Source organism: Photobacterium arenosum (assembly GCF_014841115.1).
Taxonomy (GTDB): Bacteria; Pseudomonadota; Gammaproteobacteria; order Enterobacterales; family Vibrionaceae; genus Photobacterium; species Photobacterium arenosum.
Window position 1 is genome coordinate 173014 of sequence record NZ_JACYTP010000008.1, and the last position, 44916, is coordinate 217929.

Annotated in this window: 40 protein-coding genes (1 of these 40 only partly in view); 23 read left to right on the forward strand and 17 right to left on the reverse strand. The window is 49.1% G+C overall.

Annotated features, from left to right (window positions below):
* From IFO68_RS13725 to IFO68_RS13750, 6 genes are all read right to left on the reverse strand, one after another.
* Window positions 1-1224, reverse strand: the 5' portion of a protein-coding gene (locus IFO68_RS13725) for a methyl-accepting chemotaxis protein (RefSeq protein ID WP_192016423.1). 93 nt of this gene lie to the left of the window's left edge; the window shows 1224 of its 1317 coding nt (coding positions 1-1224); the start codon lies at window positions 1222-1224; its stop codon lies beyond the left edge, outside the window.
* A 539-nt stretch (window positions 1225-1763) separates the two neighbouring features.
* A complete protein-coding gene (locus IFO68_RS13730) occupies window positions 1764-2915 on the reverse strand; it encodes a hypothetical protein (RefSeq protein WP_192016424.1) in 1152 nt (383 codons plus the stop codon).
* An 18-nt stretch (window positions 2916-2933) separates the two neighbouring features.
* Entirely contained in the window at window positions 2934-3698 is a 765-nt protein-coding gene (locus IFO68_RS13735; protein WP_225445235.1) for an outer membrane lipoprotein-sorting protein, read from the reverse strand.
* Window positions 3699-3775: 77 nt separating this feature from the next.
* The gene (locus IFO68_RS13740) at window positions 3776-6130 is read right to left on the reverse strand and encodes an efflux RND transporter permease subunit (RefSeq protein WP_225445228.1); all 2355 of its coding nucleotides are present in this window, start codon (window positions 6128-6130) and stop codon (window positions 3776-3778) included.
* A 220-nt stretch (window positions 6131-6350) separates the two neighbouring features.
* Window positions 6351-7139, reverse strand: a complete 789-nt coding sequence (locus IFO68_RS13745; protein WP_192016427.1) for a TetR/AcrR family transcriptional regulator — start codon at window positions 7137-7139, stop codon at window positions 6351-6353.
* 314 nt (window positions 7140-7453) lie between these two features.
* Complete coding sequence (locus tag IFO68_RS13750; protein ID WP_192016463.1) at window positions 7454-8605, reverse strand: iron-containing alcohol dehydrogenase; 1152 nt, start codon at window positions 8603-8605, stop codon at window positions 7454-7456.
* 170 nt (window positions 8606-8775) lie between these two features.
* Between IFO68_RS13750 and IFO68_RS13755 the strand changes: the two genes are divergently transcribed.
* Window positions 8776-9657: an AraC family transcriptional regulator gene (locus IFO68_RS13755; RefSeq protein ID WP_192016428.1), complete on the forward strand. Its 882-nt coding sequence runs from the start codon at window positions 8776-8778 to the stop codon at window positions 9655-9657.
* A gap of 11 nt (window positions 9658-9668) precedes the next feature.
* Here IFO68_RS13755 and murQ read toward each other — a convergent pair whose 3' ends face one another.
* Window positions 9669-10577 (reverse strand): N-acetylmuramic acid 6-phosphate etherase, encoded by a 909-nt coding sequence (gene murQ, locus IFO68_RS13760; protein ID WP_192016429.1) that lies wholly within the window; start codon window positions 10575-10577, stop codon window positions 9669-9671.
* A gap of 239 nt (window positions 10578-10816) precedes the next feature.
* Between murQ and IFO68_RS13765 the strand changes: the two genes are divergently transcribed.
* From IFO68_RS13765 to IFO68_RS13780, 4 genes are all read left to right on the forward strand, one after another.
* Entirely contained in the window at window positions 10817-11185 is a 369-nt protein-coding gene (locus IFO68_RS13765; protein WP_225445229.1) for a hypothetical protein, read from the forward strand.
* An 88-nt stretch (window positions 11186-11273) separates the two neighbouring features.
* Window positions 11274-11930 (forward strand): DsbA family oxidoreductase, encoded by a 657-nt coding sequence (locus IFO68_RS13770; protein WP_192016430.1) that lies wholly within the window; start codon window positions 11274-11276, stop codon window positions 11928-11930.
* Between the two features lie 290 nt (window positions 11931-12220).
* A complete protein-coding gene (locus IFO68_RS13775) occupies window positions 12221-12964 on the forward strand; it encodes a metallophosphoesterase family protein (RefSeq protein ID WP_192016431.1) in 744 nt (247 codons plus the stop codon).
* A gap of 100 nt (window positions 12965-13064) precedes the next feature.
* Window positions 13065-13547, forward strand: a complete 483-nt coding sequence (locus IFO68_RS13780) for a VOC family protein (protein ID WP_192016432.1) — start codon at window positions 13065-13067, stop codon at window positions 13545-13547.
* Window positions 13548-13632: 85 nt separating this feature from the next.
* On the opposite strand, the gene IFO68_RS13785 is transcribed toward IFO68_RS13780, so the two are convergent.
* Window positions 13633-14547 (reverse strand): DMT family transporter, encoded by a 915-nt coding sequence (locus IFO68_RS13785; RefSeq protein ID WP_192016433.1) that lies wholly within the window; start codon window positions 14545-14547, stop codon window positions 13633-13635.
* Window positions 14548-14674: 127 nt separating this feature from the next.
* On the opposite strand from IFO68_RS13785, the gene IFO68_RS13790 reads away from it, so the two are divergent.
* Window positions 14675-15595 (forward strand): LysR substrate-binding domain-containing protein, encoded by a 921-nt coding sequence (locus tag IFO68_RS13790; protein ID WP_192016434.1) that lies wholly within the window; start codon window positions 14675-14677, stop codon window positions 15593-15595.
* Window positions 15596-15738: 143 nt separating this feature from the next.
* Here the strand turns inward: IFO68_RS13790 and IFO68_RS13795 are convergent, their stop codons facing one another.
* Complete coding sequence (locus IFO68_RS13795; protein ID WP_192016435.1) at window positions 15739-16653, reverse strand: LysR family transcriptional regulator; 915 nt, start codon at window positions 16651-16653, stop codon at window positions 15739-15741.
* Between the two features lie 102 nt (window positions 16654-16755).
* Between IFO68_RS13795 and IFO68_RS13800 the strand changes: the two genes are divergently transcribed.
* Window positions 16756-18021 (forward strand): MFS transporter, encoded by a 1266-nt coding sequence (locus IFO68_RS13800; RefSeq protein ID WP_192016436.1) that lies wholly within the window; start codon window positions 16756-16758, stop codon window positions 18019-18021.
* 290 nt (window positions 18022-18311) lie between these two features.
* A complete protein-coding gene (cspE, locus tag IFO68_RS13805) occupies window positions 18312-18524 on the forward strand; it encodes a transcription antiterminator/RNA stability regulator CspE (RefSeq protein ID WP_027250907.1) in 213 nt (70 codons plus the stop codon).
* A 934-nt stretch (window positions 18525-19458) separates the two neighbouring features.
* Here cspE and IFO68_RS13810 read toward each other — a convergent pair.
* Entirely contained in the window at window positions 19459-20835 is a 1377-nt protein-coding gene (locus IFO68_RS13810; protein ID WP_336510277.1) for an MATE family efflux transporter, read from the reverse strand.
* A gap of 85 nt (window positions 20836-20920) precedes the next feature.
* Here IFO68_RS13810 and IFO68_RS13815 point away from each other — a divergent pair, with 85 nt between their 5' ends.
* The 3 genes from IFO68_RS13815 to IFO68_RS13825 all read left to right on the forward strand — a co-directional run bounded on the left by IFO68_RS13815 (window position 20921) and on the right by IFO68_RS13825 (window position 23236).
* Entirely contained in the window at window positions 20921-21829 is a 909-nt protein-coding gene (locus tag IFO68_RS13815; RefSeq protein WP_225445230.1) for a LysR family transcriptional regulator, read from the forward strand.
* Window positions 21830-21988: 159 nt separating this feature from the next.
* Window positions 21989-22450, forward strand: a complete 462-nt coding sequence (locus tag IFO68_RS13820) for a carboxymuconolactone decarboxylase family protein (protein WP_192016438.1) — start codon at window positions 21989-21991, stop codon at window positions 22448-22450.
* Window positions 22451-22465: 15 nt separating this feature from the next.
* On the forward strand, window positions 22466-23236 hold the full coding sequence (locus IFO68_RS13825) for a helix-turn-helix domain-containing protein (RefSeq protein WP_192016439.1): 771 nt from the start codon (window positions 22466-22468) through the stop codon (window positions 23234-23236).
* Between the two features lie 114 nt (window positions 23237-23350).
* On the opposite strand, the gene IFO68_RS13830 is transcribed toward IFO68_RS13825, so the two are convergent.
* The 3 genes from IFO68_RS13830 to IFO68_RS13840 form a co-directional block, all read right to left on the reverse strand.
* Window positions 23351-24265: a pirin family protein gene (locus tag IFO68_RS13830; RefSeq protein ID WP_192016440.1), complete on the reverse strand. Its 915-nt coding sequence runs from the start codon at window positions 24263-24265 to the stop codon at window positions 23351-23353.
* 250 nt (window positions 24266-24515) lie between these two features.
* A complete protein-coding gene (locus tag IFO68_RS13835; protein WP_192016441.1) occupies window positions 24516-26945 on the reverse strand; it encodes a M9 family metallopeptidase in 2430 nt (809 codons plus the stop codon).
* A gap of 270 nt (window positions 26946-27215) precedes the next feature.
* Entirely contained in the window at window positions 27216-27533 is a 318-nt protein-coding gene (locus tag IFO68_RS13840; RefSeq protein ID WP_192016442.1) for a hypothetical protein, read from the reverse strand.
* Window positions 27534-27689: 156 nt separating this feature from the next.
* Between IFO68_RS13840 and IFO68_RS13845 the strand changes: the two genes are divergently transcribed.
* The 11 genes from IFO68_RS13845 (at window position 27690) to IFO68_RS13895 (ending at window position 40755) form a co-directional block, all read left to right on the forward strand.
* Window positions 27690-28205 carry a GNAT family N-acetyltransferase gene (locus IFO68_RS13845; protein WP_311567478.1) on the forward strand — a complete coding sequence of 172 codons (516 nt, stop codon included), beginning with the start codon at window positions 27690-27692 and terminating at the stop codon, window positions 28203-28205.
* A gap of 419 nt (window positions 28206-28624) precedes the next feature.
* Window positions 28625-30541, forward strand: coding sequence for a 3-dehydroquinate synthase (locus IFO68_RS13850; protein WP_192016443.1), 1917 nt, complete (start codon window positions 28625-28627; stop codon window positions 30539-30541).
* On the forward strand, window positions 30538-31464 hold the full coding sequence (locus IFO68_RS13855) for a UbiA family prenyltransferase (RefSeq protein ID WP_192016444.1): 927 nt from the start codon (window positions 30538-30540) through the stop codon (window positions 31462-31464). The genes IFO68_RS13850 and IFO68_RS13855 overlap by 4 nt, the downstream gene beginning before the upstream one ends.
* Window positions 31465-31481: 17 nt before the next feature.
* Window positions 31482-32426: an EboA domain-containing protein gene (locus IFO68_RS13860; RefSeq protein ID WP_192016445.1), complete on the forward strand. Its 945-nt coding sequence runs from the start codon at window positions 31482-31484 to the stop codon at window positions 32424-32426.
* Window positions 32413-33297: a TatD family hydrolase gene (locus IFO68_RS13865; protein ID WP_225445231.1), complete on the forward strand. Its 885-nt coding sequence runs from the start codon at window positions 32413-32415 to the stop codon at window positions 33295-33297. Before IFO68_RS13860 ends, IFO68_RS13865 begins: the two co-directional genes overlap by 14 nt.
* A gap of 40 nt (window positions 33298-33337) precedes the next feature.
* Entirely contained in the window at window positions 33338-34540 is a 1203-nt protein-coding gene (gene eboE, locus IFO68_RS13870) for a metabolite traffic protein EboE (protein WP_192016446.1), read from the forward strand.
* Window positions 34533-35918 (forward strand): alkaline phosphatase family protein, encoded by a 1386-nt coding sequence (locus IFO68_RS13875; protein WP_192016447.1) that lies wholly within the window; start codon window positions 34533-34535, stop codon window positions 35916-35918. Before eboE ends, IFO68_RS13875 begins: the two co-directional genes overlap by 8 nt.
* 9 nt (window positions 35919-35927) lie before the next feature.
* Window positions 35928-37856: a hypothetical protein gene (locus IFO68_RS13880; protein ID WP_192016448.1), complete on the forward strand. Its 1929-nt coding sequence runs from the start codon at window positions 35928-35930 to the stop codon at window positions 37854-37856.
* 14 nt (window positions 37857-37870) lie between these two features.
* Window positions 37871-38917, forward strand: a complete 1047-nt coding sequence (locus IFO68_RS13885; protein WP_192016449.1) for a ferritin-like domain-containing protein — start codon at window positions 37871-37873, stop codon at window positions 38915-38917.
* Between the two features lie 9 nt (window positions 38918-38926).
* Entirely contained in the window at window positions 38927-39718 is a 792-nt protein-coding gene (locus tag IFO68_RS13890) for a VOC family protein (protein ID WP_192016450.1), read from the forward strand.
* On the forward strand, window positions 39715-40755 hold the full coding sequence (locus tag IFO68_RS13895; RefSeq protein WP_192016451.1) for a hypothetical protein: 1041 nt from the start codon (window positions 39715-39717) through the stop codon (window positions 40753-40755). Before IFO68_RS13890 ends, IFO68_RS13895 begins: the two co-directional genes overlap by 4 nt.
* A gap of 107 nt (window positions 40756-40862) precedes the next feature.
* Here the strand turns inward: IFO68_RS13895 and IFO68_RS13900 are convergent, their stop codons facing one another.
* The 4 genes from IFO68_RS13900 to IFO68_RS13910 all read right to left on the reverse strand — a co-directional run bounded on the left by IFO68_RS13900 (window position 40863) and on the right by IFO68_RS13910 (window position 43884).
* Entirely contained in the window at window positions 40863-41651 is a 789-nt protein-coding gene (locus tag IFO68_RS13900; protein ID WP_192016452.1) for a hypothetical protein, read from the reverse strand.
* A gap of 268 nt (window positions 41652-41919) precedes the next feature.
* Window positions 41920-43227 carry a mechanosensitive ion channel family protein gene (locus tag IFO68_RS13905; protein ID WP_192016468.1) on the reverse strand — a complete coding sequence of 436 codons (1308 nt, stop codon included), beginning with the start codon at window positions 43225-43227 and terminating at the stop codon, window positions 41920-41922.
* Between the two features lie 332 nt (window positions 43228-43559).
* Complete coding sequence (locus IFO68_RS22160) at window positions 43560-43787, reverse strand: phage integrase (protein ID WP_419555445.1); 228 nt, start codon at window positions 43785-43787, stop codon at window positions 43560-43562.
* On the reverse strand, window positions 43696-43884 hold the full coding sequence (locus IFO68_RS13910; protein WP_192016453.1) for a hypothetical protein: 189 nt from the start codon (window positions 43882-43884) through the stop codon (window positions 43696-43698). The genes IFO68_RS22160 and IFO68_RS13910 overlap by 92 nt, the downstream gene beginning before the upstream one ends.
* 278 nt (window positions 43885-44162) lie before the next feature.
* Here IFO68_RS13910 and IFO68_RS13915 point away from each other — a divergent pair, with 278 nt between their 5' ends.
* Complete coding sequence (locus tag IFO68_RS13915; RefSeq protein WP_192016454.1) at window positions 44163-44729, forward strand: sce7726 family protein; 567 nt, start codon at window positions 44163-44165, stop codon at window positions 44727-44729.
* The last annotated feature ends 187 nt before the right edge of the window (window positions 44730-44916 follow it).

A 44916-nucleotide genomic window follows, 5' to 3' on the forward strand; every position in this document is an offset into this window, starting at 1 on the left:
TTCCATACTGCTTTCAGCGCGGGCAATAATTTCAGACATTGAGGATACGGCTTGTGTCGTGAATTGACTGTTTTGCTTAACCACATTATCAATTTTTACGGTCGACTCATTGGTGCGCGAAGCTAGCTGGCGAACTTCGTCGGCAACAACGGCAAAGCCTCGTCCCTGATCGCCCGCTCTGGCTGCTTCAATGGCCGCATTGAGCGCCAGCAGATTGGTTTGATCGGCAATGGCGGAAATGGTGTCCACCATGTTAGTGATGGTTTTTGACTGTTCCTCAAGCTGGGATATCACATCTGAGGTTGAATTTAACGCCTCAACCATTTGTACCATCTGTTCGATAGCCTGATTACCCGAATGACTTCCCTCGGCGGATAACTGCCGGGTCTTAACTGACAAGTCATAAGCCAGCTGACTGTTTTCCTGGCCGAGAATGACTGTCTGTGTAATATCTGTGGCAAATTTTATGACTTTATACAGTTTGCCATTGGTATCAAAAATAGGGTTGTAGGTGGCTTCCAGCCATAGAGTCTGGCCCGCTTTGTTTACCCGTTCAAACTTACCGCCCATGAATTGCCCTTGATTGAGCTGGTACCAGAAGTTTTGATATTCACTGGTTTGAGCATAGCTGGGGGTGACGAACAGGCGATGATGTTTTCCTTTGATTTCATCAAATGTGTAGCCGACTGTTGCTAAAAAGTTTTCATTGGCGTGCAATATATTACCATTGAGATCAAATTCGATAACCGCCATGGAGCGGGAAACCGCCTGTGTCTGACTGGCAAGTTCATGGTGCTCTGCGACTCTTGTTGAGGTGTCAGAAGCAATTTTAATGACTTTATAAACACTCCCTTGATCGTCGAAAACCGGACAATAACTGGCTTCCAGCCAAATGTCTTTCCCGTTTTTAGTCATACGCTGGAACAGTCCCTTAATTTGCTTGCCCTGACTTAGCTGATACCAGAATTGTTGGTACTCCTGACTTTGTTTGGTTTCATCGGTACAAAAAATCCTGTGATGTTTACCCTGAATGTCATTTAGGCTGTATCCCATGGTATTAAGGAAATGTTGGTTGGCGCTGATGATTTCTCCTGATGGTGTAAATTCAATAGATGCAAAGGAATCACTGATTGCAGCTAAGGTATTGGTGGTTTCCTGAAGTTGCTGTTGAAGTGAGTTGTACGCGTCTTGAGTTACGTTATTCTTGTTAGATAACCCGAACATGTCACAGTCCTTGTCGATATATGCCCTCTAGCTGAATATAGAACAGAGAAATATGTTTAAAAGAGATATTTTCAGAATGACTGAAAAATTAGTAAAAGCTAAATAGTAAGGCTATTATTCTTCGGATGTGTGACTTCAATGACTTATCTGCTATTAACAATTTAATTTGTTATGAAAAATGTCGTTAAGACTGATATCAGAAAGGCAAAATGACCAATTTATGCCTTGAAATGAAGCTTGCCTGTCTTTGATATTTTTAGTTCTTGTGATCTTACTTCGATTAATACCATTCATTATTGTTGTCTGTTTTTTCTGAATGATTAGGGTGTTGAATGTATAGGTTGTTTTTTGACTCACAATGTCATTTTCATTCAGGCTGGCGATAAATAAAAGGCTGGGCTGCACGAGTTTTTTGCAGATGTCGCTGTGATGCACGAGTAGGGTATGTTCAGCCGGGAAAGAACGACAGGTATCTTGCAAAGGCCGGAACTCAGACTGTTACAGTTCCGGCAGGTTTTTGAATAAAATGGAAAATTGGCTCAGAAATAATATTCCAGAGCCAGCTCTATGAAGTCGTCTTTACGGACAAAATAAAGTGGACTGTCAAGCCTGCTGGCGTCGAACCACCAGGCGTTAGCCCGCCATTTCCAGTTGTTGTTTATCCGTGCGGAGGCTTCAATTCTGCCGGTAGATTCCTGACTGCTGTCCAGATCCTGATTAATCCCAACTAAAATTTCTGTACCGTCTATGTCATTGAGTGCAAATCGTGTACCCAGAAACAGGTCATTCTGATTCAGACTCAGTGATCGGGAATCGTACTGGTACTCGGCAATCAGGCCAAGATCCCAATAGGTATCGAAGACACCGACGAGTGTGTATTCAAACCCTGTGACCACGGCGGAGTGGTTTTCCAGGCTGTCACGGTAAAGCGCTTCAAGCTTTAATAACCAGCTGCCAAAAATGCCCTGAACATCCATGCTGGTCTGGTCCATTTGGGCGTAGTATGGCGTCAGGCTGGTACGTCCCGGCAGGAAGTAGGGATCTCTGTTGGTCCCCTGAAAAAAGCTGGCACCGACATCCCAGTCGCCAAAATAGTGGCTGTAGCGCAATGACCAGTCGATGTGCTCCTGCTCGGCTGAAGATTCATATAATGCATCGTCATTTACCGGCAGTGGGGGCCGCAGCCGCCCGTCTTTACCGGCGAAAGTACGTTCACGAAAGTAGGGGAGGATGAAGGCATTCACTGTGCCCCAGTCTTTGACGGCTGCAACATTGATCATAGGCTGCCCGAGTTTTTGCTCGCCGTCGACAGATTCGACGTTATCGGTCTGGTTAATCACATCCACCAGGTGAATGGACTCGGTCACGCCCCAGAAAACTTTCCCGACGCCCATTCTGAGCTCATAGTCATCGATCAGTTGCAGATACATGAATTCACGCAGATCGAAATGGGTACGTTCATCGTCCATGCTGTCCCAGCGGTAGAATGGCTGAATGGTCAGCCGGGCGTCACCGTCCTGCCACTCTGTGTACCATTCGGGTTCTATCACCACAGAGGTCTGGCTTTTGTCCTGGCCCTCAAGACCAGGGTGCAAAAACTGACGTTGTTCAAGGTTTATCTGGCCGCTGATACCAGCTGCCTCTACTGAGGCAGCCAGAAACAGGGGCAATGCAGAAAATCGGTATATCATGCTTGCTCCTGCCTGAGATTATTTGACACGCTTGAGACTGGACTTATTGAAATCGCTCTCATCAAGGCCATTGTTAAACGTCAGTTTATGGGTGGTCAGTACCGTTGTCTTGCCAGTCTGGATGTTATTCATTGTCATCGTATGCGCGCGCCAGTATTTGCCCAGATACTGCTCATAGTTGTTAAAAGTCAGTGTCTTCAGCAGGCTGTCTTTACGGTCATAGAATTCCACCTTCAAAGGCCGGTAATGGTCTTTATCCAGCCATACCAACTGCTTGGTATAACCTGAGTATTCATCCGTCGGCACTTGCCGGAGTTTGAATACGGCTTCACCTTTAACGGTGTCATCACCCAGATAGGTAAAGTCGTATTTTTCCAGTTCAAATGAACTTAAATCTTCGTAGGCGAACTCGCTGCCCATGAAAGGGCCTGATTTATTGCGCGAAGCAATACGTTTTACCCGCTTCAGCGCTGGCAGATAAAGCCATTGGTCATCAGGCTTGGTTGTGTGGGCGAAATTCAGAAAAGCTGTGCCTTGCACATCACGGGGCTGGTCGAAAATCGTCAGGCCTTTATCGCCATCATCAGCCACTTCCAGTGTCTTGATACGCATTTTTCGGGTGCTGCTTTCCCCTTGTGCGTTGGATAGCAACATGGTCATTTCCCCAATGCTGTCGCCCCAACCGGTATCACGCAGTTTTCGCTCCTTGGCAATCTCTAACCCTTGTTCGTTACCCGCATGGCATACCGCCGGTATGATAGCCATACCCAATGCAGTAATCATGGCTATAGGCGCTAGCCATTGCGTGATTTTGGCTGTTTTGTCTGTCATGAGCTTTCTCCTAATCTTTGGCTAAAAGGTTATTGGGCCAATGGTTTCTGGTTAATTGGGTTCTTGCTATCCGGTCTGGCTGTCTCGGTGTCAGCCTGTTCCACCGGCTTACGGTCAAAGAGCATCAACATGCAGGGCAGCAGCAAGAAGTCCACCACCAGGGCAATGAAAATGATCAGGGCACTGAGCTGGCCCATGTCACTGTTCAGACGGAAACTGGAGCTGGCCAGTACAGAGAAGCCGGCAACCAGTACGACGGTTGTGATCCATAACGCGCGGCCAACAGTGCTGAAGGCATAACGAACGGCTTCTTCGGCATTTCGGCCTTCTTTGCGTGCGATTTGATACTTGCTGAGGAAATGTACGGCGTCATCGACAACGATACCGAGTGTGAGAGTGACCACCACAGACAACCCAAGGTTGATTTCACCGGACCAGAGTGACCAGAGTCCGAATCCGAGAATCGCCGGGGCGATGTTGGGAATAAGACTGATCACACCCAGTCGCAGTGAACGCAGAGCGAAAATCATCAGTGCGGAGATCAGCACCAGCGTAACCGGTAGTGTCGATAACATACTGGCCATGTTGGTTTCGCCAATATGGGCGAACATCAGGTTCGGGCTGGACGCCATAATGGCGTAACCCGGCGCATTAGCATCAAACCAGTCATTAATACGGGCTTCCAGGGCTACCAGTTCTTTACTGCCGACATTTTTGGTGGTCAGCGTCAGTTTCACGGATGATTTATCTACGTTGAGCTGGTTGTTAAGGTCCAGGCCGTATGGCAAAGACATTTCATACAGCAACAGATATTGTGCGGCCAGTTCTCTGTCGTTCGGCAGGCGATACCAGCTTTCATCATCACCATGCATGTTTTTGTTCAGGCGTTTGTAAACATCACTCAGGCTGGCGACATGGTCGGTCTCAGGTTGTTCACGCAACCAGTTGGTAAACTGATTCAGAATGTTCAGGAAGCCAGGATCAGCAATCCCCTGAGGTTGACCTGAGTCAATAGCAATGCTGATGGTGGTCATTCCACTGATATTTTCAGCCATGAAATCGGCCGCCTGACGGAATTGGCTGTCTGTGGCGAAGTATTTGACTGGCTCATCGTTGACCACATTACGGGGCAGAAGCAGGGTAGCGCCGGTCAGAACGATCACCGATAAAGGCAGGATGATTTTGCGATGATTAACCACAAGATTGCCTAATTTATCGGTCCAGCTGTGCTGGCCAGCCGGCTTCACGGCCGGGGCACGCAAAGGTAGTACAGTCAGTAACGCTGGCAGCAGAGAAACCGACAGGAAGCAGGCGATCATTATCCCCAGAGCGGCCAGGTTACCCAAATCACGCAGGATCGGGGAATCAGAGGCATTCATCATCAAAAAGCCAAGCGCCGTTGTTACCGAGGTAATCAGTACCGGCATCGCATTGAGTTTGATGCTGTAGCCGATGGCTTCGTTTTTAAGCATGCCCCGCTGCATGCCTTGCCGCATAGTGGCAATAACATGAACGCAGTCAGCAACGGCGAGTGTGAGCACCAGGGTTGGCACATTAACTGTGGCTGTGCTGAGGAACATGCCTGCCCAGCCGGACAGGCCCATAGTGGACGCCACAGAACCGATAATCACAATTAGAGTTGCAAGAACACCGGTCACAGTGCGTAGCATTAATACCAGAAAAACCAGCACAATCAGCAGCATGGTCGGTACCAGTGTGCTGCTGTCTTTCATGGCCATGTCCATGAAAGTACGGTTCATCGCGACAATACCAGCCTGATAGAAATCAACCTCAGGAAATTCGGCCCGGTATTTCGCCAGCAAGGTTTGGGAATAATCAGTAACGGTGGTGATTTCTGTCGTTTCGTCAACTTTAGGCATTTGTAAAGTGATGTTCACTACAGCAACATCACCGCTGGATGAGATAAGTGAATCACGGAGCAAAGGTTCTTGTAAGGCGACTGATTTCACTTTCGCGATACGCGGCGCATCAAGCGGGTACTCGTCTAACAGCAAATCTTCGACCAGCAGATCATCTTCAATCGCCTCTGTGTGCTGATAGTTTGCTAACGAGTCGACGCGGCTGGAAAAGGGAATCTGCCAGCTGTCGTTGGTCAGCTCCCGGATAAGAGACAAGGTGTCGGGTGTAAAGACATTGCCGTTTTTGGGCGCAACAACAAAGCTGATGTTGTCTGTTTTACTGAATGTGTTCTGGATAGTGTTAAAGGCTTGCAGCTGGGGGTTATTTCCGTCGAAGAAGATGTTGTAATCTCCGCGGAAATAGAGGTTTTTGGCGCCGATAGTCGCGGCGATCAGCAGTGCCGTCATTATCGCCAGGACGATATAAGCACGTTTGATCGGTAAAGCGTAGATACTGTCTTTCATCACAATCTCCATGAGTGACGTTTCGTCAATACTTGGTGCTTTAAAGCCAGCATATATGCTGGCCGGGCAAGAATAAGTTACTTACTCATAGCGAATTTTAATTATTCAGCTACTTAGCAGCGTTAACACTCTCCAGTGTTCGCTGCAGAAAAATCAAATTATGACAAATCGTCAACTATGGTCTGAAAATAACCCGCATGAAAGCGGGTTATTACAGCAACTAACGACCCAGTTGCGACAGAAGATCGATCTCTTCCGCAAAAAAGGTCTGTTCAATGTGTTTCCACAGCCTTTTGTAATCCCTTTCGCTGGACAGTGGTTTCCAGTTCATTCCATCTAATAACATATTGATGTTATTCAGAATGGTGAACGGATCCTGCAGGCGATGTATACAGCGACTATTGGTAGCATTAGCAATCAACGCATTCGATCCCAATGCCAGCGACCAGTTTGCAAAAACCACCGCATCGGTACTGACGGCCGCAGACATAGCCAGACTGCCTTCTTTCAGAGCACGATTGACGATTGCATCAGCATTATCAATCATTTGCTCCTCAAGTTGATTCAACATTTCCACGCGTGCATTGGATGCTTTATCGATAACCCAGGGGGTTTTCGCAGTCAGCAGACACGTCGATAGTATGGGTTCGAGTCGGGCAAATATATGGTACGCAACGTGGACACCCATCAGAATATCCCGGCTGCTGCCTTCCATATCTAACACCCGGTTGAACAGGGTCATTTCAACCTTTATGGCATGGCTGCATAATGCCACTATGACGTCTTCTTTACTGCAGAAATGGTTATACACCGTTCCTTTAGAGTAAGGACTGATCGACGCCAGCTTATCCATGGTCAGGTTAGCAAAACCTTCCTTGTTAACCAGATCTTTGGCAAGCATGATCAGCTCGTGATCGCGTTCTGCAATCGCTTGCTGTTTCTTGGTCTTGGGTGCTCGCTCTCCAGAGAAGAGGGCACATCTTTCTTTATTACAGTTCAACCCGAACATAACTTCCGACTTTTAAGTTGTCAGTTGCGTGAATATATTGCAACTCCTTCTGTGAGATGCTGGTGCTCCTGTAAGTTTCTGCTTTACAAGAAGCAAGCACCCTGTAATCAGTTTAACACGAATACGACAAGGGTAAATCACTACAAAAATGACGATTAGTCAAAGTTGACTTATCGTCATAATAGCTACTTATGCGCAGAGATCAATACCGGTGCTGAGAATTATTTGTTCTGTCCCGATAAACAGTGGTTGTGGCAGGTAATAAAAAACCGCCAGAGCTGGCGGTTTAAGTGTGTTTGCCGAAATCAAAGCGATTAAAGCGCAGTGCGGAGTATGGCTTCACTGTCGGCAAGACCGATTTTGCCGTGTTCGCCTAATGCTGTCATGCCGTGCTTTTCCAGACCGCTGAGCAGCACGCGAATATCGCTTTCATCCAGTTCGACATCTTTTAAGCGGGTTGGCACCTGCATGGCTTTGAAGAAAGCTTCTGTTTTGGCAATGGCGGCATAGATACGCTCGTCATCGTTACCTTCAGCGATACCGAAAATACGTTCTGCATATTGCAGCAGTTTGGCTTCTTTTTCCTGACGTCGCTCTTTCATCACGGCGGGAAGCACGATACTCAGAGTGCGCGCATGATCAATGCCGTAGTTGCCAGTGAGTTCGTGACCTATCATGTGCGTAGCCCAGTCTTGCGGGACACCGACACCAATGAGTCCGTTCAGTGCTTGCGTGGCTGACCACATAATATTGGCACGAACTGCCAGATCTTTAGGATTAGTCAGCGCTTTCGGGCCTTCTTCAATCAGGGTTAACAGCAAACCTTCAGCGAACCGATCCTGCACTTTGGCATTCACCGGAAAAGTCAGATATTGCTCCATCACATGGATGTACGCGTCAACCACACCGTTACTGATCTGGCGAGGAGACAGGCTCAGAGTGGTTGCCGGATCCAAGACGGCGAAAGCAGGCTGGATTTTAGATGACATGAAGCCAATCTTGTCGTTACCGCGTGACACCACAGAGGCTTTATTGCTTTCGGAGCCCGTTGCTGGCAGTGTCAGAATGCAGCCAATAGGCAGAGCATTATCCACTTTTAGCCCTTTAGCCCACATATCCCACGGGTCTGCGCCTTCATAGCAGGCTGCTGCCGCTACAAATTTGGTGCCGTCAGCGACTGAACCCCCACCGACTGCCAGCAGGTAGTCGATGCCTTCAGTTTTGACTGTGTCGACCGCTTTCATCAGCGTGTCGTATTGCGGGTTTGGCTCAATGCCAGCGAACTCAGTCCATTGGTGTTCACTCAGCGCCTTAGCAACCTGATCGTAGACACCGTTAGCTTTGATAGAGCCACCGCCGTACAGCACCAGTACTTTGCTGCTTTTAGGAATTTCGTTGGTGATTGCAGCAATCTGACCTTCACCAAAATGAATGCGGGTAGGGTTGTGATAGCTAAATGGGTTCATCATTGCTCTCCAGGTTTGCCTGTAAGATATAGTGTGCTGCAAAGTGTAGGTGACAACATGCCTCGCTGTAATACACGATTCTGCTTAATTCTTGCCTGATTCTGCTTTACACTTTTATTCGTACGGTTATTCATCAACACTAAGCCATCTTGAACAATTGAGTTCCGATTATGAATACTACCCTGGAACTGGCCACTTCCTTATGCTGCCAACTGGGATTGGAGAGCGGCCAAGGTAAGGTAAATACGGCACTAAAAGGTGTCAGCCTGTTTAAAATTACCCAATATCATCATGTTACTCCGCAGATGTATCAGAAAGGCGTGGTTGTTATTTTTCAGGGCAACAAAATTGGCCACCTGAATGATTATCGATTTGAGTACGACACTGAACATTGCCTGATTGTGTCAGCACCGTACCCTATTGCCTGTGAAACCTTTGCGTCGGAAGAGGCGCCGCTGATCGGTATTGATATCGGATTCGACCACAGCGTTATTCGTCAGCTGGTCGATGATATGGAAGCGGATCTGGGAGCCGATTATTTCGCCTCTCAGCAGCAGCACAAAGGCGTGGCCGCCTCGCCTGTCACACCTGAGATTAATGATTGTATGCAGCGATTATTATCGGTTCTGCATACCCCTATTGATGCAAAATTACTGGGGCCGCAGATACTCAGAGAGTTTTTTTACCGCCTGCTGCAAAGTCATCAGCGATCCCTGCTTGCCCAGTATGTGAAGCAAGACAGTGCGTTGGCCCGCGTGTCAGGTGTGATAGAGCATGTCCAGCTGCACTATGCGGATAAGCTGGCGGTGGATGATCTGGCTGACATGGCAGGCATGAGCACTTCTGCCTTTCACCGTGCTTTTAAGCAAGTCGTCACGGATCCGCCGTTGCAATACATTAAAAAAATCCGGCTCAATAACGCCAAGCAACTCATGGTACAGGATGGCGTATCAGCCAGCGTAGCAGCAAGCAAAGTGGGATATGAAAGCGCCGCACAGTTCAGCCGGGAGTTTAAACGCTATTTTGGACTGCCGCCCAGTAAGGCGGGGTAAGTGGTGTGCGCTTACTGACCTGCCTGTTGGACAGCTTGCCGGGTAAATCCCTGCGAGTTGTTTAGCAGCACACGCGCTTCTTCAGCCGTTGAACCGGTCAAAATCATCACAATGGCGGTTTTGCAGTGGCCGCCACAGGCTGTCAGTGCAGATTCGGCTTGTTCGCGTGTTGCACCGGTTGCCGCGGTGACAATGTTTTTCTGGCGCTCGACCAGCTTTGCATTGGTTGCTTCAACGTCTACCATCAGGTTCCCGTACACTTTGCCGGTACGTATCATGGCACCTGTTGTCAGCATATTGAGGATCATTTTTTGCGCAGTACCGGCTTTCATGCGGGAAGAGCCGGTCACCACTTCGGGTCCGACTATGGGCGTCATGGCAATATCTGCTAATTGAGTCATGGCGCTGTTGGGGTTGCAGCTGATGCTGGCGACGGTCGCACCGATCGATTTGGCGTATGTCATGGCACCGATTACATAAGGGGTACGGCCACTGGCAGCAATGCCGACTAACACATCTTTGTCAGAAAAGTTCAGGGCTTTCAGGTCTTCTGCACCCAGATCGGTGTTGTCTTCAGCATTTTCTACGGCACGGAAAATCGCTTCCCGCCCACCTGCAATCAAGCCGATAACCTGAGACGGGTCACTGCCATAAGTGGGCGGGCATTCACTGGCATCCAGAATGCCTAAGCGGCCTGATGTCCCTGCGCCTGAGTAAATTAAGCGGCCACCTTGCTGAAAAGCAATCGCGATAGCATCAACAGCTTGAGCCACTTGCGGCAAGGTGCGTTCAACAGCCAGCGCCACTTGCTTATCTTCGTCATTGATGACCTTGAGCATGTCGACGGTCGACAGGGTATCTATCGTCTGGCTGGCAGGGTTGCGGCTTTCAGTGATCAGCGTGTTTAAATCAATTTTCATCAGGGATGACCTTAGGGTTCGTTATCTGATGAGAATTGTAGGGAATAACATATGGCGTAGCAAACGGGCGCCATCTTAGCGGTCTCTTCTTGCCTGTCCTGATTCAAAAACGCGATAAACAGGCAAATCATCGAATTCAGACGATGTCGCAGCTGATCAACGGCCTGACTGTCTGAATCAGCGTGCTACACTCATACCGACACTGACTTCGTGGAATTGGGTTCGTCGCGGAGGCAAGTATGGTCAGTTTATTGTGGAAATGCTCTGTTGCTCTTTTTCTTCTTGCTATGCTGTGGGCTGGCTACAGCTTGCCTGTTCAGGCCGACATTGTTGATGCCCGCTGCGATATATACCCCAGAGGTGCAGATAAACCCTCAGGCCGTTACTTATGCGTGCTGTCTCAGCATCATGGCTATATCACCATAGACAGAGCAGATGGCGTCTATTACGATTTTTATCCGATGCGGGGGGAGCCGGGGCAATACCGCGATGATCGTAATCAGCCTGTTTACAGAAGAAACGGATTGGGCGCAAAAGGGATGATTTTTGAAATGAGCGACAAGTCCATTTATGTCCTTTGGGATACCTCCGTGTTAGCTGAACCCTAATTTTAAGATCTCATTTTTAGGGATTATGGGTTGATTTTTTACGTCACGCTAACCACTATCAGCCCACCTGAACTAAGAGACGAAATGCATGCCAACGCATACCCACTTAACCATTGATATCGTATCTGATGTCGTCTGTCCCTGGTGCTACATTGGTTACAAACGGCTGGAGCAGGCCATGGCGGCCTATAAAGATCAGGTGCAGTTTACTGTGCGCTGGCATCCTTTCGAACTGAATCCGGCCATGCAGGCAGATGGCCAGTTGCTGAGTGAGCATCTGGCCGAGAAGTATCAGATCACACCCGAACAAAGTGAGCAGAACCGAGCCAGGATCATTGCTTTAGGTGAAGAATCCGGTATTCGGTTCCATTTCACCCCACTCTCCCGTATCTACAATACGTTCAAAGCCCATCAGCTGTTGCACTGGGCCGCGAGCTACGGCCGTCAGACAGAGCTGAAACTGGCGCTTTTTGAGGCTTATTTCACAGAGCAGGATGATCCGAGTGCTTTGCCTGTGCTGTTGGATGCTGCTGACGCCGCAGGCCTGGATCGTAATGAAGCCGAGCTGGTGCTGAAACAGGGCAACTTTGCCGAAGCCGTGAGAGCTGAAGAGCAAACCTGGACCGGGCAGGGGATCACAGCTGTGCCTGCGTTTGTCTTTCATGAAAAATATCTGCTTTCTGGTGCACAGGATACAGAGACATTGAAGCAGGTTATCGACACGCTTTTAGCTGAGGTGGCCTAAAAATTAGTCCGGCAATGTTACCGACCCGCATAATCCATGATCAATTGGTCAATGTTGCATGCGGGTCTGAACGCTGTTGGGCCGTAGGTGAGTTCTGATCACTGTGCAATCTGAAAGGAGAACGGATGAAAGGGTTTTGGCTAAAACTGATTCTGACAGTCGTCATATTCGCGGCCTTGTTTGGCTACGTTTTTTATACTGTGCAAAGTGGTGTGCAATAAGGACATTGTTGATTAGGAAAAAGTCAGCGGTGAGCATAGAATCATTTGGATTATCACAAGGAGTGTGAGTTGGAAAAATATGCGGTGTTGTCGGACATTCACAGTAATGTCTTTGCGCTGGAAGCTGTGGTCGCGGATGCGGCCAGTAAGGGAGTGACCCGGCTGGTGAATCTGGGTGACATTTTATACGGCCCGATAGCCCCTCGTGCTACCTTCGATTTTTTGCAACAGCAAGAGATGCTGACCATTTCAGGTAATCAGGATCGACAAATTTACCAGTCGACGGCTGCAGAAGTGGCTGCCAATCCCACGCTGCAATTTATCCTCAACGACTTAGGCCAGGCCCCGTTGGACTGGATGCAGCAACTGCCATTCGATGCCCGGATATCCGATGAAATCTATGCCTGTCATGGCACGCCGGACGATGATCTGGTGTATCTGCTGGAAGAGATCAGTTCGGGTCATCCGCAGGTCAAAGCAGATGCCGAGATAGCCGCGCATCTCAAACACATCCATTCTCCTATTATTCTTTGTGGTCATACCCATATTCCCCGTTGTGTCCGGATCTCGACGGGACAGACGGTGATTAATCCCGGCAGCGTGGGCCTTCAGGCTTACGCCGATGAATTGCCGTCGCCTCATTCGATGCAAAATCACACACCGCAAGCGTCGTATGCTGTGTTAACGCGGCAAGACCACCACTGGGAAACGGCCTTTCATCGCGTTGATTATGATGTAAAAGCGGCTGTGCAGGCAGCAACGGCCAATGGTCGCGAAGACTGGGCACAGTACCTGATGACAGGCAGATGTTAACTCAGTGAGAGTCAGCTCATAACGCTGCTTCTTCATCTACACTTGGTTGATACAGTATGCCGTTTTTCTTTGTGTTCCTGTCCAGTTTCCCGGAGGTTCTATGGCATCGTTTCAGCAGGCGAAAATCTCTCCTCACTTGTGGTTTGATAAAGAAGCGGTTGAAGCCGCCGAGTTTTATACTCAGCTCTTTGATCATTCCAGAATTGTTAATGTCACCAAGATTGATGATACCCCTTCAGGCAGTGTTGATGTGGTGAACTTTGAATTGTTCGGACAGCCATTCACAGCGATCAGTGCCGGGCCTTTTTTCACGTTTAATGAGTCGGTCTCTTTTGTTATTCATTGTGACGATCAGGCAGAAATCGATCGTTACTGGACGGCTTTATCTCAGGATGGTGGTGAGGAAGGGCAGTGTGGCTGGCTTAAGGATAAATTCGGTTTGTCATGGCAGATTGTGCCGAGATCGATGGATGTGATGATGCGAAGCCATGATCCCGATAAGCTGGCTCGGCTAACGCAGTGCTTCCTGACCATGACAAAACTGGAGATAGTCGCGCTGGAACGAGCGTTCAATGGTAAGTAGAAGGTCGGGTCAAAAAGAGTGAATCACAAAAAAAGCGACAGGCGGGCAGGAGCTCCCGTTCTGTCGCGCAAGGGATAGTTAATCGTCAGGCTTTGGTTTCTTCTGCAGCATCTGTAGCGACAGCCGCTTCTATGGGTTTGAGAGCCGCGGCTTTTTTTGCTCGCTTTTCTTTTTGTGCCAGCCAGATCAGGGGGGCGATGATCATCATAGTGCCAAGAATCATTGGCAAGTCAGGTACTTCGTCGAACCACAGCATGCCGATGATCACAGCGCCAATCAGTCCGCTGTATTCGGCGCTCGCAATCTTGTTCGATTCCGCCGAGCGGTAAGCCAGTACACAGGTGCCGGCATAAATCATAATGAACGTGCTGGAGCCGGCCGCTGTCAGCAACGGCGACCAGTCCCAGGGCTGTCCTTCCCAAATAGCCAGGCCCAGCGCTGCCGGCATACCTGCCAGGTTGGTCAGCATCAGGGTTTGCGCAACAGTCTGGTGTTTTGGCAGCTTACGTACCAACAGGTTGTTCCAGGCCAGCGTAAACGCAACAATCAGAGCCGCAATGGCTGCCCAGTTGATTTCAGTCGGGCGGATAATCACCAGCACACCAATGAAACCAATTACCGCCACGCCGACAGAATATTTGGTAAGCTTTTCCTGAAACAGCATCATGGCCATAGGCAGCATGATCAGCGGGGCGGCATAGAAGATGGCATTCGCAGTGGCCAGTGGCAGGCTGGTAATTGAGATGATCATAAATACCATACCCAGCAACCAAATGTGTCCGCGCAGAGCATGCCACTTAAATCCGGCAAAAAAATCGGCTTTTTTGGTGCCAATACAGAAGGGTGCCAGAATAGCGACGGCGGTTAACTGGCGGAAAAAAACAAACTGGAAAATAGCCGTTTCATCACCCAATGATTTAATCATGGCATCGGAGCACACAGCAATTAAGTTGCCAACAATCAGCAATATCATGGCTAAACCGACAGACATTTGAGGCATGGGCTGCTCCTTCTTTTTTGGGGTTAATGAAATGTCAACGAGACAACAAACTGTGATCCAAAGCATAAACCAGCGGTAGTGATGAAGTATAATGATATAAATTTTTTTGGTATGAGTTTTTTAGATAATGAAGCTGCCACCACTTCGTGCTGTTCATTACTTTGAGGCTGTCGCCCGCCTGAACAGTTTTTCCCGTGCGGCGGAATTTCTGAGTGTGACGCAAAGTGCCGTCAGCCACCAGGTGCGTCTTTTAGAAGATTATTTGGGTGAAGAACTGTTCCAGCGTCAGGGACGTCAGTTGTCTCTGACACCCGTTGGTGAAAAGTATTACGAGCAGATCAGCCATGCTCTGGCTGATATTTCTGAAGCCAGCCAGCAGATCCGGGAAGGCGAAGGTGGCAAGATTCGCCTGGCACTTTACAGCTCACTGGCAGTGAAATGGCTGATCCCACGGCTTGAAAATCTGCGTCAGCTGCACCCTGAAATAGAGCTCACGTTAAACATGGTGAGTAACGACCCGAATTTCAGTGACGAACTGGCAGATTGCTTTATTACTGTTTCGCCACCCAAGCGTAGTAATTTCATTTCAGAGCTGCTGTATCATGAGCAGCTCTATCCGGTGTGCAGCCATAAGCTTTGGCTGCAAATGCGGGACAAACCGTTGCCGGACGCCCTGTGGGAGCATCCGTTGCTGACCACTCGTTCTATTTTTAAAGATGCCAAACACGGCGAAGACTGGCACCGCTGGTGTATGCTGGGCGGTTTTGAGCTGCCTGAACAGGCGAGATTTCAGTTGTTCAGCCATATGTTGCTGGCGGCAGAAGCGGCCCGCTATGATCAGGGCATCACTTTTCTCAATGACTACCTGATGAATGACATCGACAGGCAGCAGCATTTCGTGCGGATTCCTATGCATGAGTTGCCGACCGGTGACAGTTTTTATTTTGTGTATAAAAAATCACGCGCTAAGCAAACCGCCATTATCACTCTGGGTCGCTGGCTTAAACAGCAGTGTGATGAGCTGGACAGACGTGGAAGCCAAAGCTGAGGCCAGATTCAGCGTCAGGGCGTTACAGTGAGTGGCTGTCATTGTCAAACCAGCGCTGAAAAACAATAGCGTCTATTGTCGGTTAGCATCGGGTATCAAACCGTTATTAACTCCCTCTCCATCACGAAGAGGGAGTTAACAGATCACTTGTGAAAGCAGACGCCGCCATGAGTGGCATCGTAAAGCTGCTGCCGGATTAATTCGGCGATTTCGACGATCAGTTCGACCATGCCCGGCTGCCTGACCTTTTTTTTGCTGCACATGATGTAGAGAGACTCACTAAGCCGCAGTGCGTATTGCGGTAACACCGGCACTAACTGGCTGTTGGGCGAATACAGATAGGTGGGTAACACGGCAATGCCCATACCTCTTTCGGCGGCATGCTGTTTGGTCAGGTTGTTATCAAAATACTGGCTGCGCTCAGGCAGGGAAAATTTACTTTGCTGAGCATAGATGTTCGGCCAGTCTAATTTCCCCTTAGCCTGAATCAGCAAGCGGTGCTCACAGAGATCTGAGAAAGAGGCAGGCGTACCGTAACGTTCCAGGTATGCATGGCTGGCCACAATCACTTTATCGATATCAGCCACCCTCTGGTAATAAAAGGCCGGTTCGGGCGGAGAGAAATTCAGGGCGATATCCAAATCGTCGTCAAAGAACGCTTTTTCAAGACTGGTCTCTATCAGGTTGATAACCAGCTGCGGGTAAGTTTCCATGAGCTGTTCGATCACAGGCAGCACCACCTGATTGCCCAGTGCGACGGAACAGGCCAGGTTAATGGAACCTGCCATAGTCTCTGTCTGGCTGAGTGACATCATGCAGTGACGCAACCCGTTCAGGCTGGTCTGGCACTCTGCCAGCAGCTTCATGCCTTCACGGCTTAACTTAAAGTGATGTTTGTTCTCTCGAATAAACAGCTCACATCCGAGCTGCGACTCAAGCTTCTTAACTTGGGCGCTGATGGTGGACTGCGAAATGTTCATCTTATTGGCCGCACGGGAAAAACTGTTGTATTCCGCTACTGCCTGAAAGTAGTGCAACAAGGCAAATGACTTATCCATGTTCATAGTTGTTTATCTATAAATAAATCCGCTTTTATGAATTATCACTGAAAGTGAAGGCAAATTACACTGGCTTTCCTGACATAACTATAGGTAAGCAAAGTGAATCTTGATACTCGATATGCTTTTCATCTGGCGCTGGATATCAGTGCAGCAGGCGTGTTCATGGCGGTTTCTGGTTTGTACTGCCTTGCAGAGGGCATGACACTTCAGCAATTGGGCTGGTTCTTTGCCGCCTTTTTTATCGTCATGGTTGTGTTGGAAGTGCCGAGTGGTTTTCTGGCTGACCGATTTGGACATCTGGCCGTTTATCGGTTGGCGAAAGGCTTTGATATGCTGAATGTTGTCCTGTTGGTGTTGGCTCCGAGTATTACGACTGTGATTTTAGCATCGGCAATCGGCGGCATCGGGCGCGCTTTGGGTTCGGGGTGTTTAGAAGCATGGTACGTTAACCAGCGCTATAAAGAAGGGTGCCATACGAATATCAAAGCAGCACTGTCACGTGCGAATCTGTGGCTGTTATCAGGTTTGGGTATTGGTGCTGCAATAGGTGGACTATTACCCGCTCAGGTGCCATATACGTTCAGCCAGACATATCTTAATGGTAACCCTTATAAGGTGGCGTTAATACTGGGCATGGCAATCCACCTCGCAGCCCTGGGGATCAGCTTTCTGACTTTTCATGAAGGCGAAAATGCGCGGTCACGACAAGATCACAATCATGAATCACTGTTGTCGATGGGCAGTAACTTACTCACGTATTTCATGGCAAATCCGGTATTGATCCTGCTTCTCGCCTGGCAAATGCTGATGGGATATGCTCTGGCTAACCACAGTGTGTACTGGCAACCCGTGTTCGCCATGCTTGAGGGTGGGAACAGCATGCTTGAATGGGTTGGATTTATAGTGGCCTCAAACTATTTACTCGCAGCGCTGCTTGGCAGGTTGCTGGACCCTACTGCTGCCTCTTTTTCAGCTGTAGCAATTTTGCCGGTTTATGCAGTGTGCGCAGCGATGGCGCTGATTGCCATGTCGTTAGTAAGTAATCCCTGGGGCTTTTTACTGGCGAATTGGGTGTTTATTTCCGCTGTGTTTCTGTCTCGCCCTGTCATAGCGGCAGAGTTACATCGGTATGTCGGCTCGTCGCACCGGAGTGCGTCTGTTTCTCTACTGTCACTGAGTCTGAATCTCGGTGGGGTGATGGCAGGCGGTTTGCTGTCATGGCTGACCCAAACATTTTCTGTGCCGGTAGCCTGGCAGGTGAGCGCATTGATTATGACGCTATCGGCGTGCGTTTTGAGCATCTGGCAGGCGATGGCAGGCAGAGACAGACAAGCCCTGGGTAATGAGACGGATTCGCCTAATTGAAGAAAGAATGTGCGGAAGATGGGGTTTTCAGGCGGTCAGCGATATTATTTTTAGATCAATCTCAAATAAACCTTTACAAAGGGGGAGAGTAGCGTATGATTCGTCTTGCTCTGTCGCTCAGATTAATTAATGCAACTTCAAGTCAAAGTAAAACCTCAGAATTTCTTCGTAACTGTCGTTATCCTCAGTGTTTCCCTTAGCTTCATTGTGACATTCAATAATTTAGGCTCTCAGCGCATCGCATGAATGCGGTAAATATTTTGAATTCATCTATATAAAAGGGACAAATTATGTCTAACAAATCAACTGGTCTGGTTAAGTGGTTTAACGAAGAGAAAGGTTTCGGTTTTATTACTCAAGACAACGGTGGTGCTGACGTATTCGTTCACTTCCGTGCAATCGCTTCAGAAGGCTTCAAAACTCTGGCTGAAGGTCAGAAAGTGTCTTTTGACGTAGAGCAGGGCGCTAAAGGCCCTCAAGCTGCTAACGTAGTAGCGCTGTAATTTTTTCATTGGCGTAAAAGGTGTTTTGCCTTTTACGCCAATGTATTTACAACGAAAATTATGCCTCTCCTGCCTTAAAAGCACGTCAGCTGTAAGCTTCCAAACGCCTTCGTAACACACCATCAAACACCAGCATTTGCTTTGTCATCAAACTGCAAATAAATTCCATTAGCATATTTATCATAAGCAAGTTTCAGATTGCGTTTTATACGTAATAATTTTGCTTATTTGAAAGAAAAATAAGGAGATATTATGTCTCGTTCAATTGGTCGTCATCGATTTTGGTTTCATCAAAGTCGTACTAAAAATACATCCGCAAATAAGAGGGTAGCCATTAAGTGATAGTTAATTTTACGCTTTATAAAGAAGACAAATCCTGGAGTTCACGTATACATCAGTTAAATGATGATGTTCTGCTCCGACATGTACACCTTCAGGGTAATATTGCCCGCAGAGATATAGATTTTTCCTACTGTGAAAGGTCTCACTCGGGAAATATTCTAAACAGTGAAAACCAAGTGATTGGTCATTTCAGCGTTTTTTCGTCATAACTCCCGCAATCATTCATTTCATGGCTACCGCCGCCAAGCCATGCAGTGAGCGATGATTGAGTCACTCCCTCTGACTTTACTTCACCTGTGTTCATCCCTGCTATGCCGGACAGGCAATAATCAGAAAGCCCCTTATGCTGCTATCGTTATATAACTAACTATGCGTGATGTTAGTTAAGGCACGTGGTGTTAGCTAAAACGCTGAATGAGATTATGTGTTAGCAGACAGGGTGGCTCAAACCTATATTCCGTATTGTCTTCAAAACATCACTGATTTGCCTTATATATGTCTGCCGCCGACAGTTCTACGGAATAACGATCCCCTTATTACGAGAGACAACGGGCAACCTGAATGATTACCCGTTAGGAATTACCGCTTGTTTTTAAGCTGCAGCGGTGTTTCTTGTTTGTTGTATCGGAGCTTGTGACAGTGACTGCCACATTGCACCAAGAACCAACACAGCCAGAAAAATGTTAGAGACGGGCATTGCCAGCCAAACACCATTTTCTCCAAACCACTTTGGTAATAGCCAGAGGAAAGGCAATTGTACCAGCATATTGCTGAGAGAAATCGTCAATGCCATGCCGCCCTGACCAACAGACATAAAATACACAGAGCCGATAATAATCAACCCATCCAGAAATAGGCTGAAAAGGTGCAGAGTGATACCATGACTCGCTTCTTGCACGAGCGTAACGTTACTGCTGTTGAACCAGCTGATCATAAATTCCGGAAACAAATTGAGTAAAGTAATCCAGCTAACGCCTACAATAATGGTTGCTTTGCAAGCCAGCAAAACAGTTTTTCTCACTTTATCGTGGGCGTTTTGACCGTGGAAATAGCTCACAGGTGGCTGCATTCCTTCAGCGATACCTTCCGCTAGCAGGTAATAAAGTGTCATCAGGTAACCTACAATGGCGTAGGCAGCAACGCTTACAGCAGAACCATATTCCATAAATAATCGATTATGAATTGCCACCATCAAGCCAGTGTACAGATACATCACCAGACACGATGAACCCAGTGTCAGTGTATCAGTCATTTTCTTGCCATCCGGTTTCAGATCAGCAAGTGATAACCTCAGTGTTGAGAAGCGGCTGCAGAAATACACCAATGTTAATAAGACGACAACGCTCTGAGCTGTTACAGTGGCAATGGCAGCGCCTTCCAGTCCCCAGCCCAGTATTCCGATGAATATATAATCGAGCACAATATTGATAATAGCACCAGCAACCATGAGACCCGTTGCCACCTTAGGTGAATCATCGTTTCGTATCAGAAAGGGCGCGGCACTGGCGCCAACGGCTATGACTGAGAATCCGATAAAGATCTGTAAGTAGCTAACGGCATAGCTGAGGATTTGGCCTGTTGCGCCTTGCAAAGTCATCAATTGCCCGCCAAAGACATATAATATTGCTGAACATCCAAGGCCAATGAATATCACCAGTGCCAGTCCATTTCCCAAAGCTTTACGCGCTTTAGCCGATTCGCGCATTCCTCTGAACGTAGAAACCAGACTGCCTGTCCCCATGCCAATCATCAGCCCGACACCCATGAAAATACTGATAATTGGCCAGGCAATATTGATTGCCGACAGGCCGTCTTGCCCTAAAAAGTGCCCGACAAATACCCCGTCAACTATCTGATATAGTCCATTGACCAGCATGGCCATGACGGCTGGAATGGTGAATCGACGAAAAGTTTTGCCGATTGATTCTGTTTGATTAATCGCTTCCATTTTTATCTCTCTGTGAAGCATATCTGTATTACTATGTATTCTCTTATCAAATTAAGATGGTAAAAAGTTAGTTACCATCCGCTTTTCGTATGGGTTGGAGTGGGTAATGTCACCTATCAGCTGGAATCTTGATCAACTGGACGCCTTTGTTACGGCTGCGCAAACGGGATCATTTACGTCCGCAGCACGAAAGTTGGGCAAGGCGCAATCTCGCATAAGCACTGCAATTGCCAATCTGGAAGCCGATCTGGGCTTTTTATTGTTTGACCGTAGCGGAAAATTTCCAACGCTTACTGCAGAAGGCAGGGAAGTGCTAAATGATGCGATGTCAGTCTTAACGCAATGTCAGCGGCTTCAGTCGAGGGTATTGTCTGTCTCTTCTGCTAATCCGGTTCAGCTCACCATTGCTATGGATGAAGCGGTGCCACTTGAAAATTTTGAAGTGCTTTATGCCAGGCTGGCGGATCATTATCCACACCTGAGTGTGACACTGTTAAATGGCTCCCTGGAAGATATCGCCAGCTGGGTTGATGGTGGCAAGGCGGACATGGGCTTTGTTTTACAGGATCATGTGTTATCGGATTCACTGGAGCGTTTCGCGATTGGCCGCAGTGGGCAAGCTTTGATTGTATCGGATAAACATCCGCTGGCGTTGCTTGCTGCCCCAACCGAAAGCCAGCTCATTGAGCACAGACAGCTGGTTATCCGGGATCGCATGGGCAATGCGCTGGGCAAACCGCTGTCGCCCAGCTACTGGCACGTGGATAGCTTTTACCTGATATCGTCTTTGGTGATGCATGGTGTTGGCTGGGCATTCGTTCCTGAGCATGTGGCAACCGCAGACTGGTACGAAGTGAAAACCCTATCGACGGAAAACCTGCCTTATCAGCGCGATTTCATGCTGTGCGCCATTAAGCGAAGAGATGCGGGCTGGAATACAGTTCTGAAATGGCTAATCGCAGAGGCACAACAGTTATTTACTGAGAATCACTCTGATACGGGAAGATTGTCTTAACTTGGGGGCGCTGTTTTTGTGTTTTATCTGCGTCATCATGCCGGCTTATTTTGATGTCACATAATTAAAGCCGGGCAATACATTCCGTCATGTCGGAAATATTCAATAAATCTCACGCTCCGGTGAGTATCTTCATGTTTCAGACCAAGGAGATATTACATGACGAAACGCGTAAATTACTTCAGTATTGCACCGCAAGCGATAGAGATTCTGGTACAGCAGGAAAACTATTTCCATCAGCAGTTTAGTGAATCTCAAACTATGTCGATGACCATTTGGGAGCTGGTGAAACTGCGTGTATCCCAGATAAACCAATGTGCATTCTGTATTGATATGCACAGTAAAGATGCCCTCAAACTGGGCGAGCAACCGGAACGTATCTGGGGATTGAACGCCTGGCGCGACATGCCGTTTTATACCGGGCAGGAAAAAGTCGCTTTGGAATTTGCAGAACATCTCAGCGCGTGTAAATCTGTGGACGATCTAATGTATCAGCAGGTGTTGGACACCTTTGGCGAACAGGCTATGGTTGATCTTACGTTAGCCATTAATGCAATTAATAGCTGGAATCGAGTGGTAAAAACCTTTAAACCCAAAGTAGGGAGTTTTACCGCAGCATAGGGTAGTCACTGTTAAATGGATTTCAGGATCTTTAAACCACAAGGTGTGTTGAAAGACCATGTTCAGGGAATATGGTCACTTTCCGTGTCACCTGATCGGGTGGTTGAAGAGAAAAAACTGCTGTTCAGTGATGCCGGAAGCGGCATCATGTTCAATCTGGGTGGCGATGTCTGCTTTGGCAATCACTGCCACCCGGAAGGTGTGATGATCATGCCCAACAGCAAAGAAGCCCAGTATGTGACCCTGCCTCCCGGTACCGTCCTGGCTGGAATTCGTTTCCATCCGGGCATGGGCTACAGTGTGCTGGGCAAGCGTTTTGACCATCCGGTTACCATTGCCGATGAACCGGAACATTTATACTTTCTTGAACCATTGCAACAGCAGCTTCGTCATTGCCGCTGCCATCAGGCGCGTATTGCTACACTATATCGCTGGATGAAACGCCATCTGGATCCTGATGATTCTGCCCGTCATACCATTACTGAAATAGTGAAAGCCGTACAGCCTCACAGCCGGCATCATCCCATTCCGGTCAGTACTCGACAGATAGAAAGGCACTTCCAGAAATGGATGGGCATGACGCCGAAATACTATCAGCGAATTCTTCGGGTTAAACAGTCGCTGGAGCTGATACAGCTCTCTCCTGACATCCCGCTGGCGGATCTGGCCGCAGAGCAAGGGTTTTCCGATCAGGCGCATATGACCCGAGAGTTCAGCCACATCGCTAAAATTACCCCGAAGCAATACAGCTTGCTGGTGAAGAAGAAGCAGGTACAGAGCAGGTAGCCATTCTGTCAGCCAGAGTTAATGCGCAGAATGCCAGTATATACAAGTAAAGCAGACGCTTACGTTATCATCAGCAAGCGTCTGTTAGCTCATTACTCTCGTCACTCGTTATCGTCAGTCTGGTAAAGGAATGAATTCTGTCTCGTCTCCGGGTACCAGTGGAAAGTCCTGGTTCCGCCAGTCCGCTTTGGCTTGTTCAATGCGCGCTTTACGGCTGGACACAAAGTTCCACTCAATATAACGCGTGCCTATATTCTCACCACCGATAATGGCGATGCGGGATGGTTCCTTTGCTTCAATGGTTATCCCTTCCTGTTGCGACACTATGGCCATGCTGTGTTCCGGTAAGTCGCTGTCTTTTGCTGTGACATGGCCTTTGGCAATGTAAATGGCGCGTTCTTCGGCCATCGGCAGGGTGAAACGCTGCCCCGGCTGGAGATCCGCTTCTACGTACAGCGTTTCTGCGAATGTTTGAACAGGTGATGTAACGCCAAATGCGGTTCCCATCAATACTCTGACAGGTACACCGTCGATACTAAGGGATGGAATAGTGTCATCCGGGTAGTGATAAAAAGCCGGTTCACATTCTTCATCGGCCAGAGGGAGTGCTAACCAGAGCTGCAGGCCATGCAGAATATGATCAACGGCAGTGACCTCATAACGTTCACGTTCAGAGTGCACAATCCCTTTGCCTGCGACCATCAGATTGATGTCACCAGGTTTGATGGGCTGCAGGCTACCCAGCGAATCACGATGCAGAATTTCGCCCTCAAACAAATAGGTGACGGTCGCTATGCCGATATGCGGATGGGGACGCACGTTAATACCTTCACCTGCCGGAAAATGCGCCGGGCCCATATGGTCGAAAAAAATCCACGGACCAACCATTTTCTGTTGTGCTGTCGGCAGCAGCCGGCGCACGGAAAAACCTCCTAAGTCTTTGTCTTTTGCCGTCAGAATGCGTTCGATCGCCCCGCAACTGTCCTTACAGTCGCAAGGCTGTTCAACCTCTTTAAACGTATTGCTCATTCATCTCTCCTGCGCGTCGTTTTGGTTTAAGTATGGAGCAGTAGCAGCTATTCGTGAACAAATATGGAAAAAGCCTATGCAGGAAAAAGCTATTACCGGTTTAAGGGTGATGCATGAAAGGGGGTTGCGTTTGAGAGAGTGATTAAAGGGTAGATAAAAAAAACAGCGCAGTGTCCCTACTGCGCTGTTTGAGTGCTGTCTGAGTTATAAAATGTGTTTCAATTTCGAATATCAGATTCCGCCTGTCAGGTTAGAGAGTGGCTGCGTACACCTCAACATTGGCGGTGTCTCCTTCATTGGTCAGCAGCAAATGCATGTACCCGGCTTTTTCTGCCGTGATTTCTATGAACGCCTGATTACCTGGATAGGCCGAAGCGGTTTCGTATTTTTCTGCTGTCGGCCAGTGTGCACTGGCGGCATAGAGACTGACATTACTTTTCTGATCTTGCTCGGTGGGTGTCACCCAGACCCTCAGGGTTTGTCCCGCTTCAGGAACATAAAACGCCAGATAACGCTGCGCTGACATGCTCAGGGTCTGAGGCGTGTTGGCTTCCAATACGACAGGTGTCAGATCATCCGTTGGCTGGGAACCTGTATGCTCACCATGTTCGCCAGGCTCGACACTGTCTGCTGTAGCTTTCAGTGTGATCTGATTGAAAGCTTCACGTCCAGCAATGCTCAGATAATAACGGCCAGGCTTGATATTGCCATTGGCGTCGGGGGTAATAATCAGAGTTTCATTACTGTCAGCCGTAAAGGCTGTGAAATCATGGTCGTAGTAATGGGCGGTGCGCTCATAACTTGCGTACAGATCCGCATCGCCATCACCTGTGATCGTGAGGGCAAGGTTGCGGGTGTTGGCGGGGACATCAACATAGAAAAGTTGCTCGCTGTATGCAGCGCCGGAAAGCGTGACAGCGCTGTTTAATGCCAATGATTTCGCCTCATCCGGGCTTGGTTCCGGTTCTCCAGGCTGCTCCCCGTCAGTGGTCACTGTCAGTAACCAGTTATTGAACTCGCCCGTATAGCGTGTGCCCAGCGTCTTTGCAGTTTCGGTCCATTGCGTGTAATCACCCTGACGAGCGAAAGAGAGTAAAGTATCGACCTCATTCGGATGGTTTTCCATCAGGAAACGTACGGCCAGATAACCCCAGCGATAGATGCGGTCCAGGTCGTGGTCGTAGGTGGTGCTCAGTATGTCAGATAGGGAATAGGTTTGTTTGCGAGCCAGTTCAACGGCAGCGTCATAACCCTGTTTGTAATGCATGTACTCGGCAAAACCTTCCAGCCACCACACTGTGTGCCCCGGGCTTAGCACATCATTGAAATCACCGTAAAGATTGAAGCGGCCATCGAGATAATGCACATATTCATGTTCGAGATTGAGAATGCTGTAACCTTGCGCATATTCATTACGGTAGGCCACAAAACGGGCCTGATTGTCAGGGTTGGCCGGATTGCCTTCCAGGTATTGCCCGCCATTATTGGTGGTATTGCCAAACAGGAAGTTAGAGTAGCTGACATAATCGGCATTGGTGTTGAAAACGATCACCTCAACACTGTCGTTATAATCACCGGCCACTGGTTGATAACCGCTGTTTACGACCTGATGGAAATCGGCTTCTTTATCAGCAAGGATATTGCAGGCCTCTGCAGCCTGTTCCTGCGTCATTGCCTGTGCCCGTATAATGGCCGGTCCGTCACAGTGATGGCGCAGTGGCATGACTCTGGCTGCAAGCTGATTCTTTGCATCTTTCAGCCCGAGTGCTTCTGCCTTATCGGGGGCAAAGTAATTGATCATTTCTGCAATGCCTACCCACATTTTGTCGCTCTTGCCGCCCAGCGGATAACGCTGAAGCAGCGATTCCAGAATGGCGAGCACCTGAGTCCGGGTTGATTCGTGAGGTGTTACCAGCAGACGGCCCATTTCACGTGCGGCATTGGTCACAATGAAATCCGCCTCAGTGCCCAGGGCCCATTCGCTGTCCAGAATAAACTGGTGCAGTTGTTCCAGGTACTCAGGATGCTGTGCCAGATCATCATAGAAACTGTCAATGCTGATGTGCCCGCTCATGGCACGGAACAGGTTGTTGAGTGTGTCAACAAATTGTAGATCCTGTGCTTTTTCAGCGGTGAAATGATTCAGGAGCTGCAGTTGGTTGGCCATGGTCAGAGGTAACTGACGGATGTTGTCGACCATGGTTGTCATGCTTCTCAACGCCGCGACCTGTTCTCTGCCACTTTGGCTGGCGTAGGGCGAGGTGAGAAAAGTATTAATAGCATTCGCCAGAGATACATCTAATGCATCAGAAAAATCGCCGTACTGCCCTTTATGCGGATAACGCACGTAATACGCGGCACGGATAAATTCACCGAGATTTTCTATGACACTGGCTTGCTGGGCTTCTCCCTGGTAGTTGCTGACATGCAGCATTAACTGTTGTTGTATCTGATGGATGTTGTTCTCGCTGAACAGCGTGTTCAATGTATCAGAAGGCGCAGAGAACCAGGCAATTCTGCATTCGAGATCGGCCTGTTCAATCGCCCTGATAGACGAAGGGGAAGATGACAAGGCATCTATCTCGCAGGCCGGAGCAGCTGAGGCTGTGTTTGTGTATAACGTTGCTGAGATAAGCAGCGCCAGCGCTGAACGCTGACATCCGGAATGAAGGTGTTTCATATGGCCAACCATTTGATTTATCAGTGTTAAGGTAAGCCGCCTGTTATACCAGCAGGAAATAATAGTGCACCATGTTGAATATTAAACTAAGAGGTCGGTCCACAAATAAACGAAAAAGGAAACGGCCTGACATTGTTGTCAGGCAAGTACAAAAAAAATTGGGTAGAGATTAACTCTCACTGCAGAAAGGAGCGAAATGGCAGGGCACAGGTATAAAAAAGGCGCGGATAAACGCGCCTGTACCAGCATAAAGCAGTGGTTGCATTTGAATTATCGGCTTGATGGAATCAGACGTTGAACCGTAAATGTCTCGCCACCTTGTTCAGAAATGTTGATGGTTAACGTGTGGGCCGCTTCTCTGTGGCTGTAAACAAACACACGTCCGTCTTCTTTGGTTTTGTAATAGGATTTCTGGTTGGGCACAGAGACATCAACATTGGCCTGCGGTACGCCCTCTTTTTCTACGAACACCCATGCTCCGCCTTTTAGAGGCGTAACTTGTACCGTGAGTGACTCTTTTAAATCGGCGAATGCTGAAGCGGAAAATGCGATGGTGATTGTGAACAGTGCTGCAATAAAGGTTTTCATAGTGTGACTCCCGACAATTGATTCAGATGAATAAGGATGTTTTAAAGCATACAGTTATACTAATTGTGATTTTCATCACGTTAAAGTGAGTTTTTTCTTCCGTCTTGTTCGGTTTTTTCGAATGAGTGGTATGCGTATGTTCTGGATTGAATTTAAGTGTTTGATACTATGCTGTTTATTATCAAAATGAAGATGAAACAGGATGAAGTAAGCATGGATGCCTACCCGATTCGACTAAGAAAAGCGACATGGGCAGATATGGACTTTTTGTTGGAATTGCGTGATCAGACAATGCGACATCATTTGCAAAAGGCTGGTGCTCTGACAGACAAAGATGCCTATAAAAACCGAATTCTCTATCATTTCGATGACGCGCAAATTGTGGAAATAGCCGATAAGCGTGTTGGCTTGTTTAAAGCATTTTATCAGGCAGATCTGAACCAGTGGTATCTGGTTCAGATTCAAATCCTTCCCGAGTATCAGAATCATAAAATAGGCAGGGCACTTATCACCGAGCTGATAACTAAAGCGACGGACAACAATGAGTCTGTAGCCCTGAGTGTATTGAAAGGCAGCCCAGCCCGGCGTTTATATGAACGTCTTGGCTTCCAGTGTATGAGCGAATCTGAACTTGAATTCAATATGCTTTTTCACCCAGTTGACAGGGAGTAACTATGGTGGCGATACGAATGATAGGTAACCTGAGATCTTCGGGTGAGTAATAATCCAGATCCTTTGTATTAAAAATTTAATTTAAATGATTGGTTTTCAATCGTTATTGAGTTTATTTGCTCGTATGTTTTCATGTAACTGACTTTATTGTTCTTTACATTTATTTTCCTAATCAGCTCGCAATCTAAGCCTTTGGTTGAGTGTATACCGTGTTCTTCCATTAGCCCTTATTCTGGTAGGGCTATATTCAACTCAAACAACAATTATTCCTTCATGGAAACTATGTGGTGTGATTATTGACTCAGCGCTGAGTGACCAGAGTGACTTTTTGCTTACTGTTGACAGGGACAAGTCAGTAAGCGAGTGCGAAGTACCCGGTCGGTGAGTCACCCACTTTTAGTTGAGCAAGGTTGGGACATATGGATACATTTCAACGAACAGGCACTGGCTTGCTGCTTTACTGTGCAAGTGTAATGGCCCTGATCATCGTCAGCTTTTTGTTATTTGAACAGGATGCAATGCGATGGGTGTCATCATCCATCTCTGAGCTGTCCGGTTATCATGGTTCCCGGCTTTTTCTGCTCTTTCTCTTTGTTGTCGTCATACTGGCATTTGACATTATTTTGCCTGTTCCTTCGAGCGTTGTGGCAATGTTTGCTGTGGCCGTTTTAGGTCCGTTACCTGGTGCGGCCTCTGTCTGGTTGGGGCTGACCCTGGGTTGCTGTATTGGGTACTGGCTCGGCGACTGCTCTGAAAAATGGATTGGTATGCGCTGGTTATCTGTTAAAGAACGCCAAAAGGCACGGCAACTAGCGGACAAAATAGGGGGCGGTGCGCTCATCATGATGCGGGGGGTGCCCGTACTTGCGGAGACCTCAGTGATTGCGGCTGGTATGGTTCAGTACCCCTTTGTCAAATTCCTTGTATTAACGTCGCTGGCCAATAGCTGGTTGGCGGGAGCTTATGCGTATGTCAGCCTTTATAGTGATAAGAGCGATCCTTTCCTGTTAGTGGTAGCCGGCAGTGTGCTGATTCCGGTTGTTGGCTGGCTGCTGCAGAGACTTTGGCAACGTGCGACTTTTACAGCCAGTGCATCGGCATCGGACATTCAGCCGTTAGCAACAGAAATCCAGACAATCAAAGCTCGCTTCACCGTTCACTATCAATATCCCGTCTGTTTTACTCACGATGTCTTTTCCCTCAGCAACTCTGATTTATTGACGCTCTTGCTCAGAGCCCGCCGGGAAGAGGCGGCTCAAGGCTGTGTTTTGATTGTTGATGAGGGCGTGGTGAATGAAAGTCCTGACTGGCTGGAACGGGCGCAGGCTTATTTTCAGCAACATCATCAATACATACATTTAAAAGGGCAACCATTGGTAGTGAAAGGCGGGGAAGTGATAAAACAGGCATCGCAAACAGACAAGCTATATCAGTACCTGCTGAGGCACCAGATTGACAGACACAATGTGGTTATTGCGGTGGGTGGTGGCGCAGTGCTCGACACTGTGGGTTATGTGAGCGCTACGTTTCACCGCGGCATTAAATTATTGCGGATGCCAAGCACAGTGCTGGCCCAGAATGACGCGGGTGTCGGGGTGAAAAATGGCGTGAACGGTTATGGGGCAAAGAACCTGATTGGTACGTTTTGTCCACCGTTCGCTGTTCTTAACGACTTTTCGCTGCTCAATACTTTGTCATACCGTGATCGTCGTGCTGGTTTGGCGGAAGCGGTGAAAGTGGCCGCCATTCGCAGTACTGAATTTTTCGACTGGTTGGAAAACAACGCGCATTCGCTGAATACCTTTGACGATCAGGCCACCCAATTTGCCATCGCGCGGTGTGCCGAGCTGCACATTAACCAGATTACGCTTGCCGGTGATCCCTTTGAAACAGGAAACGCCCGCCCGCTGGATTACGGCCACTGGGCGGCACATAAACTGGAAGCCATGAGCCACTATGAATGTCGTCACGGCGAAGCCGTTGCGATAGGGATGGCACTGGATGCTTATTATGCGACAGAGATCGGTCTGTTGAGCCAGAGTGACCAGAAAAGGCTGATTCAGCTGCTGACAGGGCTCGGTTTTTCCTTGTGGCATCCGGCACTGGATCAGTGTGATAAGCAGGGTCAGCCTGTGGTGTTTCAGGGGCTGGAAGATTTCCGACAGCATCTCGGCGGCCAGTTATGTGTCACGCTTTTGTCGTCCGTCGGGGTGGGTGTTGAAGTGCACGACATCGATGCAGACCGGTTGTTTATCGCGTTGCTGGCCCTGAAGCGTGATCATCAGGCTGACATCGCCGCGCAAAGTGAATCGCTCACTTGGTCGGAGGTGGGATGATGCGGCTGCATACCTGGCTGACACTCGGTCGCGCATCCAATCTGCCCAGTGTCTGGAGCAATGTGTTTGCTGCCGCGTTGATCGCGCAGGCCAGCCTGAGCCATGAGGTTGTGGGAAGCGAAGAAGAATGGTTACCGGGCAGTGTGAGCCTGCAGATCATACTCTGGGCCGGTTGCCTGTTATCACTCTCGCTGATGTACCTGGCCGGTATGTTTCTCAATGATGCCTTTGATGCCAATTGGGACAGGCATAATAACAACGCCAGGCCAATTACTCAGGGTAAGGTATCTGCAACTGCAGTCTGGCTCAATGGGTTGGGGATGCTGGTGCTGGGAATGGGCCTGGCAGGCAGTTTGTATCAGCGTGCCGTTCCCGAACAGGCTGCATATGGCTGGGTTGCGGTTGGTTTACTGGCGGCTTTAATACTGCTGTATAACCGGGTACATAAGCAGTTCAGACACAGCGCGGTGCTGATGGGCGGATGCCGTTTGGGCGTTTATCTGGTTGCCGCCTTAATGCTGGCAGATATCACCCCTGAGTTGTTTCTCGCGGCATTGGCGCTGTGTCTCTATATCAGCGGAATCACCTATGTCGCCCGTGAAGAACACACCAACAAAGTGTCTCAGTTCTGGTCTGTCGGCTTGCTTTTCCTGCCTGTTATTCTGGTCAGTTTTCTTGGTTATACCTTTCCCTATTTCTGGCTCTATGCCTGCTGCCTGAGTCTGTATTTGCTTTATACCATGCAGCGATGCCTGTTCACTCCGCACAAAAATGTGCGGGGCTTTATCGGCGGGCTGCTTGCTGCTGTACCGCTGCTGGATGGCTTAATGCTTGCCAGTATGAATTTGATTCTGCCCAGCCTGTTGTGCGTGGCGGTGTTTTTCATCATGCCTGGTTTACAGAAGTGGATACAGGCAACCTGATCGTGTGAGACCAAGTCATGCATTCACGACGTTTCGATACTCCGCTCAGTCCCTTTTCACCCGATGCGCTGCAAAGTGAGCTGGCGGTAGCGCTGACCCCTGAAGCCCGAATCTGGCTGCAGGTCGCCAGAGATAAAATTCTCGGCACCCAATCCGTGGAGGACGCGGTATCTGCTTTACTGCTCACCAGTGCCATGGCGCGGCGAAAGCTGGGAGAGCAGGCGCTGCCTTATCAGCCGGAAGGTACAGATTGGCAGGTTGATCAGGCCGGGCGTCTGCTTTTGTTACTGACATTGAGAACCATAGTGCCTGCGGCGAACTGGAGTGATGTGCTGTTCTCTGCCTATCGCCAGTTTGACGAAAACGAGAAGATTGTTGTTGTCAGGGCACTGGACTGGCTGTCCAGCCATCACGAACTGAACCGGATTGCGCACGAAACAGCCCGTACCAATGATGTGAATCTGTTCGCGGCACTGGCGCTTAACAACGCCTACCCGGTGAAGTATTTCAACGAGCGGGCGTTTCATCAATTAGTGCTCAAGGCGCTGTTTCTTGATTTGAATATTGAATCAGTCAGAGGGCTGCCACTGCGCCAGTCGGCTGAACTGACACAACTTTGTGCGGATCTGGTGCAGGAACGACTCCTGGCTGAACGCGAAGTCCCCGAGTCTGTCTGGCTGGGGATGCGCTTTCGGTATTTGTCCGACAGTGGCAAAGATACCTATATGGGTTTTGTCTTTTCAGAATCTGACGCTCATCAATACTACACCTTGCTGGCACTGGCCAATAATGGTGCGCAGGATTGCCCGGATCCGTTCTGGCAAAGGCTTTCAGCAAGGCATTCATCGTCGCTTACCAGCGAGGTTCAACAACTGATTGACCATCTTCTGACTTCGTCTCGCTTTGGCCATTCTCAATCGTTTTCTTCACTAACCGGGTACTTCAATCATGACATATTTTGATCCGCATATTCATATGGTGTCACGCACCACGGACGATTATCAGCGTATGTACGCCGCCGGTATTGTCGGCGTTATTGAGCCGGCTTTCTGGCAGGGACAGCCACGGACTTCTGTGGGCAGTTTCATTGATTATTTTGACACCTTGTTAGGCTGGGAAAGATTCAGGGCCAGCCAGTTTGGTATCCATCATTACTGCACCATGGGGCTTAACCCCAAAGAAGCCAACGATCTGGGACTGGCGAATGAAGTCATGGCGGTACTGCCACGCTTTCTGGCAAAAGACGGTGTGGTTGCCGTTGGTGAGATCGGCTACGACGATATTACGCCTGAAGAAGAGCTGTTTATGGCAGAACAAATGCAGCTCGCGATGGAGTTTGAACTGCCGGTACTGGTTCACACCCCGCACAGAGACAAAATAGGCGGTACGAAACGCACCATTGCCTTGATCCGTGAAGTGGGTATTCCTGAACACATGGTCATTATCGATCACCTGAATGAACAGACGCTGCCTCTGGTGATGGAAACCGACTGCTGGCGCGGCCACTCTATCTACCCCAATACCAAGATGTCTGAACACCGTATGGTAGCGCTGCTGAAAGAGTACGGACTGGAAAAAATGGTGGTGAACAGTGCCGCAGACTGGGGATGCAGTGATCCGCTCAAAGTGCCGAAAACAGGCGCAGCGATGCGGCAGGCGGGGTACAGCGATGCGGATATCACCAAAGTGCTGTTTGATAACCCGATAGATTTCTTTGCTCAAAGCGGACGTATCAGCAAAGAAGACGTCAGTGTCCCCATCAGCGTTGATCAGACCAGGTTATGGGAATCCAACTCGGCGCTGCGCGGGCAAACACCCATAGTCGAAAGCTGATTACAGTCCCAGAAATCAAATCACAAGGAGTGGTGTGCATATGTGGCGACGGAGTGAATTGACTTACTGCAGCAATCTCCATCCAGGCGAGCAACTGGCCGATGTGGAAGAGAATCTGGCCCGGTATTTTTCCCGTGTGATGGCCAGGCGCGCTTTGTCAGAGATGGCAAGCGGCCTTTGGCTCAGTGCCGCCGCTGCCAGTACGTTACAGTTGCCTGAATCGTTAAAAGCGTTCAGAGAAACCCTTCAGCGACACGGTGTTGTACTGACCAGCCTGAACGGATTTCCCTATGGAAACTTTCATCAGACCAAGGTGAAAGAGGCGGTGTATCTGCCAGACTGGAGTGAACCGGATCGGCTGAACTACACCTGTCAGCTGGGCGTGGTTCTGGCAAGCTGCCTGCCTGAGTCAGTTGCGCAGGGAACGATTTCGACCTTACCTTTAGGCTACCGGCACCGATGGAGTGAGGAAAAGCAGCAAAGGAGTATTGAACAGCTGTTACGGCTCAATGCCGAACTGGCTGTGCTGAAAGAGCTGGAGGGCAAGCACATAATGGTATGTCTGGAGATGGAGCCCGATTGTGTGCTGGAAACTACATCCCAGCTGATCGCGTTTTTCTCGGCGCTGACGGCCGCCAATGGCGGATATCCGGCGCATCTGGGCGTGTGTTTCGATGTGTGTCATCAGGGCGTGATGTATGAAGATAGCTATGATGCCTTACGCCGTATCACTGAAGCCGGTATCACCATAGGAAAAATCCAGATTTCCAATGCGTTTGAAGTGGATATGCAAAGTTTGCAGGATCCCGTGTCAGATGTGCACGAGTTGCTGGTTGAATTTGCCGAAGCGCGCTATCTGCATCAGGTAAAAGCCTGTCGGCCGGACGGAAAAATTATCGCTGTGCCGGATTTGTCTGAGGCATTAGCGTCAATGTATATGGCGCGCACCGGACTTAACGATACAACGAGCTGGCGGGTGCATTTTCATATACCGCTCAGCTTTTCATCCTGTATACACCCGGCGATCAAGCCCTTGCACGGCACACTCAATGGTGTTTTTCAGTTCCTTGCTGACTATCCGGACGTCGTGAAGCCCTGTCTGGAAGTCGAAACCTACACCTGGGATGTGTTGCCCGCAGCCCTGCAGCCTCAGGATGATGATGCCCTGATTGACGGTATAACCGGCGAATTGCACTGGCTGGAACAGCAGTTGGCCGACAGAGGGTTGTTACATCATGACTAAGCCCTTAATCGTGATCAATATTGTCGGGCTCACACCTGCTTTGCTCGGTGAGCACACGCCTCAGCTGAATGCGCTGGTTAATGACGGCATCATGTTACCCATGCAAGGGGTGTTTCCCGCGGTGACGGCAACGGCGCAGGCCACCATGCTGACAGGACTGTCGCCCGGTGAGCACGGCATTGTAGGCAACGGCTGGTATTTTCGCGAACTGGCAGAAGTGAAATTCTGGCTGCAACCCAATCAACTGGTTCAGGGCGAGAAAATCTGGCACAAACTTAAACGGGACAATCCCGGACTGAAATGCTCACAATTGTTCTGGTGGTACAACATGTATGCGGATGTCGACCATGCGATCACGCCGCGTCCGCATTACCCTGCCGATGGCCGCAAAATCCTGGGCCTGTATTCAGAACCGGCGCAGCTTCATCAGGAAATCGAAGCCAGAGTCGGCACGTTTCCTTTTTTCAATTTCTGGGGGCCGACGGCCGATATCCGATCCAGCCGCTGGATAGTCGATTGCGCCATGCTCGAATTCACACTGAACCGTCCGCACCTCCAATTGGTGTATTTGCCGCATCTCGACTACAACCTGCAGCGTTTAGGGCCGGACTCACCGGAAATTGCCAAAGATCTGGCAATGATCGATCACGAAGCCGGACGTTTGCTTGAGTTTGCCCGTGAGCAGGGTGCCGATGTCATGGTGGTTTCTGAATACGGCATTACTCAGGTCAGTCAGTCGGTGCCGGTCAATCGCCTGTTACGCGAAGCCGGTTTATTGCGTGTCCGAGAGTCACTGGGCTGGGAACTGCTCGATTGTGGCAGCAGCCGCGCTTTTGCCGTTGCAGATCATCAGGTTGCGCACGTGTATGTCAAAGATCCGGCTGATATTTCTGCGGTGAAATCTCTGCTGCAGGCACAACCTGGCATTGAGCGGGTGCTTGACGGCCAGGATCAGCAAGCATTTGGCATTGCTCATTCCCGCTCGGGAGAGCTGGTGCTGATCGCTGAGCCGGGCTGCTGGTTTAATTATTACTACTGGCTGGATGACAGCAAAGCCCCTGACTTTGCCCGTACTGTGGATATCCACCGCAAACCCGGCTACGACCCGGTAGAACTGTTTGTCGACCCTACGATTCGTTTCGTCAAACTGAAAATCGCCGCCCGATTGCTACAGAAAAAACTCGGGCAGCGCATGCTCATGGACGTCATTCCTCTGGATCCTTCTCTGGTGAAAGGCAGTCACGGGCGTCTGGCCGAGCGGCCAGAAGATGGACCGATATTCATTACCAATAATAAGCAGATGTTAGACCGGTTGAATAAGCCGGATTGTCTACCCATGCAGCAAGTCTGTGGTCTGTTGCAACAGCACTTTCAATAGCGAGGCAATATGAGCTACTTAAATAACTTGCGGATGGTGTTTTCCGGCCGGTTTCAGTCGGACGTATCGACCGTCAATAATGATGTGCGTCATTTCGATGTCGACAAGTTCGTACCTGAGTATCAGGAGTACGGCCCGGGTGCGACCAATGGCTGGTGGAATCCCTGTGGTTCCGGTGCGTTTCGTTTGATCGACTGCAGAGTAACGCAGGTCGGCTATCAGAACGGTACAACCACCAGTGACCCGGCGAAAGATCCTGTCATCGGTATGCTGCTGGGCGGTTCCAATGATCTGGTCAGTGCCAAAATGGTGGATCTGGATCCCCAGATGCAGATGGTCTCTGAAATCTGGGGGCTGACCATGCGGCTGACGGACGGAAAGACGCCTGATTTCGTGGCAGGACGTTTTTTACCTGCGCCATTCCGTGACATTTTATTCGGCAGGCAGCAGGGCGGCGGTGCCGGCGATCAGGCCGCCACGGCGATTTATCAATCGGTACTGGAGGATCTGAGCTGGGTTGATAGCAGCCATTCCCCCTTTCTTCAGCAGCTGAAAGCAATGACAGAGCAGGTTGGAAAATTGTCTGTTCGCATGATGCTGTACAGCTACAACATGGATCATAAGAATCCGGACTTTACCATTGGTCGCGTCAGCGGGGTGATTGGCCCGGCATTAGATTATGAGCCGGATACCTTTGTGCTCGGGCGTCGTTTTGCGCCAGCCAACGGCGAGAGCACGACGCAGAATATTAATTTCTTTAATGCCCAGGTGGATGCCACCAACCGCAACCTGTGCGTTGACTTCAGTAATGCGTTGCCGCTGTCGGGTACTGATGGCGCCTTTGTTGATCTTGGCAAGATGCAGCTGGTGGTATTAGAACCGCCTTTTGAGAACATCAAAGAAGGGGACACACAGCTAATCTCTGGCAATCAGTTTATTCCGATTGGCGGTGCGATCCCTTATCTGACACCGGACTGGCTCAATACTGAAGGGGCCTTGTTCAATGTGACTGATCTTGACCCGACCCTGCTTCAGAAAATACAGTGCCAGCCGCTGGCCTTGCTGAGCACGAACAACAACGGCGTGCTGATCCGGGAAACGGCAGAAGGGCTGCTGGTGCGGGCCGATCAGGTTGTCCATCGCTTAAATCCGGCTGTGCCTGTGTCGGTCGATCTCTATGCGTCCCGCTATGGCATCCCTGCTGCCGGAGAAAAGATTGCCGTGACGCTGCAGCCACCGGCAAAAGGTATGGGCGGCGGCGGCCCGCAACCGGCAGATGTGCCTATTCCTGTCATCAACATCCCGGCGTCTGCCATTGCTCTCGGCCAGACAGTTGCCACCGACGCACACGGCAAGGCGCATTACGGTTACAAGGTTTCAGCGCCGGGTAATCCCAGAGAGTATATCGACGGCCAGGTGTACTTACTCAGTTACACACCGGTCAGTGATCCGGGTTATATCCAGCAGATGTTTGATTTCATTGCCAATCTGGTCTTTGACAAATTTACCGTGCCCGATAAACCCACCTGGGATGACATCAAGCCCATTATGAGTCAGTACAACAACCTGTACCCGATCATGGGCCGTATGCTGGTTAATCTCAGCAGTTACGATTCCATGGTGAGATTCCGCAATCTGCTGGAACTGGCTTTCTCCCGCGAGCAGAGCGATCCGAATTATATGCCTGTCACCCGTGATCTTTCCGAGCCTAAGCGACAAATGGTGCTCAAGTGGCTGTGCGAGCAGGATGCCAACGGTAATTATCTGCTGCGAAGAGGGCAGAACGACGCGCCTTTACCTATTGAGCCCTGTGCCTCTTGTGAAATCAGCTCGCCACTGGCAAAAGCCAGCCTGGAAGCGGAATCATCACAAGATGTCAAAGGTTCAAAAGAACTGGCCGCGGAGCAGTATCGCCGCAACCTCACTCAACAAGATTAAGGGCGGGTACGAACATGTTGAAACTCAAAAGACAAATCATTGATAAAATCCACGACATTTCCGAAGTGAGCGAATTGCGTGAGTATCTGCAAAGCGCGATCGAGCTTGAACACGCCACTGTGCCGGTGTATCTGACCGGGATGTTTTCGCTGAAACAGGCGCAGAATGTCGAAGCCAGCAACATAGTTCGCAGTGTTGTGATCGAAGAAATGCTGCACATGAGTATCGCCTGTAATGTGCTCAATGCAATTGGCGGTGCGCCGCAAATCAACAAGCCCGATTTTGTTCCGACCTTTCCTGGTCCGTTGCCAATGGGAGTGGGCGAAGACAGAGGGCTAATTGCCACCCTGGCACCTTTGACGAAAGAACAGGTGAAAACCGTGTTCATGGCCATCGAAGAGCCGGAAAATCCCATTGATATACCTGTTAGCAGTTTGCTTCAGGCGGATGCCAATTACGCCACGATTGGTGAGTTTTATCAGGCGATCATCGACAAGATCGTACAATTGGGAAACAGCATTTTTACTGGCGATCCCAGCCGCCAGCTGGCCGACACCAAGTGGTTTCCTTCGGATGAATTGTGGGCCGTGACGGATGTGGAAACAGCCTGTCGCGCACTGGAATTGATTGTTGAACAGGGTGAGGGCAGCAGTAAATCCCCGACGGATGAAGAAGGCGAACTGGCACATTATTACCGTTTTGCCGAAATTTATTATGGTAAGCGCCTGGTCAAAGACGCCAGTTCACCGGTCGGCTGGTCATTTAGCGGCGAACCCGTGCCGCTGAATCCGGAGGATGTGTATAACCTTAAACATAATGCTAAGGCGCAAGATTACCCTGAGGGCAGTACGGCCCGGCGCTACGCGGATCAAACCAATTACACCTACTCTTCTTTGCTGAACTCACTGCATCACACCTTCAACGGTGAGCCGCAGCAGCTGGATCATGCCATGGGGCTGATGTATGAACTGCGATTAAGCGTACAGAAAATGGTCACGATTGACTTAGGCAATGGCGAGTTTGCCGCACCGCCATTTCAGTATGTCGCAACCAACGTGTGAGGCTGGTGTATGACGAATCCGTTTGTTTTCCACGAGATTGTCACGCCAGCACCCTTTGACCTCAGCCATTTTTATGGCGAGGTCTTTGGCTGGCAGTTTCAGCGTATTGATGATCAGGGAACATTGTACGCAATCCGTTCTCCGACACCGGGCTGCGCGCCGGTTGGTCTGCTGACAAAAACCTCGGATGAGCCGGGGTTTTCCCAGAACACACTGTTTTATATTCAGGTTGAGGAGATAGATACATTTTTGCCAAAAGCGGTATCGCTTGGCGCTCAGATCGTGATGCCCGCAATGGCTTCTTCTCTCGGAGAATGGCAGTACCGCCTGGCTGTGCTGTGTGATCCGCAGGGAAACCACTTCGGTGTAATGGAGCCTGTGACCCGAGCCGGGCAAGTGGTTGCGCTTCCCGGAACGCCTTTTGATTTCAATGAAATAGTAACCGCACATCCTACGGAGCTGGTCGCGCGCTTTTATCAGCCCTTGTTTGACTGGACGATTGAGTTGACGGGCTCTTCGGAAGCGCCTTTTTATACCATCAGCACCGGCCGGAACGCGACACTGAGCGGCGGTATTGCGAAAGTCAGTGAGCTGCCCGGGTTTAATTCCTACGCCGGCTTTTATATCCGGGTGGACGATATAGCCCTCAGTTTAGAGAAAATTGGCATGATGGGCGGTGAAGTGATCATGCCGGAAGTTACTGTGCCATTAGGGGATGAAAGGGTATCTATTGCCATGTTCAGCGACCCGCAGCGAAACCAGCTGGGATTAATTCGCCGGATTCAGGGAGTGAAGCCATGAGTTCATTTCGTATCGAAAGAGAAGATTTGCTGCTAGGTGGCCGTATTTTCGGCGCTTTCACTGTTGGCGTCTTGAGTTCTGGCGCTTTGGCTGCCATCGTCATGAGTAGCGCCGTTTATGCTGCCGACAATGATGATGCCCCGGATGTGTATTTCACTATGGGTGTGCATAATGACTTTGGCTGTCAGCCAGCGTCTAAATGCCTGCCACAGCGTCAGGCGGGTGATCCGAGTGATCCTCAGTACCCGGAATACTGGATCAGCGACTGGACCATGTTTCGGGTGTTCCAGAACTATGCAAACAATCCGCCTCCTTATACCAATCCCCCTGCCACACTGAGTCAGCAGGATTACACGGTTTCATACGGTACGACCTATTACGACAGTACATACCGGCCAGCAGACGGCGATGGCGAAGGGGCGATGATGGAGCAGTACCACAAATACTGCCTGCCCATTTTCCCGATAGAAAATAACAATTATTCTTGTTCGTTTGTGTCTCTCGGAAACAAGGCGTATTTCCTGACCTATCCGGAAGACAGGCCAGCCGATATGCCGGAGTGCTGTCTGTTCTCGCCGCAAAATCATCCGCCGCGACGGGATTTTATCAAACACTTACCTTATAGCGCGAACCGAAGCACACTATTGAATGGCTCAATCCAGGCCTATGCACTTACCCTGCAAGGGCCAGAACCTATCTTGTTTGGTTATGCGTTCAACAAAGCTCTGTCGCCTGACGCCGCGACCGGCGAATGGTACAGACATCCACAGTCTTTTTACTTTTCGGGAGATTCGCAAACAGCAAAAGCACCGATTGTCAGCCAGAACTACACCAGTTTTCGTAAACAGCGGCCTCAGGCTGCAGATACCTGGGATAAAGTCGGCCAGATGTGTACGGCGCAACCTTTACCCAAGTGCCAGTTGTTTACGTATCAGGAGCAACAGGACAACAAAGCATTGCAGGCCGTTCCGGCAAAACGCGGCGCAGGTGTCTGGAGTGATTTGAAAGCGCCACGCCTCAAACCCTCGGGTGATTGAAGAGCCAGAGAATGTAACAGGACAGGCACTTTTGTGGGTACTTTTGCGGTGGCTGGGGCAGTAAGATTATCGGGACAGGCTGGCTATATCGTCTGTCCCGATTCAGGTTACAGGTCTTTCTGATTCGCCGATGCCCAGCTTTGCTGAAATCCTGCCACCCAGAATCTGACCTCATGCTGAGTTTGCGGCAGTTGTATGGTGGCCCATTCGTTCATCGAAAATATGTCAAAGACAGACTGTAGTCCTTCACGTGAATTGGGCGTGGCAGTTAATGCATTGGACTTTGCATCACACCAAACGGTCATTTTCACATCTACGTCATTAACCGGAATCGTCGCTGTCGTTGTTGGTTCGATCTGGCTGCAATCGCCTTCCCAGTCAAAATAGACCGCCAGGTTGCCAGATTTTGACCGTGTCAGGGACGAGAGAAAATTTCTCGCCGTTAATTTTTTAGACACCTGCTGAAATGTTTCATTCAGCTTTGCTTTTACCCTAAAGGCATCATTGGATGTGAGTGTCACGCCCTGAACTAATTCTTCCCGGGTACTCAGAATGCCTAAGCTATAGGTTAAGAAAAACAGGATATCACCATCTATTTCGTCATTGCTGAACTGCAACAAATAATCATTGGATGCTGTCTGAGAAAGGTTTTCTGCAATTACAGTAAGGCTTTTTCTTCGTTGAGAGACATTTGAAAAGCTTTGGATGGAGAGCGGATAAAAAGAGGTAATGGCCTGATTTTCAGTGATACTTTCGGCACGAAAATTAAAGTAACTGACCATCTTGCCGTCCACTTCATCTATTTTCGTGTAACCAGCATGTGCGTTACCAGCCTCAGCATGTACGTTAAATACGATAAAAAACGAAAGTGCGAGAAATAAAAATTTAACCATCATGACTCTCCAAAGATTCGACGGTTCAGGCTATCACAGGTGATTTGACTGGCAGTTCTTTGATCAGAATTTAGTGAAGCTGGCCGAATAATTCAACGCCGTTCTGGTACCCAGATGACAGAAATTAACGGGACAGGCACTTTTGTCTAATGGCCAAGCGATGTTAGCGGGACAGACACTTTTGGAATTTAAAGGGACAGACACTTTTGTGTCATGACCAGATTCAGTCAGGACAGACAGATTCAGTCTGCCCTGACTAACTTGCACGTCTTTAATTCATCTTCATCGGTTCAGCTACCTGCGCGGATCGCGTATCGGATGCCATATTCTGCGGTGTGGCTGTGCTTCTGGCATAGTGCCATTCGCGAAAATCACTGCCAGTTGGCGCTTGTGAAACGCGCAATCCGAACTCGGGAAGTACGGCATACAGGTGATCAAAAATATCCGATTGGATCTGCTCGTATTCCACCCAGACTGTGGTATTGGTAAAGCAGTAAATCTCCAGTGATATCCCTTCATGAGAAGGCGGCAACTGGCGCACCATCAATGTCATGTGTTGATGAATATTAGGGTGCTGGCGAAGGTAGCGTTCCAGATACGCACGAAAGCTGCCAAGGTTCGTTAAGCGACGGCCATTGATGCGGCAGCCTAAATCCGACTGCTTTTGTTCGTTGTACTGATTGATCTCTGCCACTTTATGCTTGATGTAAGGTTCGAGCAGCTGGGCTTTTTCCAGATAGCGGATCTCATTGTCGGCCAGAAAATGTACGCTGGTGGCGTCAATCAGCACGCTGCGTTTAATACGGCGTCCCCCCGACTGCTGCATGCCTTTCCAGTTCTTAAACGAATCAGAAATCAGCGCGTAGGTCGGAATCGTTGTAATGGTTTTATCCCAGTTCTGCACTTTCACTGTGGTCAGACTGATATCAATCACATCACCGTCGGCGCCGTATTTCGGCATTTCCAGCCAGTCCCCCACACTAAGCATTTTATTGGCGGATAACTGGATGCCCGCAACCAGCCCCAGGATGGGATCTTTAAACACCAGCATGATCACCGCGGTCATCGCACCCAGACCGCTGAGCAGTATGACCGGAGATTTGCCGATCAAAATAGAGGTGCTCAGCAGGGCCGCAACTACAAAAAAGATGATTTTCAGACTCTGCGAAATGCCTCGCAACGGCATATTGCGGCCAGCCTGCGTGCGGCCTAACAGCACTTCAATAACGCCCAGTACCGCGTAGAGTGTCAGCAAGCTGTACAGCACAATCCACAGCGACGTGAAGGTTTGCAAAATCTCATACACGGCACTGTCGCCAGACAGCCATAACTGGGTTTGCACCGCAATCACAATGCCCTGAATCAGCAGGGCAAACCGGCTGAAGAGCTTTTTGCCAAACACAGCCTGATGCCAGAGCGTCTCGCTGTGCCCGGTGAACCGGTTCAGCCACAGAATCACACCGCGGTGCAGTATGAAATGAATCACGACAGAGATACCGGCGATCAACCCCAGCGCCTCGCCGAGATCTATCAGTTGATCAACATTAATATTGTGAGAAGTAAACCATTCAGTAAGCATGAAAAATAGTGCTGCCATTAATCCCAAACAGGCCGCCAATGTAGCATGGATAGCGGCTTTTCAACATGAGGGAGAATGTTAAATCTCTGGGTGGGGGAGTGGGGATGGCTCTGACACGAATTAGGATACAACTGAGGTCTTCTATTTCCCTGTTTTTTAGATCATGAAGTAACGCTGCACCAATGTAGTAGAAATGATTGTATACTGCCAATGATTCTTCCAACTGGTTTTGTCAACCCAATCACCCAGTTCTTTCAGTTTACTGAATACTGCTTTGAATCGAGAAAGTTCTGGATTGAGAGTAGCGATAGAGGGCGAGCCTTTTGCCAGCATCAAGCAACAAAATTGATGTCACCGGCCATTCGTAGTTGGCGGAAGTTGGAATAGATTATACTGGCAAACCTGGTTGCCAATGGGTTGCCCATAGTTCTAGCCATGTTGTTCATTTTGTCGTTGATCACCTTGTCATTACTTAGGCTGACCACGTACATTGAATACCAAATGATCAGAAGGTCGAGCAGGTTGGCGATCGGCCGCAACACCAAGCGACGGTTTCTCATCCACTTCACGCATGGTATGCAGTTCAAACCCTGAGGCTTCCCCTTTCTTGTAAAGCGTTTTCTTACACGTGTTCCAGAACGGCCATTGGGGTAGCAATCGCAAATCCAACCGCCATCCTAAAGTTTTCGAACTGCCATAATGAATGAGTGCTGTTCATATATACAGGTTTTAATGGTGCATTAATGTAAATCAATGTTTATTCATGTAAATAGAACCATTGCGGATAATGATTTCTTTGTGAGATTGATTGAATTCCACCTAGCTTACTGACGATTTTTTGCCGAAAAGCTCCTAGTATGTTGATCGAAGGCAAATGGAGTGTATGATTGCCGACCGCTTAAACACTCAGGACTTGATTAGGCAGGCTAGCAGCAATGAATGATATAGATGTACGTAATGCAGTTCACAAAAAGCTATTGAAGAGGCATCACTCTGATGCGGATACCTTAGTTTTGGATGAGCTTGGCATCTGTCTTGGTGCTTGTCGGGTTGATATTGCAGTGGTTAATGGAATACTCCATGGCTATGAGTTAAAAAGTGCCAAAGATACTTTGGAGCGTTTGCCTGCCCAGGTGAAGTATTACTCCGCAGTAATGGACAAAGTTACCCTTGTCGTTTCAGACAACCACTATGAAGAAGCAAAAAAAATTGTTCCAGACTGGTGGGGGATTAAAGTGGTTACTCAAGGATCCAGAGGCGGGATTCATATTACTCATGACCGTGCGGAGAAAGCTAATAGAAGTATAGATCCACTAAGACTAGCTCAACTTCTTTGGAAGGAAGAGTGCTTAACACTATTGGAAAAATGGGACTCACTCAAAGGTAATAAGAGCAAGCCCCGTTTCAAGCTATGGGAAGTCGTTACGCAAGTTGTACCAAAGAGTGAGCTCCAAAATGAAGTTCGATCTCATCTTAAGCAACGAACTAGTTGGAGAACCTGAGGTTTAGGGAACTGCAGGCAACTGTTGTGAATAGTTATATAGTTGCTCGACAACGAGTGTAAGGTGTATTAGTTCTGACTAGATCTGACACTTCAATTTGAAATGAAGAGAGTTACCCACTTTGATTAAAGGTGCTGAATCCGTAATCAAAGACAATAAGAGGTAACTCTCATGCTTCATACTAGCA

Coding starts and splice junctions, on each gene's coding strand:
- IFO68_RS13740 (WP_225445228.1), bottom strand. CDS start 6,130: ATGAAAGACAGTATCTACGCTTTACCGATCAAACGTGCTTATATCGTC.
- IFO68_RS13915 (WP_192016454.1), top strand. CDS start 44,163: ATGAATGATATAGATGTACGTAATGCAGTTCACAAAAAGCTATTGAAG.
- cspE (WP_027250907.1), top strand. CDS start 18,312: ATGTCTAACAAATCAACTGGTCTGGTTAAGTGGTTTAACGAAGAGAAA.
- IFO68_RS13750 (WP_192016463.1), bottom strand. CDS start 8,605: ATGAACCCATTTAGCTATCACAACCCTACCCGCATTCATTTTGGTGAA.
- IFO68_RS13785 (WP_192016433.1), bottom strand. CDS start 14,547: ATGCCTCAAATGTCTGTCGGTTTAGCCATGATATTGCTGATTGTTGGC.
- IFO68_RS13905 (WP_192016468.1), bottom strand. CDS start 43,227: ATGCTTACTGAATGGTTTACTTCTCACAATATTAATGTTGATCAACTG.
- IFO68_RS13895 (WP_192016451.1), top strand. CDS start 39,715: ATGAGTTCATTTCGTATCGAAAGAGAAGATTTGCTGCTAGGTGGCCGT.
- murQ (WP_192016429.1), bottom strand. CDS start 10,577: ATGAAAATTGATTTAAACACGCTGATCACTGAAAGCCGCAACCCTGCC.
- eboE (WP_192016446.1), top strand. CDS start 33,338: ATGTGGCGACGGAGTGAATTGACTTACTGCAGCAATCTCCATCCAGGC.
- IFO68_RS13790 (WP_192016434.1), top strand. CDS start 14,675: ATGAAGCTGCCACCACTTCGTGCTGTTCATTACTTTGAGGCTGTCGCC.
- IFO68_RS13865 (WP_225445231.1), top strand. CDS start 32,413: ATGACATATTTTGATCCGCATATTCATATGGTGTCACGCACCACGGAC.
- IFO68_RS13860 (WP_192016445.1), top strand. CDS start 31,482: ATGCATTCACGACGTTTCGATACTCCGCTCAGTCCCTTTTCACCCGAT.
- IFO68_RS13815 (WP_225445230.1), top strand. CDS start 20,921: ATGTCACCTATCAGCTGGAATCTTGATCAACTGGACGCCTTTGTTACG.
- IFO68_RS13835 (WP_192016441.1), bottom strand. CDS start 26,945: ATGAAACACCTTCATTCCGGATGTCAGCGTTCAGCGCTGGCGCTGCTT.
- IFO68_RS13890 (WP_192016450.1), top strand. CDS start 38,927: ATGACGAATCCGTTTGTTTTCCACGAGATTGTCACGCCAGCACCCTTT.
- IFO68_RS22160 (WP_419555445.1), bottom strand. CDS start 43,787: ATGAGAAACCGTCGCTTGGTGTTGCGGCCGATCGCCAACCTGCTCGAC.
- IFO68_RS13770 (WP_192016430.1), top strand. CDS start 11,274: ATGCCAACGCATACCCACTTAACCATTGATATCGTATCTGATGTCGTC.
- IFO68_RS13825 (WP_192016439.1), top strand. CDS start 22,466: ATGGATTTCAGGATCTTTAAACCACAAGGTGTGTTGAAAGACCATGTT.
- IFO68_RS13765 (WP_225445229.1), top strand. CDS start 10,817: ATGGTCAGTTTATTGTGGAAATGCTCTGTTGCTCTTTTTCTTCTTGCT.
- IFO68_RS13735 (WP_225445235.1), bottom strand. CDS start 3,698: ATGATTACTGCATTGGGTATGGCTATCATACCGGCGGTATGCCATGCG.
- IFO68_RS13810 (WP_336510277.1), bottom strand. CDS start 20,835: ATGCTTCACAGAGAGATAAAAATGGAAGCGATTAATCAAACAGAATCA.
- IFO68_RS13745 (WP_192016427.1), bottom strand. CDS start 7,139: ATGTTCGGGTTGAACTGTAATAAAGAAAGATGTGCCCTCTTCTCTGGA.
- IFO68_RS13840 (WP_192016442.1), bottom strand. CDS start 27,533: ATGAAAACCTTTATTGCAGCACTGTTCACAATCACCATCGCATTTTCC.
- IFO68_RS13900 (WP_192016452.1), bottom strand. CDS start 41,651: ATGATGGTTAAATTTTTATTTCTCGCACTTTCGTTTTTTATCGTATTT.
- IFO68_RS13850 (WP_192016443.1), top strand. CDS start 28,625: ATGGATACATTTCAACGAACAGGCACTGGCTTGCTGCTTTACTGTGCA.
- IFO68_RS13855 (WP_192016444.1), top strand. CDS start 30,538: ATGATGCGGCTGCATACCTGGCTGACACTCGGTCGCGCATCCAATCTG.
- IFO68_RS13795 (WP_192016435.1), bottom strand. CDS start 16,653: ATGGATAAGTCATTTGCCTTGTTGCACTACTTTCAGGCAGTAGCGGAA.
- IFO68_RS13730 (WP_192016424.1), bottom strand. CDS start 2,915: ATGATATACCGATTTTCTGCATTGCCCCTGTTTCTGGCTGCCTCAGTA.
- IFO68_RS13880 (WP_192016448.1), top strand. CDS start 35,928: ATGAGCTACTTAAATAACTTGCGGATGGTGTTTTCCGGCCGGTTTCAG.
- IFO68_RS13780 (WP_192016432.1), top strand. CDS start 13,065: ATGGCATCGTTTCAGCAGGCGAAAATCTCTCCTCACTTGTGGTTTGAT.
- IFO68_RS13830 (WP_192016440.1), bottom strand. CDS start 24,265: ATGAGCAATACGTTTAAAGAGGTTGAACAGCCTTGCGACTGTAAGGAC.
- IFO68_RS13820 (WP_192016438.1), top strand. CDS start 21,989: ATGACGAAACGCGTAAATTACTTCAGTATTGCACCGCAAGCGATAGAG.
- IFO68_RS13755 (WP_192016428.1), top strand. CDS start 8,776: ATGAATACTACCCTGGAACTGGCCACTTCCTTATGCTGCCAACTGGGA.
- IFO68_RS13885 (WP_192016449.1), top strand. CDS start 37,871: ATGTTGAAACTCAAAAGACAAATCATTGATAAAATCCACGACATTTCC.
- IFO68_RS13875 (WP_192016447.1), top strand. CDS start 34,533: ATGACTAAGCCCTTAATCGTGATCAATATTGTCGGGCTCACACCTGCT.